Raw genomic sequence first — 43,870 nt, forward strand, 5'->3', positions numbered from 1 at the left:
CTCGCTGGCCACCACCATCCAGCGCCTGTCCTCCGGTTCGCGCATCAACAGCGCCAAGGACGACGCCGCCGGTCTGGCGATCTCCGAGCGCTTCGGCACGCAGATCCGCGGTACCGACGTCGCCATCCGCAATGCCAACGACGGCATCTCGCTGGCCCAGGTCGCCGAAGGTTCGCTGACCGAAATCGGCAACAACCTGCAGCGCGTCCGCGAGCTGTCGGTGCAGGCCTCCAACGCCACCAACTCCGCCAGCGACCGCAAGGCCCTGCAGGCCGAAGTGACCCAGCTGGTCAGCGAAATCGACCGCGTCGCCAAGCAGTCGGACTTCAACGGCACCAAGCTGCTGGACGGCTCGTTCTCCAGCCAGCTGTTCCAGGTCGGCGCCAATGCGGGCCAGGCCATTGCCATCGACAAGACCATCGATGCCAAGGCCAATGCCCTGGGTGGTGCGATGTTCGATTCGGTCAGCTTCACCATCGCCGCTCCGGCAGACGGCGCAACCGGCGTGAAGGTCAGCGGCATGACCATCACCAACGGCGCAGGTTCGGCAATCAGCATCGCCGACATCGACGTGGCCGCCCAGGGCGGTGCCGATGGCACCAAGACCCAGGACGCCGCCACCAAGGCCATGGTCGCTGCGATCAATGCCAAGATCGGTGAGACCGGCGTCCTGGCCGAGGTCGACGCTGCCGGTGGTGGCAAGATCAACCTGAGCTCGGTCAAGGACAGCGTCGACAAGAATGGCGCCTTCCTCGGTATCGCCGTGGAAACCGGCACCTGGACCGGCATCGCCACCGGCCCGGCCGACATCACCGCCAGCACCACCGCAGTGGCCAAGAGCTTCGCCGACAAGATCGACGTGTCCACCGTGAAGGGCGCGCAGCAGGCGATGGAAGTGGTCGACAAGGCCCTGGGTGCGATCAACAGCACCCGCGCCGACCTCGGTGCGATCCAGAACCGCTTCACCTCGGTCGTCGCCAACCTGCAGACCTCGTCGGAAAACCTGTCGGCGTCGCGCAGCCGCATCAAGGACACCGACTTCGCCAAGGAAACCGCAGAACTGACCCGCACCCAGATCCTGCAGCAGGCCGGTACGGCCATGCTGGCCCAGGCCAACCAGGTGCCGCAGGGCGTGCTCAGCCTGCTGCGCTGATCCACGGCAAGAAGGCGCCGCTACCGTCGGGTCGAACCGACGGTAGCGGCAACCGGGAAGCCACGATGCACGAAGGCGCGGGCCATGCCCGGCCCGGGATCACTCCCGAACCGGCTTGGCATCGCCCGCTCCTGCGGACCTCTCTTTCAGCGCTGTACCTTTGACTGTACGTACCGGGCGGCTTCGTCTCCCCCCGATTGTCAGTAGCCTGATCCCTCCCCTGCATTGGGGGAGGGCTTTTTGCAGACTCCCGGCAGCCCGCGGTGAACCTACCCGCACCCTGCCCCAGCCTTCCTGCAACCCGCGTGCCAGAACCTGCGCCAGACCATTGGCACGGCACGTGCATCAACGAAGTCCTCAAGACCCAGCGGCGCAGGCCGCTATTTTCGTTGACGACGGGCCACCGCACGACGGCCAGGCCCGGATACCAGGAGAATCACATGGCAAGCTTTGGATACGGTGGCATTGGCTCGGGGCTCAACATCTCGGACATCGTCAACCAGCTGGTCGCGGCCGACCGCAAGCCCGCCGACAACGCGCTGAACCTGCAGCAGTCCAAGGCCAAGATGCAGCTGTCGTCGATCGGCACCGTCACTGCGGCCTTCGACAAGCTGAAGACCGCGCTGACCGCACTGAAGGCCACCACCGCCTTCGATACCCGCACCGTGACCGCCACCGGCAAGGCGCAACCCGCCAACACCGACGACGTGCTGACGGCCTCGGTGGCACTGTACGACCTTGGCACGACCAAGGCAGCAGCCTCCAATGGCACTCACCAGGTGGAGGTGAAATCCCTTGCCACCGCACACAAGCTGATTGCCAATACCTCGGTAGGGAAGACCGACACCTTCGGCGCCGGAACCTTGACGCTGACCGTTGGCGTCGGCGACAAGGCAAAGACGATGAAGGTCGAGGTGGAAGCCGGCGATACGCTGACCACCGTGCGCAACAAGATCGACGCCGCAGGCCGCAAGGAAGGCGTGCAGGCGACCCTGATCGCCTCGGGCGACAACCAGTACCTGTCGATTGCCCAGGAAAAGACCGGCGCCGCCAATGCCATCAAGCTCGAATACGGCGGCAGCGACCCGAAACTGACCGCACTGGTGGGCAGCCTCCAGGAAAACACCGCGGCAGCCGATGCCGAGCTGACCATCGATGGCGTCACGGTGGTCAGCGCCAGCAACACCGTGGCCGACGCCGTGCCGGGGTTGACCCTGAACCTCAAGGTCAAGGGCAAGAGCACCGTCGTGATCAGCACCGATACCACTGCAGCCACCAAGGTGATGCAGGAGTTCGTGACCGCCTACAACGCAGCAATCGCGGCGATCAACACCGAGACCAAGTACGACGCCAAGACCAAGGAAGCCGCCACGCTGACCGGCGACGCGCAGATGCGTGGTGCCTCCAGCCAGTTGCGCTCGGTGATGTCGGGCGTGCTGAAGGAACTGTCCGCCGATGGCCTGGACCCGAAAACGCTGGGACTGCAGACGCGTGGCTACCCCAACGCCGACGGCAGCCTGGTGCTGGACGCCACCAAGTTTGCCGCCGCGCTGGCCAGTCAGCCCGAGAAGATCCGCTCGGCAATCACCGGTGACACCGGCGGTGCCGGCACGCTCTACACCATGGTCGACGGCTACGTCAGCACCACGGTCGGCAAGGAAGGCGCCTTCGTCGCCCGCACCAAGGGCCTCAACACCACGCTGGACAACATCGACAAGCGCCGCAAGGACCTCGACACGCGCATGAAGAACGTGGAAGAGCGCTACAAGAAGCAGTTCATCGCGTTGGACAGCCTGATGGGCAAGTTGCAGCAGAGCAATACGTCGCTGCAGCAGCAGCTGGCACAGCTGAACCGCTAAAGGACTGCGTGCAACGCTCAAGTTTGGCGTGTAACGCACCGATAACGGACGCAACAGCAATCAACGCCGCACCGCCGGCAGCGGTCCCCACGACCGTCCGGCGGCACCCCGCGCAAGGAGAATCACGAATGTACGGTTCCAGCCGTCAATATGCCGAGCAGTACCGCCAGGTGGGAGTGACCAGTGCGGTCGCCGATGCCGATCCGCACAAGCTGGTGGCGATGCTGCTGGCCGGCGCGCTGGAGCGCGTGCGGCGCGCCCTGGCCAGCCTCGAGCGTGGCGACCAGGCCGGCAAGGGCAAGGCGATCGGCGAGGTCTGCGCGATCGTCGGCCACCTCAATGGCTCGCTGGATCATGAGGCTGGCGGTGAAATCGCCGGGAACCTGTCGGCACTCTACGACTACGTGCTGCAGCGCCTGACCGAGGCCAACCTGCACAACGACCGTGCCGCCCTCGATGAATCCCTGCAGTTGCTGGGCGAGATCGACAGCGCCTGGAATGCAATCCCACAGGAACAGCGCCGCCCGGCCGCGGTGGCGCCATGAGCCTGCACGAACTGCACGCCCAGCTGGACGCCTTCGAAAAGGCCCTGGGCGAAGACGCCCTCGACCAGGCCGACAGCCTGCTCGACGGTCACGACAGCACGCTGCATGCCCTGCTCAGCCAGCCGCTGACCTCGGACGACCACGCACCGCTCAGTGCGCTGTTCGAGCGCCAGCAGAACCTGCTGGGCCTGCTGCGCCAGCGTCGCGATGCGGTGGCAGCACTGATGAATGACGGCCAGCGCTCTCTTCGCGCGGCCCATGCCTACCTGCAGGCAGAATCGCTGGCATGACCCAACTGCCGACAACGTCGCTGCACCATCCCGCCGAAAGCGAGCTGTTCGACGAAACGCTCAGCTGCGAGCTGGCACTGCCCGCCGAATTCCAGGCAGGCAGTGGCACCGGCCGTACCGGCAGTGCCGAGGGCCTGCTGCGCAGCCTGGCGCTGGTTGAAGACAGCCGCGTTGACGAGCATGACGACCGCAATGAAGCCAGCCTGCAACTGCAGCGGCTGGAGGCGAAGGTGGATCTGGCGATGGTGCTGCTTGGCCGCCTGGTCCGCCAGCAGGGCCAGGAACTGACCCTGCGCCCGGTGCGCTGGTCGCGCCGTGGCATCCGCCTGCAACTGGGCCCGCGCAGTGGCGCCAGCCCCGGCCAGGCGGGCCTGGTCCGTCTGCAGCCCAGTGATTGGCTGCCCGACCATATCGACCTGCCGGTGGAAGTGATTGCCGAAGCGGCCGATGGCGGCGGCGGCCACTATCTGTGGCTGCGCTTCCAGCGCCTTGGCGATGGCCTGGAAATGGCCATGGAGCGCCACCTGTTCCGCCTGCACCGGCGCCAGGTGGCCGAGGCACGCCGGGCGCGCTGAAACCTGCCACCATCACGCTTGGCGGGCAAGCCTTGGCGCGCCCGTTCAGCTAAGTTAAGGTGGACTCCCCTACACGGACCTGCTGCGTGCCTGTGCGAGTTCTCATCGTCGACGATCACACCCTGGTCCGCGCCGGCCTGGCGCGGCTGCTGCAGGGGTTTGCCGACGTGCAGCTGGTTGCAGAGGCCAGCAACGCCGAACAGGCGCTGCAGCTGGCCCTGCAGCACGCCCCGGACGTGGTCCTGATGGACCTGTCATTGCCTGGCCGTACGGGTCTGGAAGCGCTCAGCGATATCCGGCTGCGCGCGCCCGGTACCCGGGTTGTGATGATGACCATGCACGACGACGCCGCGCACGTGCGCGATGCCCTCGACCGCGGCGCGGTCGGGTTCGTGGTCAAGGATGCGGCGCCGCAGGAACTGGAGCTGGCGCTTCGCGCGGCGCATGCCGGCCAGGTGTTCCTGAGCCCGCAGATCTCCGCCAAGATGCTGGCACCGATGCTCGGCCGCGAGAAACCCACCGGCATCGCCGCACTGTCGCCGCGCCAGCGCGAGATCCTGCGCCGCATCGGCAAGGGCGAGAGCAACAAGGAAATCGCCGCCGACCTCGGCATCAGCGTCAAGACGGTGGAAACCCACCGCGCACGCATGATGGAGTCACTGGGCTGCCGTCGCGCCAACGATCTGCTGCTGCTGGCCGCGCGCCATCAGCACGAGCTGGAGTAAGCGCCAGCCTCGGCGTGACGAAGCGATGGCTGGGTAGAGTGGGCTGTTGGTAGAGTCGACTGTCAGTCGACTTGCGCGCGGAGCGCGGGACTTTTCCTTGGTCTGATCGGAAAGCAGTCGACTGACAGTCGACTCTACCGGTGATCGTCTCTATCGACAGCCGACGCAGCCAACCCGCACCCGGCGTCGAATTCCCGTCATCCCGACACTCCCCGACAGGAATCCGTACACGGTGCAGCTCGATCAATCCCGGCCTTGCACCGGAAATCAGCAACTTAGCAGCGATCATCGTCAACATTCCGCGCCACTGTGGGGAATATCCCTACACGCCGTAAGGAAATTCACCAAGCCCCTCAGGAACCCCCCGATTCCGCCCCCGCCGGATCAAAAGCAAGATGCGTTCCACAAGGTGCCGGGGAGCGGCGCCGGGGAACCACGATGAAGGCTGCACTCTCGACCCAGCTGGGCCAACAACTTCACCTCACCCCGCAGCTGCTGCAGTCGATCCGGCTGCTGCAGCTTGATGGCCTGCACCTGGAACAGGAAATCCAGCGCCTGCTGGACTCCAATCCCCTGCTGGAAATCGAAGAGCCCGAAGCACCGGCCGCCGACGCCACCGACGTTGCCACCGCGACGCTGGAAACTGCCGCGTTCGACGAGCTGCCCGAGTCGTCGATGTGGGACGTGGCCGGCGCCAGCTGGCAGGACGGCGACGACGACCGCATGGCGCGCATCGCCGCCGGCGAATCGACCGACCCGCAGCTGCGCGTGCTGCAGCGTCTGTCGCTGGACATGGATGACCGCCAGCTGGCAGTGGCCGCATTCTGGCTGGACAACTGCGACGAGGCTGGCTACCTGCAGGCGCCACTGGGCCAGCTGCAGCTGCTGGCCAGCGCCCAGTTCGACATCGACGCCGACGGCGTCGAAGCCATCCGCCAGCAGCTGCTGCACGGTGACCCGGCCGGCATGGCCGCCCAGGACCTGCGCGAGGGCCTGCAGGCGCAGCTGCGCAGCCTGCACGGCGCGGTGCCTGCCCGCCACCTGGCCACGCGCATCCTGGACGGCGCACTCGATGCGCTGGCCGCACATGATTACCCCGCCCTCGCCCGCCAGCACGACGCCGAGATCGACGATGTGCGCGAAGCGGTACGCCTGATCCTGTCGCTGCAGCCACGCCCAGGCGACAGCCTGCTGCCGGAACGCAATGCCGTTGTGGTTCCGGATGTGGTCGCCTGGCACGCCGATGGCCAGTGGAAAGTGGCATTGAACCCGGCCACCAGTCGCCGCGTCTCCATCAACAGCCAGTACGAACAGGCGCTGGCAGAGACCAGTGAGGCCGCCCCGGCACTGCGCGAGATGCTGCAGGAAGCTCGCTGGTTCAGCCGCGGCCTGTCGATGCGCTACGACACCCTGCTGCGCACCGCGCGGGTGATCGTCGAGCGCCAGGCCGCGTTCCTGGTGCGTGGCGAGGAAGCCATGGCACCGCTGACCCTGAAGGAAGTGGCCGAGGAAATCGGCATGCACGAGTCCACCGTCTCGCGCATCACCACCGGCAAGTTCCTGCAGACCCCGCGCGGCACCTTCGAACTGAAGCACTTCTTCGCCGTCCGACTGGAAGGCGCCAGCGTCTCCGGGCAGGCGGTCAAGGCCATGGTCCGCCGCCTGATCGACGCCGAACCGGCCGGTCGGCCACTGGCCGATGAGGCGATCGCCGGCCTGTTGTCACGCCAGGGGGTGAACATTGCCCGCCGAACCGTCGCAAAATACCGGGAACAACTGGATATCGCCCCGGCCCGCGAACGGCGCCGGCTCGGCGCCAGGCAACCACAGCTGGCCCGGGTGGGCTGAAAAGGATGTTGCACATGAACAAGCTTACCGTCCTGCTGGTCGATGACCACGAGGGCTTCATCAACGCGGCAATGCGCCACTTCCGCAAGATCGACTGGCTGCAGATCGTCGGCAGCGCCGGCAACGGCCTGGAAGCGATCGAGCGTTCGGAAACGTTGCGCCCGCAGGTCGTATTGATGGATCTGGCAATGCCTGAGATGGGCGGCCTGCAGGCCACCCGCCTGATCAAGTCGCAGGACGACGCACCGTACATCGTGATCGCCAGCCACTTCGACGACGCCGAGCACCGCGAACACGCGCTGCGCGCCGGCGCCGACAACTTTGTCAGCAAGCTGTCCTACATCCAGGAAGTCATGCCGATCCTGGAAGGCCTCAGGGAGGAACAGTCGTGAGCGAATCGCGCATCCTGGTGCTGGACAACGACGCCGTGCGCGCGGAGCGCACCGTTGCCCTGCTGGAATTCATGGACTTCAACCCGCGCTGGGTGTCCGACGCAGCCGACTTCGACCTGGGCCGACAGCGCCAGAACGACTGGATGGCGGTGATCGTCGGCAGCCTGGACGACAGCCCCGCCAGCACCGCGCTGTATCACTGGCTGGGCGGCAGCAGCCTGCCGCCGCCGGTACTGCTGGCCGACGGTGATGCCGCTGCGTTCGCGCAGCAGCATGGCCTGCACGAAGCCAACATCTGGCCGCTGGAAACCCCGCTGCGCCATGCGCAGATGGAAGCGCTGCTGCGCCGCGCCAGCCTCAAGCGCCTGGATGCCGAGCACCAGGCCGGTGCCGCGCAGGAGCAGGGACCGACCGGCAACGGCCCGGCGGTCACCGCGCTGCGCACCATGATCGAACAGGTGGCCGCGTTCGACACCACCGTGCTGGTGCTGGGCGAATCCGGCACCGGCAAGGAAGTGGTGTCGCGCGCGATCCACCAGCGTTCGCCGCGCCGTGATGGCCCGTTCGTGGCGATCAATTGCGGCGCCATTCCGCCTGACCTGCTGGAAAGCGAGCTGTTCGGCCACGAAAAGGGTGCCTTCACTGGCGCACTGACCGCGCGCAAGGGCCGTTTCGAAATGGCCGAAGGCGGCACCCTGCTGCTCGACGAGATCGGCGACATGAGCCTGCCGATGCAGGTGAAGCTGCTGCGCGTGCTGCAGGAACGCAGCTTCGAGCGCGTCGGTGGCAACCAGACCATCCGCTGCAACGTGCGCGTCGTGGCCGCGACCCACCGCGATCTGGAAACGCGCATCGCCGAAGGCAAGTTCCGCGAGGATCTGTTCTACCGCCTCAACGTGTTCCCGATTGAAGTGCCCGCGTTGCGCGAGCGCCGTGAGGACCTGCCGGCGCTGGTGGAAACCATCGCCGCGCAGCTGGCCCGCACCGGCCGTGGCGAAGTGCGCTTCACCCCGGAAGCCCTGCAGGCACTGGCCGGCTACGAGTGGCCGGGCAACGTGCGCGAGCTGACCAACCTGGTCGAGCGCCTGGCCGTGCTGCATCCGGGTGGATCGGTGCGCGTACAGGACCTGCCGGCCCGCTACCGTGGCGATGCCGCGCTGGCTGCCGTCGCTACGCCGGCGCCGGCACAGCCCGCCACCAGCGAAGAGCGACTGGACCTGCGCAGCTTCTCGTTCCACACGCCCGGCAGCGGCAACCAGCCGGCGCTGGAGCACGGCATCGCCGTCAATCGCCCGGCGGCACCGGCCGCCCTGCCCGACGAAGGCATGGACCTGCGCAACCACATGGCCAACATCGAACTGGGCCTGATCAACGAAGCACTGGAACGCACCCAGGGCGTGGTCGCCCATGCCGCCCAGCTGCTCGGCCTGCGCCGCACCACCCTGGTGGAAAAGCTGCGCAAGTACGGCATCGAACGCGAGCAGGCCGAACTGGCCGGCTGAAGCGCGCTACCAGCATGAAGGGGGCACGAACGCCTGGGCTTGCCCGGGCGTTGGTGTTTCTGGCGCCGCTGCACGACGTCAGTAGATCCACGTCATGCGTGGATAGAGACCGTGGCCGCGCGCTGACAACGCCGCGCATCTGCACGAATTCCTACAGGCAACGTTGCCGCGTTCCGGAGGATGGAGTGGGATCTCCCAACGAGGCTCCACCATGCATCGCCTCACCCTGCTCGCCGCCCTGCTCTGCCCCGGCATTGCCACCGCCACCGGCTGCACCCCGCCCGCCACGCTCGACCAGCGCCAGAATTCCGGCCGATGGAGCCTGCAGCCCCAGGCCAGAAAACCGACGCCGGTTAAATGGCGCCACCAATGGGGTCAGAGCCCGTTGCGTCGCAACGGGATCCGACCCCGTGCCGACCAACGGTCGGCACCCACCATCATCAGAAGCACCATCAGCAGCACCATCAGAAGCACCATCAGCAGCACCATCAGAAGCACCATCAGCAGCACCATCAGCAGCACCATCAGCAGCAGGTTCCAACAGATCGCGGCCAACTGTCGAAGGCGGGGTGGGTCCGGTTGCGGGGGCGTGAGCGCCATGGATGGCGCGACCGAGCCTCCATGGACGGATTTACGGCGTCCCCCGTAACCGGACCCACCCCGCCACCCCACGGATAGCCCGATTTTGACGTTGATGTTGACGTGGCCTCTGCGGGTGCAGGGCGCAGCCCTGCCACCAAACACCCCCACCCTCACTTCACTGAATCGAAAACCGGTTTCGGCACGGCACTTGCACTGGCTACAGCAGACAACCCCATCCCTGTTTCTGGAACCGTTGCAGATGTCCCACTCCGTCACTTCGATCCTTTCGCAGATCCGCTCCTATCAGACCCAGATGGGACAGCCGGCGCTCAACCCGCTGGGCGAAACGCCTCGCAGCAACGCCCTGCCGGGCACGGTGCTGGATGCACCGCAGGCCCAGCCGGCCAGCTTCACCGAAACCCTGCGTGGTGCGATTGCCGGCGTCAACGATGCGCAACAGAAATCCGGCGCCCTCGCCAAGGCCTTCGAAATGGGCGACCCCAGCGCCGACCTCGCCAAGGTGATGGTCGCCTCGCAGCAGTCCCAGATCGCCTTCCGCGCCACCGTGGAAGTCCGCAACCGTCTCGTCCAGGCTTACCAGGACGTGATGAACATGCCGCTGTAAGGAATAGAGACGCATGGCACTGACGCTCTCCAAGGACAGCCTGAACGCCGAAAAGGCCGGGCAATGGTTCGACCGCCTGCAGAGTCTGCAGATCACCCGTCGGCTGGGCCTGATGGCGATGATCGCGGTGGCGGTGGCGGCAGGCCTGTCCGTGTTCTTCTGGTCGCAGAAGCCGGGCATGGTCCCGCTGTACACCGGCCTGGACCAGAAGGCCACCGCTGAAGCGACCGACCTGCTGCGCGCCGCGCAGATTCCGTTCGCGCTCGACCCGGCCACCGGTGGCATCACCGTGCCGGAAAAGAACCTGCACGACGCCCGCCTGAAGCTGGCCGGTTCCGGCCTGACCGACAGTGGCAAGCTCGGCTTCGAGCTGATGGAACGCGACCCGGGCTTCGGCGTCAGCCAGTTCGTCGAAAGCGCGCGCTACCAGCACGCGCTGGAAACCGAACTGTCGCGCACCATCAACACGCTGCGCCCGGTGCGCGATTCGCGCGTGCACCTGGCCATTCCCAAGCCCAGCGCCTTCACCCGCCAGCGCGACGTAGCCAGTGCCTCGGTCACCCTGGAACTGCGTGGTGGCCAGCAGCTGGAACGCAGCCAGGTGGATGCCATCGTGCACATGGTTGCGGCCAGCATCCCGGATCTCGCGCCGGAGCGGGTGACCGTGGTCGACCAGAGTGGGCGCATGCTCAGCATCACCGACCCGAACAGCGAAGCGGCGGTCAACGCTGCCCAGTTCGAGCAGGTGCGCCGCCAGGAAACCTCGTTCAACCAGCGCATCCGCGAGCTGCTGGAACCGATGACCGGCCCTGGCCGCGTCAACCCGGAAGTGAGCGTGGACATGGATTTCTCGGTGACCGAGGAGGCCCGCGAGCTCTACAACGGTGAGCCGCAGAAGCTGCGCAGCGAGCAGATGAGCGAGAACACCACCAGCACCCCTGGCCCGCAGGGTGTGCCGGGTGCGACCAGCAACAGCCCGCCGGGCCAGCAGGCTGCACCGGCCACCGCGCAGACCCCGACCGAAAGCAGCAAGAACGCCACCCGCAACTACGAGCTGGACCGCACCCTGCAGCACACCCGCCAGCCGGCAGGCCGCATCAAGCGCGTCTCGGTGGCGGTGCTGGTGGACAACGTGCCGCGCGCCGGTGCCAACGGCAAGATGAGCCCGCAGCCGCTGTCGGCCGCCGAACTGACCCGTGTCGAAGCGCTGGTCAAGCAGGCCGTCGGCTTCAACGCCGAGCGTGGCGATACCGTGTCGGTGATGAATGCCCCGTTCGTGCGGGATACCACGCCGGTCGAAGGCCCGGCCTGGTGGGAGCTGCCGTGGGTGCACGACGCCGGCCGCATGCTGCTGGGCGCCGTGGTGGTGCTGGCATTGCTGTTCGGCGTGCTGCGCCCGGCATTGCGCGCGATCACCGGCCAGAACAAGAAGAACGACGAACCGGCACTGGAACCGCATACCGCGGATGTGCAGCTGGTCGATGACGATGGCATGCCGCTGCCGGCGCTGGGCGCCGACCGGGCCAGCCTGGCCGGACCAGACGCACTGGCCCTGCCGGTGGATTCTTATGAGGAACGACTGCGGATGGCGCGTGAAGCCGTGAAGACCGACTCCAAGCGCGTGGCCCAGGTGGTCAAGGGCTGGGTGGCCAATGACTGAGGCACAACTGACCGGCGTACAGCGCGCGGCCGTGCTGCTGCTGTCCCTGGGTGAGCTGGATGCGGCCGAAGTGCTGCGCCACATGGAACCCAAGGAAGTGCAGAAGATCGGCATCGCCATGGCCACCATGACCGACATCACCCGCGAGCAGGTGGAACGGGTGATGGACCAGTTCGGCCAGGAGCTGGGCTCGAAGACCTCGCTGGGCGTGGGCTCGGACGACTACATCCGCAACATGCTGGTGCAGGCGTTGGGCAGCGAGAAGGCCGGCAACCTGATCGACCGCATCCTGCTCGGCCGCAACACCACCGGCCTGGACGCGCTGAAGTGGATGGACCCGCGTGCGGTGGCCGACCTGGTGCGCAACGAGCACCCGCAGATCATCGCCATCGTGATGGCGCACCTGGAAACCGACCAGGCCGCCGACGCGCTGAAACTGCTGCCGGACCGTACCCGCGTGGACGTGCTGCTGCGCATCGCCACCCTCGACGGCATTCCGCCGAACGCGCTCAATGAACTCAACGAGATCATGGAGCGCCAGTTCGCCGGCAACCAGAACCTGAAATCGTCCAACATCGGCGGCGTGCAGTGCGCGGCCAACATCCTGAACTTCATGGACAGCGGCCAGGACCAGGCGATCCTGGGCGAAATCGCCCGCATCGATGCGCCGTTGAGCAACCGCATCCAGGACCTGATGTTCGTGTTCGACGATCTGGTCGACCTGGATGACCGCGAAATGCAGCTGGTGCTGCGCGAAGTGAGCGGCGAGCGCCTGGGCCTGGCCCTGCGCGGTGCCGACATCAAGGTGCGCGACAAGATCACCCGCAACATGTCGCAGCGCGCGGCCGAAATCCTGCTGGAAGACATGGAAGCTCGTGGCCCGGTGCGCCTGTCCGACGTGGAAGGCGCGCAGCGCGAGATCCTGGCCATCGTCAAGCGCATGGCCGATGAAGGCACCGTCACCATCGGTGGCAGCGCGGAGGCCATGCTGTGAGCAACGTCGTGCGCTGGCTTGCCCCGGACCTGCTGGCCCAGCCCGAACCGGTGCTGGAGCAGGAGGATGCGTTCGAACTCACTGAGCCGGACCCGGAACACGAGCCGGAGCCGCCGCTGCAGCTGCCGACCCTGGAGGAAATCCAGGCCATCCAGGACAGCGCCGAGAAGGAAGGCTTCCAGCACGGCCATGCCGAAGGTTACGGCCAGGGCCAGGCCGAAGTGCGTCGCCTCGCCGCGCAGATCGAAGGCATCCTCGACAACTTCAGCCGCCCCCTGGTGCGGCTGGAGAACGAAGTGGTCGGCGCACTCGGTGAGCTGGCGGTACGCATCGCCGGTGCGCTGGTCGGCCGCGCCTATGAAGCTGACCCGGCACTGCTGGCACAGCTGGTCGGTGAGGCCATCGACGCGGTGGGTGGCAGCACCCGCGAGGTCGAAGTGCGACTGCACCCGGATGACATCGCCGCCCTCGCCCCGCTGTTGAGCCTGCCGCCACAACAGCGCCTGGTGCCAGACACCAGCCTCAGCCGCGGCGATCTACGCGTGCACGCCGAAGCCGTGCGCATCGACGGCACCCTGGAAGCCCGCCTGCGCGGCGCGCTGGACGCGGTGATCCGCCAGACCGGAGCCAATGCATGAACCCCGATCCGCAGCCGACGCCGCCACCGGCCGACTGGGCCATGGCCCGCAACCTGCGCCTGGCCCGTCGCCTCGATGGACTGCGCGTGGATACCGCCCATGGCCGTGGCCTGATCCGCGAAGGCGTGCTGCGCCGCGCGGTCGGACTGACCCTGGAAGCCGTCGGCTGCGAGGCGCCGCTGGGGGCCAGCTGCAAGGTGGAAGTGGTCGACGGCGGCTGGGTCGATGCCGAAGTGGTCGGCTTCGCCGGCGAGCGCACTTACCTGATGCCCAGTGCCGAGCTGCATGGCCTGTTGCCCAATGCGCGGGTGGTGCCATCGGCGCGCCGCGGTGGCGTGGAAGTGGGCGAAGGCCTGCTTGGCCGCGTCATCGACAGCGATGGCGTGCCGCTGGACGGCAAGGGCCCGATCCGCGCCGAAGGCCATGTCGGCATGGCCGGCGTGTCGATCAATCCACTGGCGCGCGAACCGATCACCCAGCCGTTGGACGTGGGCGTGCGCGCGATCAACGCCCTGCTGCCGATCGGCCGCGGCCAGCGCGTCGGCCTGTTCGCCGGCTCCGGCGTCGGCAAGTCGACATTGCTGGGCATGATGACCCGCTACACCGCCGCCGACGTGATCGTGGTCGGCCTGATCGGTGAACGTGGTCGCGAAGTACGCGATTTCGTCGAGACCACGTTGGGCGAGGAAGGCCTGCGCCGCGCCGTGGTGGTCGCCAGCCCCGCCGACCGGCCGCCACTGGCGCGCCTGCACGGCGCCTACCGTGCCACCGCCATCGCTGAATGGTTCCGCGACCAGGGACTGAACGTGCTGCTGCTGATGGATTCGCTGACCCGCTTCGCCCAGGCACAGCGCGAGATCGGCCTGTCGGTTGGCGAGCCGCCGACCACCCGCGGCTACCCGCCGTCGGTGTTCGCCAAGCTGCCGGCGCTGGTCGAACGCGCCGGCAACGGCGCCAAGGGGCGTGGCTCGATCACGGCGTTCTACACCGTGCTGACCGAGGGCGACGATCCGCAGGACCCGATCGCCGACGCGGCACGCGCGATCCTCGACGGCCACATCCTGCTCTCGCGGCGCGTGGCCGACAGCGGCCTGTACCCGGCCATCGACGTCGAATCGTCGGTCAGCCGCGTGGTTACGGAAATCGCCGACGAGCCATGGCGCCTGCGCATCCGCAAGCTGAAGCGACTGGTCTCGGCCTACTCGGCCAACCGTGACCTGATCGCCATCGGTGCCTACCAGCGCGGCAACGACGCGGCCACCGACGAAGCCCTGGAACGCTGGCCGGAAATCATGGAGTTCCTCGGCCAGGACGTTGCCAAGGCCGCAGATCTCCCGCACAGCCAGGCGGCGCTGCAGCGCCTGGTGGAACAAGAGAGTTAAGCCATGAACCAGTCCAAGCGCATTGATCCCCTGCTCAAGCGGGCCCAGGAACACGAGGACGCGGTCGCCCGCGACCTGGCCGAACGCCAGCGCGTGCTCGATACCCATCTATCGCGACTGGACGAACTGCGCCGCTACGCCGAGGAGTACGCCAACGCACAGATGGCCGCCACCAGCCCGGCGCAGCTGCTGAACCGACGCGCTTTCCTCGACCGGTTGGACAGTGCCGTCGAACAGCAGCAGGCCACGGTCAATGGCAACCGCGAAAAGGTGGAAGCCGAGCGCGCCCGGCTGATCCTGGCCAGCCGTGACAAGGCCGTGCTGGAACAGCTTGCCGCCAGCTACCGCGCGCAGGAAAAAGTGGTGATCGACCGCCGCGACCAGCGCGAGATGGACGATATCGGTGCGCGCCGCGCGCGCCTGGTCCAGGCCGAAGACCAGGACGGCACCGAGCAGGGAGATCGCTCGTGATGCCCTCCCCACTCGCCGGCAGTGCCAACCCCGCCACGCCGGCCACCAGCAACAGTGCGGCGCGCGCCCCGCGCAGCGAAGGCGGAAAGGACTTCAGCCAGCTGCTGCAGGACGGCGCGCCCTCTGCACCCGCCCCTGCCGGCAGCGCCACCACGCCGTCGCCATCCACGACGAGCCAGCCGTCGACCACTGACAGCAGTGGCCAGGCACCAGGCGAACGCAGCGACGCCGAAGCGGTAACCGCTGAAGCGCCGCCGCTGCCGCCCGTTGCCGTGACCCCGGCTGCACCCGCTACCGACAAGGACAAGCCCGCCGCGACCGAAGACGCCCCTTGGCCGCCGCTCGGTCTGGCCGGCCTGGTGCTGGCGATGCCGACGCCCGTGGATGCGGCCGCTGCCCTGCCGACCACCGCTGCACCGTCGCAGGCCAGCGACGGCAGCGCACTGCCCGTTGCCCCTGCCGCGAATCCGGCACTGCCTGCAACTGCGCCAGCAGCGGCCGCCGCAGCGACGGCCGACGGCAAACCGGCGGCGACCAGCGCGGGCGATGCCAGCGCGCTGCCACTGCCGGAGATGATCCTGCCCGGCAAGCGCAGCGAGCGCGGCGAAGGCAGCGACGTGGCTGCCCTCGGCGACCGCGCCAGTGCACCACTGCTGCATGCACCGGCGGCGGCCGCCGTACAGGACCTGAAGGCGGCGCTCGCCACCGGCAGCGCGATCTTCAATGGCGAACCCACACCGAAGCCGGTGCTTGGTGACGACGGCTTCGATCAGGCCATCGGCGCACGCCTGGGCTGGCTGGCCGACCAGAAAATCGGCCACGCCCATATCCGCCTGAGCCCGGACGATATGGGCCCGGTCGACGTGCGCCTGCAGTTGAACGGCGACAAGGTGCATGCCAGCTTCAGCAGCCCGCACGTGGACGTGCGACAGGCTCTGGAAAGCAGCCTGCCGCGCCTGCGCGAGCTGCTGGGCGAACAGGGCTTCCAGCTGGCACACGCTGATGTTGGCCACCAGGCCCCGGGGGGCGACGGCAATGCGTCGGGAGCATCTGGCAACGGTGGGACCGCCGGTGACGGAGAACCGTCGCCGGGCGACACCAACGTGTCGTCCGCACAGTTGATCCGCCAGCGCGGGTTGCTGGACGCCTACGCCTGACAGGCGTGCCAACCAAGGTTGGCACCCACCAGGGCAGTGCGGTTGGCACCCACCAGAGCGGGGCCGTCGGCGCCCATCAGGGCGCCCGGGCAATAGAGCCGCACCGGCCAGTATCGCGTTGGTGGGTGCGGAGCTTGCTCCGCACGGCCCCACCGCCCCCCGACGGAATTCCGTCGCACCCCTCTGCCCCGCCTTCGGCACACCCCTTGCATATCCCGGTGAAGCAACCCTCAGGAGCTTCACCCCGTGGCCGCAGCCGCTGACAAAACCAAGAAGACCGCCGAGAAGGACAAGGCCGCCAAGCCGCGTAGTCCGATCCTGATCACCGCGCTGGTGGCCGTACTGGCCGCCGCTGCCGCCGGTGGCGGCGTCTGGTTCTTCACCCAGTCCAAGCACGAAGAGAAGACCGCGCAGGCGCCGAAGAAGGCCGCGACGCCGGCCCCGGCCCAGTACTTCGCACTGGACCCGGCCTTCGTGGTCAATCTCAACGGCCCGGTCGATGGCCCGCGTTACCTGCAGCTGGAGGTGCAGCTGATGACGCGTGACCCGGCCGCACTGGAAGCGATCAAGACCCACGCACCGGCCATCCGCGCGCGCCTGCTGATGCTGTTCTCGCAGGTCAGCCCCGACCAGATCGCCGATGTCGCCGGCAAGCAGAAGCTGCAGGCTGCGTCGCTGGCTGAAGTGCAGAAAGTGCTCAAGGCCGAGACCGGCAGCAATGGTGCCGACGACCTGCTGTTCACCAGCTTCGTGACCCAGTAAGGGCCCACCGATGAATGATCTGTTGTCCCAGGACGAGATCGATGCCCTGCTCCACGGTGTGGACAGTGGCGCGGTCGAAACCGATCCGGAACCGCCGTCCGGCGAAGCGCGTTCGTACGACTTCGCCAGCCAGGACCGCATCATCCGCGGTCGCATGCCAACCCTGGAAATGGTCCACGAGCGTTTCGCACGCCTGTGGCGGATCGGCCTGTTCAACCTGATCCGCCGCTCGGCCGAGCTGTCGGTGCGCGGCATCGAGCTGATCAAGTTCAACGACTACATGCACTCGCTGTATGTGCCGACCAACCTGAACCTGATCCGCTTCAAGCCGCTGCGCGGTACCGGCCTGATCGTGTTCGAGCCGACCCTGGTGTTCGCCATCGTCGACAACTTCTTCGGTGGCGACGGGCGCTACCCGACCCGCATCGAAGGCCGCGAGTTCACCGCGACCGAAATGCGGGTGATCCACCTGCTGCTGAAGCAGACCTTCGCCGACCTACGCGAGGCCTGGGCACCGGTGATGGATGTCGACTTCGAATACATCAATTCGGAGATCAACCCGCACTTCGCCAACATCGTGACGCCGCGCGAGTACGTGGTGGTGTGCCGCCTGCACGTCGAGCTCGATGGCGGTGGCGGCGACATCCACGTGACCCTGCCGTACTCGATGCTGGAGCCGATCCGCGAGCTGCTCGATGCCGGCATCCAGAGCGACCGCAACGACCGCGACGAGAGCTGGGGCAAGACCCTGCGTGAACAGCTCAACATCGCCGAAGTCACCCTGTCCAGCGTCCTGGCCAGCAAGCGCATGACCCTGCGCGACCTGACCCAGCTGAAGGTCGGCGACATCCTGCCGATCGAGCTGAGCCCGCAGGTGCCGGTGTGCGTGGAGAACATCCCGGTGTTCACCGGCGAGTTCGGCATCGCCAACGGCATGAACGCCGTGAAGATCACCGCTACCCATCCGCCGGGCACCCGCCCGCGCGTACCCGTCATCCAGGAAGACCCGCAATGAACGATATCGACGCCCTCGAACCCACTCCGGCCCAGTTCAGCAGCCTGCAGGCCGATGAGGCGAACGGCCCGGACCTGAACCTGGACGTGATCCTCGACGTACCGGTGACGCTGTCGCTGGAAGTCGGTCGCGCGCGCCTGCCGATCCGCAACCTGCTGCAGCTCAACCAGGGTTCGGTGGTGGAACTGGAACGTGGTGCCGGCGAGTCGCTGGATGTGTTCGTCAACGGCACCCTGATCGCCCACGGTGAAGTGGTGGTGATCAATGACCGCTTCGGCGTGCGCCTGACCGACGTGGTCAGCCCGAGCGAGCGGATCCGGAGACTGCGTTGAGCCTGCTGGCCTCCACCCTGTTGGCGGTCGGCAAGACCGCCGCGCCGGTTGGCCCGCAGGTCGGCCAGCATGCGGCCGCTGCACCCAGCCTGTTCGGCGCGGTGCTGGCGCTGCTGGCGGTGCTGGCCCTGGTCGTCGGCCTGGGCTGGCTGCTCAAGCGCATGCCCGGCAGCGGCTTCCGCCCTGCCGAAGGCATGAAGCTGGTGGCCAGCCTGAGCGTGGGCGCCAAGGAGCGCGTGGTGGTCGTCGAGGTCAATGGCCAGCAGCTGCTCCTGGGCGTCACCGCCGGTGGCATCAACACCCTGCATACCCTGCCCGAACCGTTGCCGCCCCCGGCGCCGGTGCGCGTGCCGGATTTCAAGAACCTGCCGAATTTCGCCCAGCTGCTGCAGCAGCGGCTGCGCAAGGATCCCTGACATGCGTGTCACCCGTACCCGTCTTGCCACCCTGATGCCGTGGCTGCTGTTGCTTACCCTGTGCCTGTTGCCGGCACTGGCGTTCGCCGCGCCCGGCGCACCGACCACGCCGCTGCCGGACATCAATGTCGGCAAGATCGGCGGTGCACCGGTCAGCCTGCCGCTGCAGACCCTGCTGTTGATGACGGCGATCACCCTGATCCCGTCGATGCTGCTGGTGCTGACCTCGTTCACCCGCATCATCATCGTGCTGGGCCTGCTGCGCCAGGCGCTGGGCACCGGCCAGACACCGTCCAACCAGGTGCTGCTCGGCCTGGCCCTGTTCCTCACCGCGATGATCATGCTGCCGACCTGGGACAAGGCCTGGAGCACCGGCATGGCGCCGTACCTCAACGGCGACATCGACTTCCAGACCGCCTGGACGCTGACCACCACGCCGCTGCGCGCCTTCATGCTGGCGCAGATCCGCGAGACCGACCTGATGACCTTCGCCGGCATCGCCGGGCACGGCACCTACGCCAGCCCCGATGCGATCCCGTTCCCGGTGCTGGTCGCCTCGTTCGTCACCAGCGAGCTGAAGACCGCCTTCGAAATCGGCTTCCTGATCTTCATCCCGTTCGTGATCATCGACCTGGTCGTGGCCAGCGTGCTGATGTCGATGGGCATGATGATGCTGTCGCCGATGCTGGTGTCGGCCCCGTTCAAGATCCTGCTGTTCGTGCTGGTCGATGGCTGGGTGCTGACCGTCGGCACACTGGCGGCGAGCTTCAATCCGGCTTGACCCAACCCCGCAACGGCCGTCGAGCATGGCTCGACGCTACATGAGCGTCGCCGGGCACGGCCCGGCACTACCGATGGAAAGACCATGTCTCCCGAACTTGCCCTGACCGAACTGCGTGGCGGCCTGATCACCGTGTTGTGGGTGGCCGGCCCGCTGCTGCTCACCGTACTGGTGGTGGGCGTGGTGGTCGGCGTCGTGCAGGCCGCGACCCAGCTCAACGAACCGACCATCGCCTTCGTTGCCAAGGCGGCGGCACTGACCGCGGTGCTGTTCGCGCTGGGCAGCCTGCTGATCGGCCACCTGGTTGAATTCACCACGCTGCTGTTCCAGCGCATTCCACACCTGATCGGCTAGGACACGCGCCTCGATGGACGCCGCCACCCAGATGGCTGCCGACGGCCTGCAGGCCTTCGGCATGATCGGCACCGTGCTGTGGACCATGCTGCGCATCGGCGCGGTGGCCATGGCCATGCCCATGGTCGGCACCCGCGCGGTGCCGGCACGGATCCGCGTGATCCTGGCCGGTACCCTTGCCATCGCGTTGGCACCGCTGCTGCCGCCGGTTCCGGACTGGACCGGCTTCGATGCTGCCACCGTACTGACCATCGCCCGCGAGCTGGCCATCGGCGTGTCCATCGGCTTCCTGCTGCGGCTGGTGTTCGAGGCCGGCGCGATGGCCGGCGAACTGATCGCCCAGGGCACCGGGCTGGCCTTCGCGCAGATGAGCGACCCGCTTCGTGGCGGCACCTCCGGCGTGATCGGGCAGTGGTTCTACCTGCTGTTCGGCCTGCTGTTCTTCACTGCCAACGGCCATCTGGCGCTGATCTCGCTGGTGGTGGACAGCTACCGGGCGCTGCCGATCGGCGCCCCGCTGCCGGACCCGCACGCCTTCTTCAGCATCGCTCCGACCTTCCTGCTGACCGTGCTGCGCGGCGCACTGACCCTGGCCATTCCACTGACCGTGGCGATGCTGGCGGTGAACCTGGCCTTCGGCGTGCTGGCGCGTGCTGCCCCGGCACTGAATCCGATCCAGCTGGGCCTGCCGGTTTCACTGCTGCTGGGCCTGTTCCTGCTGGCCCTGCTGGCCGGGGAAATGGGCCCGCCGGTACAGCGCCTGTTCGATGCCGCCTTCCAGGCTGCGGACGCGGTCACGCACTGACCCGATCATCACGTTTTACTGCTTGCCCTTCCCCCGGGTCTGCGCGCTAGAGTGAATGCGCGGCAACCGGGGGGATGCCGCACGTGGCCGCCGCCCTGCGTCGGCCTGCCTCATGCATGCCCCACCGTGGTTTCCGTCGACACGCAGGTCCGGGAGACTGACGAATGCTGGTAGGCACGTACAACCCGTGGCTGGTGGCGATCTCGTTGCTGGTTGCCGTGATGGCTTCGTACACCGCGCTGGCGATGGCCGGGCGCACCGTCACCGCACCCGGCAAGGGCGCGGCCTGGTGGTGGCGCCTCGGTGGTGGCTTCGCCATGGGCCTGGGTATCTGGTCGATGCACTTCATCGGCATGCTCGCCTTCGACCTGCCCATTCCGCTCGGCTACGACCTGCCGATCACCCTGCTCTCCCTGGCCCTGGCCATCGCCTCATCGGTGTTCGCGCTGTGGCTGGTTTCGCTGCGCACCCTGCCGCACCCACGCCTGGCCGGCGGGGCATTGCTGATGGGTACCGGCATTGCCGGCATGCACTACGTCGGCATGGCGGCGATGCGCATGCAACCCGGCATCGACTATGACCCGGGCTGGCTGCTGTTCTCGCTGATCGTGGCGGTCGCCGCCTCATGGACTGCGTTGTATGTGGCCTTCCGCCTGCGCGCGCAGCGCACCCGTGTCGGCGACCGGCTGGCAGCCGCTGGCCTGCTCGGGCTGGCCATCGTTGGCATGCACTACACCGGCATGGCCGCCGCACGCTTTCCGGAAGGCAGCATCTGCGGCGCGGCGGTCGGCGATGGCCTGCAGAACGAGTGGCTGGCGATGCTGGTAGTGGTGCTGACGGTCGCGATCCTCGCGGTGGTGCTGGTGGTGTCCTGGCTGGACCAGCGGGTGGAGGCGCAGCTGCTGCGGCTGCGCAACTCCATGCTGAGCACTTCGTTGACCGATGCGCAGCAGGAGCTGACCCAGGCCGCGCTGCATGATCCGCTCACCCGCCTGCCCAACCGCCTGCTGTTGCAGCGCCGCATCGTGCAGGCACTGGCCGAGGCCGAACAGGGCGGCAGCCGCTTCGCGGTGATGTTCATGGACCTGGACGGCTTCAAGCAGGTCAACGATGCCTATGGCCACCAGGCGGGTGACGCATTGCTGGTGGCGGTGGCCGAGCGCACCCGCCAGCTGCTGCGCCCGCATGACATGCTGGCGCGCCTGGGCGGCGATGAGTTCGTGCTGGTGGTGCGCATCGAGCACGATGAGGATCTGCCAACCCTCGCCCGGCGCATCCTGCAGGCGGTCGGCAGTGGGCCGTTGCTGCCGGACAACGAACTGCAGGTAACCGCCAGCATCGGCGTGGCGATCTGCCCGGATCACGCCGCCAGCGAGCGGCAGCTGATGGCCTTTGCCGACGCGGCGATGTACCAGGCCAAGGAATCCGGGCGCAACGCCTTCGTGCTGTTCGCCGACTGGATGAATGACAGCGCCGAACAACAGTTCCGGCTGCTGGCCGACCTGCGCCGGGCCATCGGCAGCGAGCAGCTGTTCCTGCACTACCAGCCCAAGATCCGCGTGGCCACGCAGAAGGTGGCCGGTGCCGAAGCGTTGATCCGCTGGCACCATCCGGAGCATGGCCTGATTCCGCCCGATCGGTTCATCCGCCTGGCCGAGCGCAGTGGTGCGATCAACGAGATCGGGCGCTGGGCGCTGGACCAGGCCTGCCTGCAGCTGCGGCGCTGGCACGATGCCGGTCACGAAGGCTGGTCGATGTCGGTGAACCTGTCGCCGGTGCAGTTCAGTTCGCCGCACCTGCTGCAGGATGTGCGCGCGGTGATCGAACGCCACAACATCGCCCCGCGCCACCTGGTGCTGGAAATCACCGAAAGCACGGTGATGCGCGATACCGACACCAGCCTGCGCCTGCTGCAGGCGCTGTCGGCGCTGGGCGTAGGCATCTCCATCGATGACTTCGGCACCGGCTATTCCAGCCTGCTGTACCTGAAGCGGCTGCCAGCCACCGAGATCAAGATCGACCATGCGTTCGTGCGCGACCTGGAACACAGTGCAGAGGACGTGGTGATCGTCTCGGCGATCGTGGCGCTGGGCCATGCGCTGGACATGGACATCGTCGCCGAGGGCGTGGAGACCGCCGCCCAGCGCGCCTACCTGGAGCGCCTGGGCTGCGACTACCTGCAGGGCTACCTGCTGGGACGGCCGGTCGATGCGGCGCGCTTCATGCAGCTGCACGACCTGCCCCGGCCGCGGGTGGAACTGGCGCAGAGCCCACCGCCCAGCGACAACGCGCCCCGGTAGCGCCGAGCCTGCGCTCGGCTCCCGCCGGGCACGGCCCGGCGCTACCATTGGTTGGCCTTCGGTAGATCCACGCCACGCGCGGATGCGCCGTTCCACCGTCATCCCAGGAAGCGTCCGTGGCCCTACGTACCCCCCTTGCTGGCCTGTTGCTGGCCCTTGCTGTTGGCCACGCTGCTGCCGCTGATCTGCCGTGGTCATTGCCAGCCGATGCTTCCCCGGCCCAGGTCGACGCTGCCCTGCAGGCCCTTGGCAAGGGCGTGCTGAAGTCGCCCGACCTGACCGATGTACAGCGCGGCCACGCGTTGGTGGCGGCGGGCCAGACGGCCGAAGCGCGGCGATCGATCCAGCAGGCACGCGCATCGCTGGCAAGCGAAGGTGATACCGCAGCAGTGCAACGCTGGGTACCGATGCTGCTGCTCGTCACCGCCGGCGAGCAGGACGCAGCGGAGTATGCGCGCGCCTTCCACGCCACCTTCGCCGCCCTCGACGACGTTGCCGCGGTGCAGGCCGGTGCCGCACTCTCGGTTGAGCCAGCCCCGGTGCGCGCCCAGCTGGAGCAGGCCGTCGCGGCACAGGCGGGGGCGACGACCATTGCCGAGGCTGTCGCCCTGGAACTGCTGCGCCTGCGGGCGGTACTGCGTGCGCAGACCCTGGCCGCTGCCCTGGCCCCTCCGCTGGTCGTGGCGGAAGAGCAGCGCCGCTTCGCCATCGACGACGCATTGCGCATCCCCGTTGGCGATGGCGTCGTGCTGTCGGCGCAGCTGGCCCGCCCTCGCGCCGCATCGGTGCCCCTGCCTGCGGCCATGCTGTTCACCATCTACACCGATCCACCCAAGAACCGGCAGAAGATGCTGCTGGCCGCCGCGCATGGCTACGCCGGCATCGTGGTCGATGCGCGCGGCAAGGGCCAGGGCAGCGGCACCATCGCCCCCTACGAGCATGACGGCGCGGACGCCAACGCGGCCATCGACTGGATCAGCCGCCAGCCATGGAGCGATGGCCGGGTGGCCATGTATGGCGGCAGCTACGAGGGCTTTACTGCCTGGGCGGCGGCGCGCCATCACCATCCCGCATTGAAGACCATCGTGCCCTACGTTGCCGCCATCCCCGGCCAGGGCCTGCCGATGGAGAACAACGTGTTCCTGAGTGCCAACTACGGTTGGGCGTTCTATGTGGCCAATGACCCGATGCTGGACAACGACACCTACAACCAGAACGAACGCTGGTCACAGCTGCCCCGCCGCTGGTATGCCTCCGGCCGCCCTTACCGGCAGATCGACCAGATCGACGGCACGCCCAACCCCTGGCTGCAGCGCTGGCTCGATCACCCGACGTACGACGCCTACTGGCAGTCGATGGTTCCCTATGGCGACCAGTTCGACGACATCCGCATCCCGGTACTGACCATCACCGGGTACTACGACGATGGCCAGATCTCGGCGCTGCAGTACTTCAAGGAGCACCTCCGGCACCGCCCCGATGCCGACCATGCGCTGCTGATCGGCCCCTACGACCATCGCGGTGCGCAGTCGGCGCTCAAGCCGATGCAGCTGCGTGGATACGACCTGGACGCCGTCGCGCAGTTCGACACGCCCGCACTGACCTTCCAGTGGCTGGACCATGTGCTGCGCGGCGCGCCGCGCCCGGCGCTGGTGCCTGACCGCGTGAACTACCAGCTGATGGGCGCCAATCGCTGGGGGCATGCGGCAACACTGGACGCCGCCGCGGGTGCCCACCGCCGCTACCACCTGTCGGCTGCACCCGCTTCGCCCGATGGCTACCACCGCCTGCAGGAACAGCCGCCAGCGCCGGGCCAGCTGGGGCAGACCGTGAACATGGCCGACCGCAACGAAATGCGGCACGGCTACTACCCGTTCCCCATCGTCGCAGCACAGGATGAAGCCGACACCGCGCTGGCCTATGTCTCGGAACCCTTCACCGGCCCCATGGACCTGGTAGGCAGCTTCTCCGGAGACCTGAAGGTACGGATCAACAAGCGCGACTTCGATTTCACCGTCACCCTGTACGAGCTGATGGCCGATGGACACCGGATGCAGCTGTCCTATTACATGGGCCGGGCCAGCCACGTGCGTGACCCGGGTACGCGCCAGTTGCTGCAGCCCGGCCAATGGACCCACCTGCCCTTCGATCGCACGCGCATGGTCGCCCGCCGCCTGGCTGCCGGCAGCCGCCTGCTGGTGAAGGTGGATGTGCTGAAGGACGCCATGCACCAGGTCAACCACGGCAGCGGCCGCGATGTCAGCGACGAATCGGCCGCTGATGGGGGCACCCCGCTGCAGGTGGATTGGCACAGCGACAGTGTTCTGACGATTCCCCTGCGCCCCGCCAGCGACTCCCTACAGTAGATCCATACCATGCGTGGATAGGCAACGGCCCATCACGGAACACTTCTTGCACGCACCCCGGCATCCCCTGCCGCAGTGCCCGTGATGTCCGAGAACGAATCCGCCGGCGAAAAGACCGAACAACCTACCGAAAAACGCCTGCGCGACGCCCGTGAACAAGGCAACCTGCCGCGCTCGCGCGAACTTGGCACCGCCGCCGTGTTCGGTGCCGGCGTGCTGGCGGTGATGGCCATGAGCGGCTCGATCGGCCGTGGCGCCAGTGCCTGGATGAAGCACGCGCTCAGCCCGGAACAGGGCCTGCGGCAGAACCCGAAGGAACTGTTCGGCCACTTCGGCGACCTGCTGCTGCAGTTCATGCTGGTGATCGCACCGCTGGTGCTGGTCTGCCTGCTGGCCAGCTTCGTCGCCCCGTTGGTGATGGGCGGCCTGCGCTGGTCGCAGAAGGCGTTGCTGCCCGACATCAACCGCATGAACCCGATGAGCGGGCTCAAGCGCCTGTATGGCCCGGAGGCGATTGCCGAATTCACCAAATCGCTGCTGCGCGTGGCCTTCGTCGGCGTCGCCGCAGGGCTGGTGGTCTGGACCGGCTTCGACACCCTGCGCGGGCTGATCCACCACCCGCTGGAAACCGCCATCACCGATGGCCTGGGCTTCACCCTGCGCCTGCTGCTGGCCACCGCCGGCGCGATGCTGGTGCTGGCCGCCATCGATGCGCCCTACCAGCGCTGGAACTGGATGCGCAAGCTGAAGATGACCCGTGAAGAGCTGCGCCGGGAAATGAAGGAGAGCGAGGGCAGCCCCGAGGTGAAGGGCCGCATCCGCCAGCTGCAGCAGCAGATGGCCAACCGTCGGATGATGGAAGCGGTACCCACCGCCGACGTGGTGGTGGTCAACCCGACGCACTACGCGGTGGCCCTGAAGTACGAGGGTGGGACCATGAATGCTCCCACCGTGGTCGCCCTGGGCGTGGACGAAACCGCCCTGCGCATCCGTGAGGTCGCCGACGGCAACAAGGTCGCGATCGTCTCCGCCCCGCCTTTGGCACGCGCCTTGTATCGGGAAGGCCAACTCGGAAAGGAAATCCCCGTGAGACTGTATTCGGCCGTCGCCCAGGTCCTGTCCTACGTCTACCAGCTGCGCGCCTGGCGCACTGGCCCGATGCCGGACGCCCCGCACATCCAGGTGGATGAATTCGGCAAGGGGGGCCGCCCGTGAGCGCCCAGCCCTCCGCCGGCTTCAACACCCGCCGTGCCCTGGAAATGATCCGCCAGGGCCTTGGCGCGCCGCTGATCGTGCTGGCCCTGCTGGCCATGGTCGTGGTGCCGCTGGCCGCGCCGGTGCTCGATGCGCTGTTCACCTTCAACATCGCCATCTCGCTGATGGTGCTGCTGGCGGTGGTCTACGTGAAGCGCCCGCTGGACTTCACCATCTTCCCGATCGTGCTGCTGATCACCACCATGCTGCGGCTGGCGCTGAACGTGGCCTCCACCCGCGTGATCCTGCTCAACGGCCAGAACGGCCACGACGCCGCCGGCAAGGTCATCGCCGCCTTCGGCGAATTCGTGATCGGCGGCAACTATGCGGTCGGCATCGTGGTGTTCGCGATCCTGACCATCATCAACTTCGTGGTCATCACCAAGGGCGCCGGCCGCGTTTCGGAAGTGACCGCGCGCTTCATCCTCGACGCGATGCCCGGCAAGCAGATGGCGATCGACGCCGACCTCAACGCCGGTTTGCTGACGCGTGAAGAAGCCAAGCTGCGCCGCGAGGAAGTGCGCGAGGAAGCCGACTTCTACGGCGCGATGGACGGCGCCAGCAAGTTCATCCGCGGTGACGCCATCGCCGGCATCCTGATCCTGTTCATCAACATGCTCGGCGGCCTGGCCGTGGGCGTGTTGCAGCATGGCATGCCGTTCGGCGAAGCCGCTGCCACCTACACCCTGCTGTCCATCGGTGACGGCCTGGTGGCGCAGCTGCCGGCCCTGCTGGTCTCCAGCGCGGTGGCGATGCTGGTGACCCGCGCCTCGCGCTCGCAGGACATGGCCCAGGCGATGACCGGCCAGGTGTTCGGCCAGTACCGCGCGCTGGCGATCACCGCCGGCATCATCGGCGTGGTCGGCCTGGTGCCGGGCATGCCCAACGTCGCTTTCCTGACGCTGGCCGCTATCCTCGGCTTCATCGCCTGGAAGGTCTACCGCAAGGGCAAGGCCGCAGCCACCGACCCGGCAGCCGCCGGCAATGACGCGGCCGCACTCAACGCACTCGGCCGCCCGGCGGCACCTGCGCCGACCGCCGAACTGAGCTGGGACGAGCTGCGCCCGGTCGATCCGCTGGGCCTTGAGGTCGGCTACCGGCTGATCCCGCTGGTGGACAGCAACCAGGGCGGCGAACTGATGGCGCGCATCAAGGGCGTGCGCCGCAAGCTGACCCAGGACGTCGGCTTCCTGATTCCCTCGGTGCACATCCGCGACAACCTGGAACTGCCGGCCAACGGCTACCGCGTGCTGGTGCATGGCGTGCCAGTGGCCACCGCCGAGATCCACCCGGACCGCGAACTGGCGCTGGACCCGGGCAGCGCGCTGGGCACCCTGGAGGGCATTGCCGGCAAGGATCCCGCGTTCGGCCTGGATGCCACCTGGATCCAGCCGCACCAGCGTGCCCAGGCTGAAACGCTGGGCTACACCGTGGTCGACCCGGCCACCGTGGTGGCCACCCACCTCTCGCACCTGATCCGCGAACATGCGCCGGAACTGCTCGGCCACGAGGAAGTGCAGCACCTGCTGGCCAACCTGGCCAAGAGCGCGCCCAAGCTCGTCGAAGATCTGACGCCGAAGGCGCTGCCGCTGTCGGCAGTGGTGCGCGTGCTGCAGAACCTGCTGGTCGAGCGCATCCCGATCCGACAGCTGCGCAAGATCGCCGAAGCGCTGGTCGAACACGCGCCCAGCAGCCAGGACCCGGCGGTGCTGACCGCTGCCGTGCGCACCGCGCTGGGCCGCTTCATCGTGCAGGAGATCGCCGGAATGTCGGCGGAGCTGCCGGTGTTCACCCTCAACCCGCAATTGGAACGTGTCTTGCAGGAGTCCACGCAGGGCAACGGCGCCGCGCTGGAACCCGGACTCGCAGAGCGACTGCACCAGAGCCTGGCCGAATGTGTCAGCAAGCAGGAAGCGCGAAACGAGCCGGCGGTCGTGCTGGTACCGGGCCCGGTGCGCGCCGCGCTGGCGCGCCTGGTCCGCCACAGCGTTCCGTCGTTGTCGGTCCTGGCCTACAGCGAGGTGCCGGAGGACAAGCGCCTGAAGCTGGTCGGAACGATCAGCTGACGCCGCCCACCGATGCGCCAGAAAACAGACACCACCTTCGAACCAACGCAACAGACAGATACCAAGGGGAACCCGCACCGTGCAGACCACCGACCACCCGAGTTCTCCGACCGCCACCCCGCCGTCTTCGTCCCGTGACCACAGCATGAAAATCAAACGATTCGTCGCCGCCGACATGCGCTCGGCCATGAACCTGGTGCGCAAGGAACATGGTCCTGACGCCGTGATCCTGTCCAACCGCCGGATCGAGGAAGGCGTCGAGATCGTCGCCGCGGCCAACTACGACGAGAGCGCCGTGCAGCGTGCACTGGAAGCCTCGCGCCGTGATGTCGCACCGCCGCCGGCTCCCAAGCCGCGCACCGCTGCTGACGCGGTGATCGCCGCGGTCACCCGCCGCCGCAGCGCTGCCCCGGCGCCGGAGCCGGTGGCCGCCACCACCTCGGCCGTGGCCGCCCTCGCCCGTGCGGCCGTGGGTGCCACCGGCCGCACCTTGGACAGCGCCGACGAGATCGTGCCGACCCGCGGCAGCACCGGCTTCGCAGCCACCCTGGCGCGCGCCGCCGTCAACGAACCGGCGCTGCCCGAACAGATCTTCGCCCCGTTCGCCGAGGCCATCGTCGCACCGGGCCCGGCCGTCACCGCGCCGGCCAACCGCGCCCGCTTCCAGATCGACCCGCCGCACGACACGCATCACGAAAGCGTGCCCCCCGCCGTGCAGCCGCCGCCGCTGCCGGGCGCTGCCATGGCCGATGTCCAGCCTGACATCGCCGCCAGCGAAACGGCAGCGCTCGAAGCCGCCGGCGAAGCCAGCCCGGCCCCCATGCTGGCCCCGGCACCGACGCTGACCGTGGTTGCCCAGGACGACGCCGAGATCCGCCAGCTGCGCCAGGAAGTGGCCGGCATGCGCCAGGTGATCGAGCGCGAGATGAACCGCTTCACCGACGAGCGCCTGCGTGGCAGCCCGGTGCGCGCCACCGCGCTGGACCTGATGGACGAGTACGGTTTCGACGCCGGGCTGGCCCGCGACGTGGCCATGCAGATCCCGCTGGAGACCGAAGCCCATCGTGGCCGCGGCCTGATGCTGGGGCTGATCTCGCGCAAGCTGCCGATCGCCCCGGTCGACCCGCTGGAAGAAGGCGGCGTGATCGCCCTGGTCGGCCCGACCGGCGCCGGCAAGACCACCACCATCGCCAAGCTGGCCTCGCGCTTCGCCGAGAAGCATGCGCCGCGCGATGTGGCCCTGGTGACCACCGACACCACCCGCATCGGCGCCCGCGAGCAGCTGTACGGCTACGGCCGCCAGCTCGGCATCGCGGTGCACGAGGCCAACAGCGGCACCGACCTGGACCAGCTGCTGGAACGCCTGAAGGACTACAAGCTGGTGCTGATCGACACCGCCGGCCTGGGCCCGCGCGACCGCGCGCTGGCCGCGCAGCTGCAGTGGCTGCGCGCCGCCCGCCAGGTACGCACCCTGCTGGTGCTGCCGGCCAACACCAGCTTCGGCGACATGGACGAGGTGGTCCGCCGCTTCGGCGCCGCCAACCTGCAGGGCCTGGTGCTGAGCAAGCTGGACGAGACCGGCCGCTTCGGCAACGCCCTGTCAGTGGCCGTGGACCACGCCCTCCCGATCAACTGGGTGACCGATGGCCAGGACGTTCCGGAGGACCTGCACCGGGCCAGTGCGGCCAATCTCGTACTTCGCCTTGAAGATTTGCGCCGCGCGGCCGATATGCCCTGCAACCCGGAGTTGAACCATGCCGTCGCGTGAGTACGCCAAGCTGACCAAGACCTTCCCGCTGTCGGCCACCCGCAGCGAGCCGCTCGGCCCTGTGCGCACCATTGCCGTCACTGGCGGCAAGGGCGGCGTGGGCAAGACGAATGTGTCCGCCAACCTGGCGGTGGCACTGGCCGGGATGGGCAAGCGCACGCTGCTGCTGGACGCCGACCTGGGCCTGGCCAACATCGACGTGATCCTGGGGCTGAACCCGACCTTCACGCTGGCCGACCTGGTCGCCGGCCGCTGCTCGCTGGACGACGTCATCGTCGAAGGCCCGAACGGCGTGCTGGTGGTGCCGGCCGCGTCCGGCCGCCGGCACATGGCCGAGCTGGCCCCGGCCGAGCACGTCGGCCTGGTCAACGTGTTCTCCGAGCTGGAACGCGAACTGGACATCATGGTGGTGGACACCGCCGCAGGCATCACCGACGGCGTGCTGACCTTCTGCCAGGCCGCGCAGGACACCGTGGTGGTGGTCTGTGACGAGCCGGCCTCGATCACCGACGCCTACGCGCTGATCAAGGTGCTGTCGCGCGAACGCGGCGTGGACCGCATCCAGGTAGTGGCCAACATGGTGCGCGACCCCAACGAGGGCCGCGTGCTGTACGAAAAGCTGACCCGCGTGTGCGAGAAGTTCCTCGCCGATGTCTCGCTGAACTACCTGGGCTGCGTGCCGCAGGACGACTGGCTGCGCCTGTCGGTGCAGCGCCAGCAGCCGGTGGTGAAGGCCTACCCGTCCAGCCCGGCCGCGCTGGCGATCACCGAGATCGCGCGTCGCACCGCACGCTGGCAGGCGCCGACCGAACCGCGTGGCGGCGTCGAGTTCTTCCTCGAGCGCATCCTCAAGCAGCGCGGGGTGGCCGCATGAAAGGCGCAGCCCAGTACAGGGAAGTCCAGCGCTCGGCGGCCAACGAGGTCATCGCCCAGCATTCGGACCTGGTGCGGCGCATCGCCCACCACCTGGCCGCGCGGTTGCCGGCCAGCGTTGAAGTGGACGACCTGATCCAGGCCGGCATGATGGGCCTGATCGAAGCGTCGCGCAGCTACGACGCCGACCAGGGCGCCTCGTTCGAGACCTATGCCTCGATCCGCATCCGCGGTTCGATGATCGACGAGATCCGCCGTGGCGACTGGGTGCCGCGCTCGGTGCACCGCCGTGCACGCGATGCCGCCGCCACCATCCGCCGCCTGGAACAGAGCAGCGGCCGCGCCGCCAGCGCCACCGAAGTGGCCGCAGCGATGGAGATGCCGCTGCCCGAATACCTGCGGTTGATGGAAGACGCCGCCCGTGGCCAGGTGCTGAGCCTGGAGTCGCGCATCGAGGACCAGGGCGAGCTGGACACCGTCGCCCAGGGCGGCCCGACCCCGCAGCAGGTACTGGAGCGTGGTGAGTTCGGCCGCGAGCTGGGCAAGGCCATCGGCCACCTGCCCGAGCGCGAACAGCTGGTGCTCTCGCTCTACTACGAGCAGGAACTGAACCTGAAGGAGATCGGCGCGGTGCTCGGCGTGAGCGAGTCGCGGGTCTGCCAGATCCACGGCCAGGCGGTGCTGCGCCTGCGTGGCCGGCTCAAGATTTTCGAGGCGGCGGACGCCGGCCTGGAAGAATGAACATGCCCGAGGCGGCTGCCCCCGGCCGCCCGGAATGAACAACAAAGGAACTCTGCTTTGAACAAGAACATGCGCATCCTGATCGTCGATGACTTCTCGACCATGCGTCGGATCGTCAAGAACCTGCTGGGCGATCTGGGCTTCACCAATACCGCCGAAGCCGAGGACGGGCATGCCGCGCTGTCGCTGCTGCAGAGCCAGCCGTTCGATTTCGTGGTCACCGACTGGAACATGCCGGTGATGACCGGCATCGAGCTGCTGAAGGCGATCCGTGCCGATGCCAAGCTGAAGACCCTGCCAGTGCTGATGGTCACCGCCGAAGCCAAGCGCGAACAGATCATCGAAGCCGCCCAGAACGGCGTGAACGGCTACATCATCAAGCCGTTCACTGCGCAGACGCTGGAAGAGAAGCTCGGCAAGATCTTCGAACGCCTGGCGGCCAGCGCCTGATGGATACCACGGTCGACAAGAGCGCCCTCTCCCTGCGCCTGCAGGAAGCCCTGGACGCACTCGAGTCCGGTGACGAGGCCGCCTGGCGGCAGCGCATCGACGGACTGGTCGCGCTGCGTACGCAGCCGATGATGAGCGGCCTCTCGCGGCTGGCCCGCGAGCTGGGGCAGGCACTGGGTGAGCTGCCGACCGTGCCCAGCGAGGCCGGTGAGCTGGACGACGCCTGCGCACGCCTGGACCACGTGGTGGCAATGACCGAACAGGCCACGCACCGCACCCTGGACCTGGCCGAGGAATGCCGCAGCCTGACCGAACAGCTGCGTGCTGAAGGCCTGCAGCCGGGCCAGGACGCGCAGCTCGAGCGCATCCGCCACAACCTGACCGAGATCGCCCTGACCCAGAGCTACCAGGACCTGACCGGGCAGATCATCCGTCGCGTGGTCGGCATCGTCCGCCGCGTGCACGAGGGCTTCGGCGCACTCGGCCTGCCGCCGGAACAGCATCGCACCGACCCGGAACTGGCCGGGCCGGCACTGAAGGGACTGGACCGCCACGCGGTCTCGCAGAACGACGCCGACGACCTGTTGTCGGATCTGGGGCTGTAAGCATGAGCGCGGTATCCGACGACATCACTGCCGATTTCATCATCGAGGCACAGGAAATCCTGGATCGCCTGGGCGAACAGCTGGTGTCGCTGGAGCAGGCACCGCAGGACACCGAGCAGCTCAACGCCGTGTTCCGTGGATACCACACGCTCAAGGGCGGTGCCGGCTTCCTTGGCGTTACCGCGATGGTCGAACTGTGCCACGCCGCTGAAGAGGCCCTGGGCATCGCGCGTGCCGGGCAGGCGGTGCTGCAGGCCCACCACTTCGACGCCGCCCAGCAATCGCTGGACTACCTGCAGTCGATGCTGGACGCCGTGTCCTCCGGCACCGAGCCAGGCTATGCGCCGCCGGACCTGATCGCGCAGTTCGACATGAACGGTGGCACTGCCGCGCCGGTCGCTGCGGCCGCCCCTGCGGCAGCTGGCAGCGACCTGATCACCGACGACGAATTCGAGGCCCTGCTCGACCAGCTGCATGGCGGCAACGCACCGACCGCGGTCGCGCCGGCCAGGAAGGCCGACGACGGCCTGATCAGCGAAGACGAGTTCGAAGCGCTGCTGGACCAGCTGCACGGCGGCGCTGCGCCAGGCGCGAAGCCTGCTGCCACCGTCGCGGCGGCACCTGCCGCTGCACCGCGCCCAGCGCCCGTACCGGCGCCCGCCGCCAAGCCGGCAGCCAAGCCGATGGCCGAGGCCGAGCACACCGTCCGCGTGGACACCAAGCGCCTGGATGCGATCGTCAACCTGATCGGCGAACTGGTGCTGTCACGCAACCGCCTGAAGACCCTGCGTGCACGCCTGCGCGACGAGGAGCTGGACCGCGCCGTATCGACGCTGGACATTGCCACTGCCCGCCTGCAGTCGGCGGTGATGCGCACCCGCATGCAGCCGGTGGGCAAGGTGTTCTCGCGCTTCCCCAAGGTCGCCCGCGACGTCGCCCGCTCGCTGAAGAAGGAAGTGGACCTCGAGCTGGTCGGCGCCGAGACCGAGCTCGACCGCAACCTGGTCGAAGCGCTGGCCGACCCGCTGGTGCACCTGGTCCGCAACGCCATCGACCACGGCGTGGAAATGCCCGACCTGCGTGAAGCGCAGGGCAAGCCGCGGATGGGCCATGTGCGCCTGTCCGCCCAGCAGGAAGGTGACTACGTCAGCATCGAGGTGCAGGACGATGGCGCCGGCATTGACCCCGAGAAACTGCGTGCCAAGGCACGCGAGAAGGGCCTGATCGACCCGGAAGCCGCTGCCCGCCTGAGCAGCGAGGAGTGCCTGCACCTGGTGTTCCTGCCCGGCTTCTCGACCAAGCAGCAGGTCACCGATATTTCCGGCCGCGGCGTCGGCATGGACGTGGTGCAGTCGCGCATCCGCGAACTGAGCGGCCAGATCCAGATCCAGTCGGAACTGGGGCGTGGCAGCCGCTTCCTGATCCGCGTGCCGCTCACCCTCGCGATCCTGCCGACCCTGCTGGTGCAGGCCGGCGAGGACGTCTACGCGCTACCGCTGGCGCGTGTGATGGAAGTGCTGCACGCGCCGCGCACGTCGCTGGGCTGGTTCGATGGCCGCGCCGTGCTCGACCGCCGTTCGCACACCCTGCCGCTGGTCGACCTGCGCCAGTGGCTGGATGTGACGCCCGCCGCGTCGACCCTGCTGACCATCGTGGTGCTGCAGGCCGGTGAAGCGCGCTTCGGACTGGTCGTGGACCAGGTGCGCGGGCGCGAGGAGGTGGTCATCAAGCCACTGCCGAAAGCCCTGCGCGGCCTGCGCGGTTATGCCGGTGCAACCTTGATCGGCGATGGTCGCATGGCACTGATCCTGGACGTGGACGGCATCCGCTGAACACCGCCGGGCATGGCCCGGCGACCCGAAAACTGTGACTACCGTCTGTACGCGTTCTCCCGGTGTCTCAAGTCCCATTCATACAAGCCGATACCGGAACCATGGATAGACTCAGCCTCATTGGACTCTTTCTCGCCCTGGCCTCGCTGGTCGGTGGCAGCATCCTCAAGGGCGCCGGCCTGGCGTCGCTGTGGTCGCCTGCGGCGTTCGTGATCGTCATCGTCGGCACCGTTGCCGCGATCCTGCTGCACACTTCGCCGGCGGTGTTCAAGCATGCGTTCAAGATCGTGCGCTGGGTCGTGCGCCCGCCGCACAGCGATCGCCGCGAACTGATCCAGCAGATCGTCGAGTGGAGCAACATCGCCCGTCGCCAGGGCCTGCTGGGCCTGGAATCGCAGGTGGAAGCGCAGCAGGACCCGTTCCTGCGCAAGGGCCTGCAGCTGCTGGTGGACGGCGTCGAGCCCGAATCGATGCGGCACATGCTGGAAATCGAACTGGGCAGCCAGGAACACCAGGACCAGGCCGGTGCCAAGGTATTCGAGGCGATGGGCATCTACGCGCCCACGCTCGGCATCATCGGTGCCGTGCTCGGCCTGATCGCGGTGATGAAGAACCTGGCCGACCCGAGCAAACTCGGCCACGGCATCGCCGCCGCATTCACCGCCACCATCTACGGCATCGCCTCGGCCAATCTGCTGTTCCTGCCGATCGCCGCCAAGCTCAAGAGTGTGATCTCGCACAACACCCGCGACCGCGAAATGGTCATCGAAGGCCTGATTTCGATCGCCCAGGGCGAGAACCCGCGCAACATCGAAACCAACCTCTCCGGCTTCCTGCACTGACATGGCCCGCCGCAAGCACCACGAAGAGCACGCCAACCATGAAGCATGGGCGATCCCCTATGCCGACCTGATGACGTTGCTGCTCGCCTTCTTCGTGGTCATGTACGCGATCTCCTCGGTCAACGAGGGCAAGTACCGGATCATGGCCGACGCGCTCACCGATGCCTTCGGCGGCGCACCGCGCACCATCAATCCGGTGCAGGTGGGTAACAAGCAGGTGCAGGGTGGCGGCTGGGACAGCCCCTCGGTGATCAAGTCCGGCACCAAGATCGGCCCCTCCGCGCCCGCGCCGTCGCACGACCCGACCCTGCTGCCGTCGATGGCCTCGCAGATGCGCATGCCGGTCTCCGTGCACAACCAGGAACAGATCGCCCGTGCCGAGCGCCAGCTCAACAGCATCGCCGACCGCCTCACCGCCGCACTGGCGCCGCTGATCGACCGCGGCATGATCAGCGTGCGCCGCACCGAGTTGTGGATCGAAGTGGAAATCAACAGCGACATCCTGTTCCCCACCGGCTCGGCCGCGCTGGACGTGCATGCACGACAGACGCTGGCCAGCCTGGCCGAGGTGCTGCGCGACGTGCCCAACAGCGTGCGCGTGGAAGGCCATACCGACAACGTGCCGATCGCCACGGCCACCTTCCCTTCGAACTGGGAACTGTCGGCCGGACGCGCCGCCAGCGTGGTGCACCTGTTCGCCGACCAGGGCGTGCAGCCATCACGGCTGGCGATGGTTGGCTATGGCCAGTTCCGTCCGCGCGAAGAGAACGACAGCGCGCAGGGGCGCAACCGCAACCGCCGGGTGATGGTCATCATCCTGGCAGACACCTCGCATTCGGTGGACCCGCTTGGCCAGCGCCTCAATGCGGCCACCGGCGCCGTCGACAACAGCACCACCGAACAGGCCGCCGCAACTCCGGCTACCGCCCCCACCTCCCCCATCGCACCGGTGAAGTTGCCGCCGGTGCCGGCTGGCAGCCGCGTCGGCGCCGCCGTTCCCCCGGCAATGAAGGAGTAAACCGATGCGCATCTGGGCAGTCGCCAACCAGAAGGGCGGAGTCGGCAAGACCACCACCACCCTCGCCCTCGGCCGCGGCCTGGCCGCGCTTGGCCATCGCGTGCTGCTGATCGACCTCGATCCGCATGCCTCGCTCAGCCGCGCCTTCGGCGTGCCGGTGGATCCGCCGCCGGCGGGCGTGCTGGAACTGTTCGGCGCCCCGCCGGCCGATCTTTCCAGCCTGTGCCATGCCAGCAGCATCCACGGCCTGGACTACGTCTGCGCGCAGTCGGCGCTGGCCACGCTGGAGCGCCGCAGCGCCAACCAGCCCGGTCTCGGCCTGGCCCTGCAGAACGCACTGGCGCGTCACCAGGGCCAGCACGACTACATCCTGCTGGACTGTGCCCCCACCCTTGGCCTGTTGATGATCAACGCACTGGCCGCTGCCGACCGCCTGATCATTCCCACCCAGGCCGAGCCGCTGGCCCTGCATGGCCTGGACGGCATGGTCCGCACCGGCGAGATGGTCGAGCGCTCGCGCCGCCGCCCGCTGCCGATCTCGATCCTGCCGACCCTGTTCGACCGCCGCACCCGCGCCGGCAACGAGTCGCTGCGCACGATGCAGGATCGCCACGGCACCCGCGTCTGGGAAGACGCCATTCCGATCGACACCCGCATCAGCAATGCCGCAGGCCTGACCCTGCCCAGCGCTGGTGAGGACTACCCGGGCCGCGGCCTGGCCGCCTATCGCCGCGCACTGAACTGGATCCTCGTTGAGGATGCCCGTGCCCTGGAGCAGGCCGCATGAACAGCACCGGCGTACTGGACGACTACCTGGACGAACTGCTGGGCGAAGCGATCGCCCCGGCGGCCGTCGTGCTGCCAACGCCGGACAGCGCCGCCCCGGCTCCGGACAGCACATCGGAACCGGAACGCGAGCCGACCTGGGATGACCTGCCGGCCGAGGTGATCTACGAAACCGACACCGTTGCCGCGGGGCCTGCCGTGGACAACGCCGCGCTCGAAGCCGCCTTCGAGGCGGCCACAACGGCCGAGCGCGAACCCACCTGGGACGATCTGCCCGCCGAAGTGCTCTATGAGACGGACACTGTTGCCGCTGCCCCGGCACAGGACGAGGCAGCACTGGAAGCCGCCTTCGAGGCCGCCGCAATGCCGGTCGCCGCTCCCGAGCGCGAACCGACCTGGGATGACCTCCCTGACGAGGTGATCCACGAGACGGCCCCGGCCAAGGCCGGCCCGGAGCCCACCTGGGACGACCTGCCCGACGAAGTGATCTACGAGACCGACGCGGCCGACAGCCATCAGTTCGCCCACACTGACAGCCCCGGTCTGCAGGCTGCGTTCGAAGCCGCTGCTGGTGGCGAGGATGTCCCCACGCCGCCACCGGCCGTGGTTGCGCCCCCGGCACCGCGCCCTGCACCCGCGCCCGCCCCGGCCGCGCGTGCTGCCGCCGCGCCGCCGCCCCGCGTTGCCCTGGATGCCCCGGCCACCAACCGTCCCGGTACCTGGCAGGAGCTGCAGGCGCAGGCGCACCAGCCCGCCAGCAGTCCGCACCCGCAGAACCGCCGCGCCGGCGAGCGCACCTCGCGCTGGCTGCGCCTGCGCTGCGGGACCCAGGCCTATGCGCTGGAACTGTTGAAAGTGCAGGAAGTGGTGTTGCCGGTGCCACTGCTGCCGTTGCGCGGCACGGCACCGGCGATGCTCGGGATCATGAACCTGCGTGGCCAGGTGGTGCCGGTGATGGACCTCGGCCTGCACCTCGGCGCCGCAGCGGCAGAAGACGATGCCCAGACCCGCATCGTGGTGCTGGAAGAGGACGGCGAGACCATCGGCCTGCGCGTGTCGGCAGTGGAAGATGTCGCCAACCTCACCGATTCACAGATCGAACCCCCGGATACCGCCCGCATCTGCCAGATCTCCAATGATCTGTTCCGCGGCGTCGCCCGGGTCAGCCAGCGCCCGATGATCCTGCTGGACGCCACACGGCTGCTGAGTTGATCTGGAAAAAAGGGGACGGAGGGGATTAAGTCGCAAGTGGCTCGGCGCTTTGCGCCGAAGCGGTGCCTGTCGGGGACGCAAGGAGTTGATCCGTTGGATCAACACCTTGCGTCCCCACTGCGCGGTCGCCGTTGCCGAGGGGGCTGCAGTAGAGCCAGGTCGCTTGCGACTTGATCCCCGCCGTCCCCTTTTCAGCTGCGACCGCATCGACGCACCGCGTCGATTCCTCTAAAGAACCCCGCCGGGGTGCCGTTATGGATCACGGAACCGTTTGTCCGGAGCAACGATGAGCACTGTCGAACTGGGTGAGGATCTCGGCATCGAGAGCAGCACCGAGCTCAAGAACCGCCTCGCCCCGCTGGTGGCGCAGGCAGGCGAGCTGACCCTGGATGCAAGCCAGGTCGCCCGCATCCACACGGCCGCCGTGCAGGTGCTGTGTGCATTCGTGCAGGCCCGCCGCGATGCAGGCCTGGGCACCGGCTTCCACGGTTGCACCGCAACCTTCCGTGACGCCGCACGCCTGCTGGGCGTCACCCAGGCCCTGGGCCTGGACGTAACCCATGACAACCTGAAATCTGTGGAGAACGCTGCATGAGCGCACGTATCTTGGTGGTGGATGATTCGGCGTCGATGCGCCAGATGGTTTCCTTCGCCCTCACCTCGGCCGGTTTTGCCGTCGAAGAAGCCGAAGACGGCGCGGTCGCGCTGGGTCGCGCCAAGGGCCAGCGCTTCAACGCGGTGGTCACCGACGTCAACATGCCGAACATGGACGGCATCGCGCTGATCCGCGAACTGCGCCAGCTGCCGGACTACAAGTTCACCCCGCTGCTGATGCTGACCACCGAATCGGCCGCCGACAAGAAGTCCGAAGGCAAGGCCGCCGGTGCCACCGGTTGGCTGGTCAAGCCGTTCAATCCGGAACAGCTGGTCGCCACCGTGCAGAAAGTGCTGGGCTGATCGCCCCGCACCGCTCCCCTTCTTCGCTTCCGGACCACCACTGCCATGAGCATGGACCTGCAACGCTTCCACGCCACCTTCTTCGAGGAGAGCCGCGAAGGCCTCGACGCGATGGAGGCTGGCCTGCTGGCCCTGGAATCGGGGCAGCAGGACGCGGAGATCATCAATTCGGTGTTCCGCGCCGCCCACTCGATCAAGGGCGGCGCCGGCACCTTCGGCTTCGATGCCATCGCCGGCCTGACCCACGTGCTGGAAACGCTGCTCGATGAGCTGCGTGCCGGCAAGCGCGCCCTGGAAGGCCATGCCGTCGATGCCATGCTGTCCTCGGTGGATGTGCTGCGCGCCCTGCTGCGCGAAGCCGAACATGGCCAGGCCGCAGACCCCGCTGCGGTCGCCGCAGTGAAGGCGCGCCTCGAAGCCGTTCTCTCCGGCCAGGCCGCACCAAGCGCGCCGGCCGCTACCGCAGCCAAGGTGGACGATACGCCGGAAGCCTGGCAGATCGGGTTCACCCCGGCACCCTCGCTGTTCATGAGCGGCAACGACCCGTTGCGCATCATCCGCGAACTGGAACACCTCGGCTCGCTGCAGGTGGCCGCGCGCATGGAACGCCTGCCGGGGTTCGCCCAGCTCGACCCGCTCGAGGCCCACCTGGCGTGGGACCTGGGCCTGGTCGGCAAGGTGCCGCGCAGCAAGATCGAAGACACCTTCGCCTGGGTACTGGACGACTGCGAGCTGGACATCCGTCCGGCAGCGCCGCCGAGCCTGGCAACCCAGGCGCCCGTTGCTGCATCCCCTTCCACACCTGCTGCCGTCGTGCCGGCAGCGCCTGCTGCGCCTGCCGCCGGCGGTTCTGCCACCCAGGAAGCCGAAACGTCGATCCGCGTCAGCGTCGACAAGGTCGATGCGCTGATCAACCTGGTCGGCGAACTGGTCATCACCCAGGCCATGCTCAAGCAGGTCTCGCACGCGCTGGACCCGGTCCACGCCGAGAGCCTGTTCGCCGGCCTGGACCAGCTGGAACGCAACACTCGCGATCTGCAGGAAGCGGTGATCGGCGTGCGCATGCTGCCGGTCGACGCGGTGTTCCGCCGCTTCCCGCGCCTGGTCCGCGACCTGTCCAGCCGCCTCGGCAAGCAGGTGCGCCTGCGCACCGTCGGCGAGGGCACCGAGCTGGACAAGGGGCTGATCGAGAAGATCGCCGATCCACTGGTGCACCTGGTGCGCAACTCGATCGACCACGGCCTGGAAATGCCCGACGTGCGTCGCGGCGCGGGCAAGGACGAAACCGGCACGATCACCCTGGCCGCTTCGCACCAGGGCGGCCATATCGTCATTGAAGTGAGCGACGACGGCCGCGGCCTGGATCGCGCCAAGATCCTGGCCAAGGCCACCGAACGCGGCCTGGCCGTACCGGACAACCCGACCGATTCGCAGGTCTGGGACCTGATCTTCCAGCCAGGCTTCTCCACTGCCGATGCGGTCACCGACCTGTCCGGGCGTGGCGTCGGCATGGACGTGGTTCGCCGCAACATCCAGGCACTGGGCGGTGAGGTCCAGATCGAAAGCAGCCTGGGTACTGGCACCCGCACGCTGATCCGCCTGCCGCTGACCCTGGCCATCCTCGACGGCATGACCGTGGCGGTTGCCGGCGAAACCCTGATCCTGCCGCTGGCCTATGTGCTTGAGGCGTTGCAGCCGCAGGCCGAGGACATCCGCAGCATGGCCGGCGAAGGCCGCGTGCTGCGCGTACGTGGCGAGTACCTGCCGATCCTCTCGCTGAGCGAGTACTACGGCTACGGCAACCGCGCGCCGGGCAGTGAATCGCTGGTGGTCGTGGTCGAAGGCGATGGCCAGAAGATCGCACTGGAAGTGGATGAACTGGTCGGCCAGCAGCAGGTGGTGGTGAAGAACATCGAGAACAACTACCGCCGTATCGGCGGGGTGTCCGGTGCCACCATCCTTGGCGACGGCCGCGTCGCGTTGATCGTCGACATCGGCGGACTGGTGCGCTCGTTGCGGATGCCGCAGGCCGCCTGATCCACGCCGCATGCGTGTACTGGACCGCCGCCCTTCGGGGCGGCGGTTTTTGTTTGTGCGCGCTCTGCCAAGGGGGTCGGATCCCTTTCCGCAGGAAAGAGCTCTGACCCCATCCCTTCTGTGAACTCCGTCGCCATGATGGTTGCGGGCGCAATTACTTCATCCAAGCGAAAGCACGCCGCTGCAACGCTTTCGCGCTGTCATCCCTACGCAACCGAATGTGATCTGAGTCCATAAAGTCCACGCGGACGGCGCCGTTATTTCGCAATGACGGTCGTCACCGAACCCCACCGGGCACCCCCGTTCGCTCTGCAACCACCCCCGAACCGGCGCACAGACGCCGGCACTCTGCCCACCTGGAGCACCCTGCATGAAGTGGTTCCAAGATCTGCCCATCGCCCGCAAGCTGGCCGTGGGGTTCACCCTCACCACCTTGATGACCCTGATCCTCGGCGCCTTCGCACTGCTGCGCCTGAGCGAAGCCAACGCGCAGTTGCGCGAGATGGCTGGCAACGACATCCCCTCGGTCCAGCACCTGGGCGAGGCGCGCTCGCAGCTGGGAGAATTCCGCACCTATGAACTTGCACAGCTGAGCATGCTCGACCAGCCGGAGAAGGTCGCCGACTACAACAAGCGCATGGACGACACCGCCAAGGCCGTGCATGACGAGCTGGCCGCGTACTCGGCGCTGCCGGCGCTGGCCAAGGAGCGTGAACTCTATCGCGCGGCCAGCGCACAGCTGGACCGCTACTTCGCCGCCAACAAGGCGATGCGCGACGCCGTGGCCGCCGGTGATGGCGCTCGGGCCCAGCAGATCTCCGACGAGCAGTCGCGCCCGGCGCGTCGCGACCTGTTCGCTGCGATGAAGGCCCTGGGCACCCACATCGCCGGCCAGATGGACGGCAAGATCGCCGACGCCAACGCCACCCATCGCAACAGCATGATCGCGATCATCAGCTGCATCGTGCTGCTTTCGTTGGTGGCCGCCGCACTGGCCACCGTCATCTCGCGCGCCGTCACTGGCCCGCTGGGCAAGGCCGTGCATGCCATCCAGGCGGTTGCCCGCGGCGACCTCAGCGTCAGCACCCAGGCCACCAGCAAGGACGAAGCCGGCAAGATGCTGGCCGCCACCGCCGAGATGACCGCAATGCTGCGCCGCTTCAGCGAGCAGACCCAGTTGATGGCACAGATGCACGCTGGGCCGGACATCAGCCACCGCATCCCGGAGGATTTCCCGGGTGTGTATGGCCAGCTGGCCAGCGGCATCAACACGGTGATCTTCGAACACCTCGATGCGATCGTCGATGCCATTGAAGTACTCAACCAGTACGCCACCGGCAACCTCGCCCCGGACGCCCGCCGCCTGCCCGGCAGCCGCGCGATCCTGCACGAGTCGATGGACGCGGCCAAGGCCAGCCTGCTGGCCATCAACACGCAGATCCAGCAGCTGGCCTCGGCCGCCGCCGCCGGCGACTTCAGCCAGCGCGGTGATGCGCAGCGTTTCGATCACGATTTCCGCGTGATGATCGAGCAGCTCAACAGCATGATGCAGGTGGCCGACGGCAACCTCGGCCAGCTCTCGCAGCTGCTGCAGTCGATCGCCGCCGGCGACCTGACTGCACGCATGGACGGCCAGTTCAACGGCGTGTTCGCGCGCATGCGTGACGACGCCAACACCACCGTCGCACAGCTGACCCAGATCGTCGGCCAGATCCAGGCCAGTGCCTCCAGCATCACCCTGGCCGCTGGCGAGATCGCGTCCGGCAACAGCGACCTGTCGCGCCGTACCGAGCAGCAGGCCGCCAACCTGGAAGAGACCGCCGCCTCGATGGAGGAACTGACCTCCACCGTGCGCCAGAACGCCGAGCACGCCCGCCAGGCCAACCAGCTCGCCATCGGC

42 protein-coding genes are annotated in these 43,870 nt (G+C 67.8%); 41 read left to right on the forward strand and 1 reads right to left on the reverse strand.

Annotated features, from left to right (window positions below; genetic code table 11):
- From AC5P9F_RS19210 to AC5P9F_RS19250, 9 genes are all read left to right on the forward strand, one after another.
- Nucleotides 1–1,153 (forward strand): flagellin (locus tag AC5P9F_RS19210; protein WP_495216545.1); only part of this gene is annotated, 1,153 nt, incomplete at its 5' end.
- 440 nt (nucleotides 1,154–1,593) lie between these two features.
- Nucleotides 1,594–3,012, forward strand: coding sequence for a flagellar filament capping protein FliD (fliD, locus tag AC5P9F_RS19215; RefSeq protein ID WP_012480116.1), 1,419 nt, complete (start codon nucleotides 1,594–1,596; stop codon nucleotides 3,010–3,012).
- A 128-nt stretch (nucleotides 3,013–3,140) separates the two neighbouring features.
- Complete coding sequence (gene fliS, locus AC5P9F_RS19220) at nucleotides 3,141–3,557, forward strand: flagellar export chaperone FliS (protein ID WP_005409561.1); 417 nt, start codon at nucleotides 3,141–3,143, stop codon at nucleotides 3,555–3,557.
- Nucleotides 3,554–3,847 carry a hypothetical protein gene (locus AC5P9F_RS19225; RefSeq protein WP_005413263.1) on the forward strand — a complete coding sequence of 98 codons (294 nt, stop codon included), beginning with the start codon at nucleotides 3,554–3,556 and terminating at the stop codon, nucleotides 3,845–3,847. The genes fliS and AC5P9F_RS19225 overlap by 4 nt, the downstream gene beginning before the upstream one ends.
- Nucleotides 3,844–4,422, forward strand: coding sequence for a PilZ domain-containing protein (locus AC5P9F_RS19230; RefSeq protein ID WP_043033574.1), 579 nt, complete (start codon nucleotides 3,844–3,846; stop codon nucleotides 4,420–4,422). Before AC5P9F_RS19225 ends, AC5P9F_RS19230 begins: the two co-directional genes overlap by 4 nt.
- Nucleotides 4,423–4,514: 92 nt before the next feature.
- Nucleotides 4,515–5,147 (forward strand): response regulator, encoded by a 633-nt coding sequence (locus AC5P9F_RS19235; protein ID WP_005413261.1) that lies wholly within the window; start codon nucleotides 4,515–4,517, stop codon nucleotides 5,145–5,147.
- 438 nt (nucleotides 5,148–5,585) lie between these two features.
- Nucleotides 5,586–6,995, forward strand: a complete 1,410-nt coding sequence (gene rpoN, locus AC5P9F_RS19240) for an RNA polymerase factor sigma-54 (RefSeq protein ID WP_180881329.1) — start codon at nucleotides 5,586–5,588, stop codon at nucleotides 6,993–6,995.
- Nucleotides 6,996–7,009: 14 nt separating this feature from the next.
- Entirely contained in the window at nucleotides 7,010–7,387 is a 378-nt protein-coding gene (locus AC5P9F_RS19245; protein WP_005409556.1) for a response regulator, read from the forward strand.
- Entirely contained in the window at nucleotides 7,384–8,889 is a 1,506-nt protein-coding gene (locus AC5P9F_RS19250) for a sigma-54 dependent transcriptional regulator (protein WP_171953130.1), read from the forward strand. The genes AC5P9F_RS19245 and AC5P9F_RS19250 overlap by 4 nt, the downstream gene beginning before the upstream one ends.
- 375 nt (nucleotides 8,890–9,264) lie before the next feature.
- Here AC5P9F_RS19250 and AC5P9F_RS19255 read toward each other — a convergent pair whose 3' ends face one another.
- Nucleotides 9,265–9,489, reverse strand: a complete 225-nt coding sequence (locus tag AC5P9F_RS19255) for a hypothetical protein (protein ID WP_495232018.1) — start codon at nucleotides 9,487–9,489, stop codon at nucleotides 9,265–9,267.
- 241 nt (nucleotides 9,490–9,730) lie between these two features.
- On the opposite strand from AC5P9F_RS19255, the gene fliE reads away from it, so the two are divergent.
- The 32 genes from fliE to AC5P9F_RS19415 all read left to right on the forward strand — a co-directional run.
- Nucleotides 9,731–10,096 (forward strand): flagellar hook-basal body complex protein FliE, encoded by a 366-nt coding sequence (gene fliE, locus AC5P9F_RS19260; RefSeq protein WP_005409552.1) that lies wholly within the window; start codon nucleotides 9,731–9,733, stop codon nucleotides 10,094–10,096.
- 13 nt (nucleotides 10,097–10,109) lie between these two features.
- Nucleotides 10,110–11,756, forward strand: a complete 1,647-nt coding sequence (gene fliF / locus AC5P9F_RS19265; protein WP_012480110.1) for a flagellar basal-body MS-ring/collar protein FliF — start codon at nucleotides 10,110–10,112, stop codon at nucleotides 11,754–11,756.
- Between the two features lie 7 nt (nucleotides 11,757–11,763).
- Nucleotides 11,764–12,750, forward strand: coding sequence for a flagellar motor switch protein FliG (gene fliG / locus AC5P9F_RS19270; RefSeq protein WP_024958226.1), 987 nt, complete (start codon nucleotides 11,764–11,766; stop codon nucleotides 12,748–12,750).
- Nucleotides 12,747–13,388, forward strand: a complete 642-nt coding sequence (locus AC5P9F_RS19275; RefSeq protein WP_005409549.1) for a FliH/SctL family protein — start codon at nucleotides 12,747–12,749, stop codon at nucleotides 13,386–13,388. Before fliG ends, AC5P9F_RS19275 begins: the two co-directional genes overlap by 4 nt.
- Complete coding sequence (locus AC5P9F_RS19280; RefSeq protein ID WP_005413257.1) at nucleotides 13,385–14,770, forward strand: FliI/YscN family ATPase; 1,386 nt, start codon at nucleotides 13,385–13,387, stop codon at nucleotides 14,768–14,770. The genes AC5P9F_RS19275 and AC5P9F_RS19280 overlap by 4 nt, the downstream gene beginning before the upstream one ends.
- A 3-nt stretch (nucleotides 14,771–14,773) precedes the next feature.
- Nucleotides 14,774–15,241, forward strand: a complete 468-nt coding sequence (gene fliJ / locus AC5P9F_RS19285) for a flagellar export protein FliJ (RefSeq protein WP_099523897.1) — start codon at nucleotides 14,774–14,776, stop codon at nucleotides 15,239–15,241.
- Nucleotides 15,241–16,398 carry a flagellar hook-length control protein FliK gene (locus AC5P9F_RS19290; RefSeq protein WP_099523898.1) on the forward strand — a complete coding sequence of 386 codons (1,158 nt, stop codon included), beginning with the start codon at nucleotides 15,241–15,243 and terminating at the stop codon, nucleotides 16,396–16,398. Before fliJ ends, AC5P9F_RS19290 begins: the two co-directional genes overlap by 1 nt.
- A 246-nt stretch (nucleotides 16,399–16,644) precedes the next feature.
- Nucleotides 16,645–17,160 (forward strand): flagellar basal body-associated FliL family protein, encoded by a 516-nt coding sequence (locus tag AC5P9F_RS19295; protein WP_111193423.1) that lies wholly within the window; start codon nucleotides 16,645–16,647, stop codon nucleotides 17,158–17,160.
- Between the two features lie 10 nt (nucleotides 17,161–17,170).
- The gene (fliM, locus tag AC5P9F_RS19300; protein ID WP_005409544.1) at nucleotides 17,171–18,175 is read left to right on the forward strand and encodes a flagellar motor switch protein FliM; all 1,005 of its coding nucleotides are present in this window, start codon (nucleotides 17,171–17,173) and stop codon (nucleotides 18,173–18,175) included.
- Nucleotides 18,172–18,507, forward strand: coding sequence for a flagellar motor switch protein FliN (fliN, locus tag AC5P9F_RS19305; RefSeq protein ID WP_005409543.1), 336 nt, complete (start codon nucleotides 18,172–18,174; stop codon nucleotides 18,505–18,507). The genes fliM and fliN overlap by 4 nt, the downstream gene beginning before the upstream one ends.
- Nucleotides 18,504–18,923: a flagellar biosynthetic protein FliO gene (gene fliO, locus AC5P9F_RS19310; protein WP_010482437.1), complete on the forward strand. Its 420-nt coding sequence runs from the start codon at nucleotides 18,504–18,506 to the stop codon at nucleotides 18,921–18,923. Before fliN ends, fliO begins: the two co-directional genes overlap by 4 nt.
- A gap of 1 nt (nucleotide 18,924) precedes the next feature.
- Nucleotides 18,925–19,704, forward strand: a complete 780-nt coding sequence (gene fliP / locus AC5P9F_RS19315; protein ID WP_111193424.1) for a flagellar type III secretion system pore protein FliP — start codon at nucleotides 18,925–18,927, stop codon at nucleotides 19,702–19,704.
- A gap of 84 nt (nucleotides 19,705–19,788) precedes the next feature.
- Nucleotides 19,789–20,058 (forward strand): flagellar biosynthetic protein FliQ, encoded by a 270-nt coding sequence (locus AC5P9F_RS19320; RefSeq protein WP_005413254.1) that lies wholly within the window; start codon nucleotides 19,789–19,791, stop codon nucleotides 20,056–20,058.
- A gap of 13 nt (nucleotides 20,059–20,071) precedes the next feature.
- Complete coding sequence (gene fliR / locus AC5P9F_RS19325) at nucleotides 20,072–20,863, forward strand: flagellar biosynthetic protein FliR (protein ID WP_005409539.1); 792 nt, start codon at nucleotides 20,072–20,074, stop codon at nucleotides 20,861–20,863.
- A gap of 164 nt (nucleotides 20,864–21,027) precedes the next feature.
- Nucleotides 21,028–23,163, forward strand: coding sequence for a putative bifunctional diguanylate cyclase/phosphodiesterase (locus tag AC5P9F_RS19330; RefSeq protein ID WP_005409538.1), 2,136 nt, complete (start codon nucleotides 21,028–21,030; stop codon nucleotides 23,161–23,163).
- A gap of 116 nt (nucleotides 23,164–23,279) precedes the next feature.
- On the forward strand, nucleotides 23,280–25,529 hold the full coding sequence (locus AC5P9F_RS19335) for a CocE/NonD family hydrolase (RefSeq protein ID WP_274850206.1): 2,250 nt from the start codon (nucleotides 23,280–23,282) through the stop codon (nucleotides 25,527–25,529).
- An 84-nt stretch (nucleotides 25,530–25,613) separates the two neighbouring features.
- Complete coding sequence (gene flhB, locus AC5P9F_RS19340; protein ID WP_012480102.1) at nucleotides 25,614–26,744, forward strand: flagellar biosynthesis protein FlhB; 1,131 nt, start codon at nucleotides 25,614–25,616, stop codon at nucleotides 26,742–26,744.
- Nucleotides 26,745–26,788: 44 nt separating this feature from the next.
- Nucleotides 26,789–28,849 (forward strand): flagellar biosynthesis protein FlhA, encoded by a 2,061-nt coding sequence (gene flhA, locus AC5P9F_RS19345; RefSeq protein ID WP_169449112.1) that lies wholly within the window; start codon nucleotides 26,789–26,791, stop codon nucleotides 28,847–28,849.
- 145 nt (nucleotides 28,850–28,994) lie between these two features.
- Complete coding sequence (gene flhF, locus AC5P9F_RS19350; RefSeq protein WP_099562105.1) at nucleotides 28,995–30,617, forward strand: flagellar biosynthesis GTPase FlhF; 1,623 nt, start codon at nucleotides 28,995–28,997, stop codon at nucleotides 30,615–30,617.
- Nucleotides 30,604–31,491 (forward strand): MinD/ParA family ATP-binding protein, encoded by an 888-nt coding sequence (locus AC5P9F_RS19355; protein ID WP_005409532.1) that lies wholly within the window; start codon nucleotides 30,604–30,606, stop codon nucleotides 31,489–31,491. The genes flhF and AC5P9F_RS19355 overlap by 14 nt, the downstream gene beginning before the upstream one ends.
- On the forward strand, nucleotides 31,488–32,231 hold the full coding sequence (locus tag AC5P9F_RS19360; protein WP_005413248.1) for an RNA polymerase sigma factor FliA: 744 nt from the start codon (nucleotides 31,488–31,490) through the stop codon (nucleotides 32,229–32,231). Before AC5P9F_RS19355 ends, AC5P9F_RS19360 begins: the two co-directional genes overlap by 4 nt.
- A 57-nt stretch (nucleotides 32,232–32,288) precedes the next feature.
- Nucleotides 32,289–32,681, forward strand: coding sequence for a chemotaxis response regulator CheY (cheY, locus tag AC5P9F_RS19365; protein ID WP_005413247.1), 393 nt, complete (start codon nucleotides 32,289–32,291; stop codon nucleotides 32,679–32,681).
- Complete coding sequence (locus tag AC5P9F_RS19370; RefSeq protein WP_012480099.1) at nucleotides 32,681–33,286, forward strand: protein phosphatase CheZ; 606 nt, start codon at nucleotides 32,681–32,683, stop codon at nucleotides 33,284–33,286. Before cheY ends, AC5P9F_RS19370 begins: the two co-directional genes overlap by 1 nt.
- A gap of 2 nt (nucleotides 33,287–33,288) precedes the next feature.
- A complete protein-coding gene (locus AC5P9F_RS19375) occupies nucleotides 33,289–35,118 on the forward strand; it encodes a chemotaxis protein CheA (RefSeq protein ID WP_043035731.1) in 1,830 nt (609 codons plus the stop codon).
- A gap of 101 nt (nucleotides 35,119–35,219) precedes the next feature.
- Nucleotides 35,220–35,960, forward strand: a complete 741-nt coding sequence (locus AC5P9F_RS19380; RefSeq protein ID WP_005409527.1) for a flagellar motor protein — start codon at nucleotides 35,220–35,222, stop codon at nucleotides 35,958–35,960.
- 1 nt (nucleotide 35,961) lies between these two features.
- The gene (motD, locus tag AC5P9F_RS19385; RefSeq protein WP_062606955.1) at nucleotides 35,962–36,978 is read left to right on the forward strand and encodes a flagellar motor protein MotD; all 1,017 of its coding nucleotides are present in this window, start codon (nucleotides 35,962–35,964) and stop codon (nucleotides 36,976–36,978) included.
- 4 nt (nucleotides 36,979–36,982) lie between these two features.
- Nucleotides 36,983–37,765 carry a ParA family protein gene (locus AC5P9F_RS19390; RefSeq protein WP_062606953.1) on the forward strand — a complete coding sequence of 261 codons (783 nt, stop codon included), beginning with the start codon at nucleotides 36,983–36,985 and terminating at the stop codon, nucleotides 37,763–37,765.
- A complete protein-coding gene (locus AC5P9F_RS19395) occupies nucleotides 37,762–38,976 on the forward strand; it encodes a chemotaxis protein CheW (protein ID WP_062606951.1) in 1,215 nt (404 codons plus the stop codon). Before AC5P9F_RS19390 ends, AC5P9F_RS19395 begins: the two co-directional genes overlap by 4 nt.
- 286 nt (nucleotides 38,977–39,262) lie before the next feature.
- A complete protein-coding gene (locus AC5P9F_RS19400) occupies nucleotides 39,263–39,571 on the forward strand; it encodes an STAS domain-containing protein (RefSeq protein WP_012480094.1) in 309 nt (102 codons plus the stop codon).
- A complete protein-coding gene (locus AC5P9F_RS19405) occupies nucleotides 39,568–39,933 on the forward strand; it encodes a response regulator (RefSeq protein WP_005409521.1) in 366 nt (121 codons plus the stop codon). The genes AC5P9F_RS19400 and AC5P9F_RS19405 overlap by 4 nt, the downstream gene beginning before the upstream one ends.
- Nucleotides 39,934–39,978: 45 nt before the next feature.
- Nucleotides 39,979–41,970, forward strand: a complete 1,992-nt coding sequence (locus AC5P9F_RS19410; protein WP_062606949.1) for a chemotaxis protein CheA — start codon at nucleotides 39,979–39,981, stop codon at nucleotides 41,968–41,970.
- A 370-nt stretch (nucleotides 41,971–42,340) separates the two neighbouring features.
- A partial coding sequence (locus AC5P9F_RS19415; protein WP_495216548.1) for a HAMP domain-containing methyl-accepting chemotaxis protein occupies nucleotides 42,341–43,870 on the forward strand: 1,530 nt, incomplete at its 3' end.

It is taken from the genome of Stenotrophomonas sp. YJH_SMC_4, assembly GCF_059371575.1.

Excerpts from the sequence above, each read along its gene's own strand:
- fliD (WP_012480116.1), top strand. The coding sequence starts at position 1,594 with ATGGCAAGCTTTGGATACGGTGGCATTGGCTCGGGGCTCAACATCTCG.
- fliS (WP_005409561.1), top strand. The coding sequence starts at position 3,141 with ATGTACGGTTCCAGCCGTCAATATGCCGAGCAGTACCGCCAGGTGGGA.
- AC5P9F_RS19225 (WP_005413263.1), top strand. The coding sequence starts at position 3,554 with ATGAGCCTGCACGAACTGCACGCCCAGCTGGACGCCTTCGAAAAGGCC.
- AC5P9F_RS19230 (WP_043033574.1), top strand. The coding sequence starts at position 3,844 with ATGACCCAACTGCCGACAACGTCGCTGCACCATCCCGCCGAAAGCGAG.
- rpoN (WP_180881329.1), top strand. The coding sequence starts at position 5,586 with ATGAAGGCTGCACTCTCGACCCAGCTGGGCCAACAACTTCACCTCACC.
- AC5P9F_RS19245 (WP_005409556.1), top strand. The coding sequence starts at position 7,010 with ATGAACAAGCTTACCGTCCTGCTGGTCGATGACCACGAGGGCTTCATC.
- AC5P9F_RS19255 (WP_495232018.1), bottom strand. The coding sequence starts at position 9,489 with ATGGCGCTCACGCCCCCGCAACCGGACCCACCCCGCCTTCGACAGTTG.
- fliE (WP_005409552.1), top strand. The coding sequence starts at position 9,731 with ATGTCCCACTCCGTCACTTCGATCCTTTCGCAGATCCGCTCCTATCAG.
- fliF (WP_012480110.1), top strand. The coding sequence starts at position 10,110 with ATGGCACTGACGCTCTCCAAGGACAGCCTGAACGCCGAAAAGGCCGGG.
- AC5P9F_RS19280 (WP_005413257.1), top strand. The coding sequence starts at position 13,385 with ATGAACCCCGATCCGCAGCCGACGCCGCCACCGGCCGACTGGGCCATG.
- fliJ (WP_099523897.1), top strand. The coding sequence starts at position 14,774 with ATGAACCAGTCCAAGCGCATTGATCCCCTGCTCAAGCGGGCCCAGGAA.
- AC5P9F_RS19290 (WP_099523898.1), top strand. The coding sequence starts at position 15,241 with ATGCCCTCCCCACTCGCCGGCAGTGCCAACCCCGCCACGCCGGCCACC.
- fliM (WP_005409544.1), top strand. The coding sequence starts at position 17,171 with ATGAATGATCTGTTGTCCCAGGACGAGATCGATGCCCTGCTCCACGGT.
- fliN (WP_005409543.1), top strand. The coding sequence starts at position 18,172 with ATGAACGATATCGACGCCCTCGAACCCACTCCGGCCCAGTTCAGCAGC.
- fliP (WP_111193424.1), top strand. The coding sequence starts at position 18,925 with ATGCGTGTCACCCGTACCCGTCTTGCCACCCTGATGCCGTGGCTGCTG.
- AC5P9F_RS19320 (WP_005413254.1), top strand. The coding sequence starts at position 19,789 with ATGTCTCCCGAACTTGCCCTGACCGAACTGCGTGGCGGCCTGATCACC.
- fliR (WP_005409539.1), top strand. The coding sequence starts at position 20,072 with ATGGACGCCGCCACCCAGATGGCTGCCGACGGCCTGCAGGCCTTCGGC.
- AC5P9F_RS19330 (WP_005409538.1), top strand. The coding sequence starts at position 21,028 with ATGCTGGTAGGCACGTACAACCCGTGGCTGGTGGCGATCTCGTTGCTG.
- flhB (WP_012480102.1), top strand. The coding sequence starts at position 25,614 with ATGTCCGAGAACGAATCCGCCGGCGAAAAGACCGAACAACCTACCGAA.
- flhA (WP_169449112.1), top strand. The coding sequence starts at position 26,789 with ATGATCCGCCAGGGCCTTGGCGCGCCGCTGATCGTGCTGGCCCTGCTG.
- flhF (WP_099562105.1), top strand. The coding sequence starts at position 28,995 with ATGAAAATCAAACGATTCGTCGCCGCCGACATGCGCTCGGCCATGAAC.
- AC5P9F_RS19355 (WP_005409532.1), top strand. The coding sequence starts at position 30,604 with ATGCCGTCGCGTGAGTACGCCAAGCTGACCAAGACCTTCCCGCTGTCG.
- AC5P9F_RS19360 (WP_005413248.1), top strand. The coding sequence starts at position 31,488 with ATGAAAGGCGCAGCCCAGTACAGGGAAGTCCAGCGCTCGGCGGCCAAC.
- AC5P9F_RS19370 (WP_012480099.1), top strand. The coding sequence starts at position 32,681 with ATGGATACCACGGTCGACAAGAGCGCCCTCTCCCTGCGCCTGCAGGAA.
- AC5P9F_RS19375 (WP_043035731.1), top strand. The coding sequence starts at position 33,289 with ATGAGCGCGGTATCCGACGACATCACTGCCGATTTCATCATCGAGGCA.
- AC5P9F_RS19380 (WP_005409527.1), top strand. The coding sequence starts at position 35,220 with ATGGATAGACTCAGCCTCATTGGACTCTTTCTCGCCCTGGCCTCGCTG.
- motD (WP_062606955.1), top strand. The coding sequence starts at position 35,962 with ATGGCCCGCCGCAAGCACCACGAAGAGCACGCCAACCATGAAGCATGG.
- AC5P9F_RS19390 (WP_062606953.1), top strand. The coding sequence starts at position 36,983 with ATGCGCATCTGGGCAGTCGCCAACCAGAAGGGCGGAGTCGGCAAGACC.
- AC5P9F_RS19395 (WP_062606951.1), top strand. The coding sequence starts at position 37,762 with ATGAACAGCACCGGCGTACTGGACGACTACCTGGACGAACTGCTGGGC.
- AC5P9F_RS19400 (WP_012480094.1), top strand. The coding sequence starts at position 39,263 with ATGAGCACTGTCGAACTGGGTGAGGATCTCGGCATCGAGAGCAGCACC.
- AC5P9F_RS19405 (WP_005409521.1), top strand. The coding sequence starts at position 39,568 with ATGAGCGCACGTATCTTGGTGGTGGATGATTCGGCGTCGATGCGCCAG.
- AC5P9F_RS19410 (WP_062606949.1), top strand. The coding sequence starts at position 39,979 with ATGAGCATGGACCTGCAACGCTTCCACGCCACCTTCTTCGAGGAGAGC.